General features: G+C 68.6%; 50 protein-coding genes and 2 pseudogenes (1 of these 52 cut by a window edge). 21 read left to right on the plus strand and 31 right to left on the minus strand.

Annotated elements, in window-relative coordinates:
• Window positions 1–310, minus strand: a pseudogene (locus tag PKD89_RS11490) (HNH endonuclease signature motif containing protein); the annotation flags it as partial.
• A gap of 135 nt (window positions 311–445) precedes the next feature.
• Between PKD89_RS11490 and PKD89_RS11495 the strand changes: the two are divergent.
• Window positions 446–919, plus strand: a complete 474-nt coding sequence (locus tag PKD89_RS11495) for a PaaI family thioesterase (RefSeq protein WP_289010651.1) — start codon at window positions 446–448, stop codon at window positions 917–919.
• 45 nt (window positions 920–964) lie between these two features.
• On the plus strand, window positions 965–1,411 hold the full coding sequence (locus PKD89_RS11500) for a hypothetical protein (protein ID WP_289010650.1): 447 nt from the start codon (window positions 965–967) through the stop codon (window positions 1,409–1,411).
• Window positions 1,412–1,459: 48 nt separating this feature from the next.
• Here the strand turns inward: PKD89_RS11500 and PKD89_RS11505 are convergent, their stop codons facing one another.
• Together PKD89_RS11505 and PKD89_RS11510 are read right to left on the minus strand one after the other, a co-directional pair.
• Entirely contained in the window at window positions 1,460–2,995 is a 1,536-nt protein-coding gene (locus PKD89_RS11505; RefSeq protein WP_324332451.1) for an amidase, read from the minus strand.
• A gap of 70 nt (window positions 2,996–3,065) precedes the next feature.
• On the minus strand, window positions 3,066–5,669 hold the full coding sequence (locus PKD89_RS11510; RefSeq protein WP_289010648.1) for a glycoside hydrolase family 3 C-terminal domain-containing protein: 2,604 nt from the start codon (window positions 5,667–5,669) through the stop codon (window positions 3,066–3,068).
• A 60-nt stretch (window positions 5,670–5,729) separates the two neighbouring features.
• Here PKD89_RS11510 and PKD89_RS11515 point away from each other — a divergent pair, with 60 nt between their 5' ends.
• On the plus strand, window positions 5,730–6,575 hold the full coding sequence (locus tag PKD89_RS11515; RefSeq protein WP_324332453.1) for an MOSC domain-containing protein: 846 nt from the start codon (window positions 5,730–5,732) through the stop codon (window positions 6,573–6,575).
• On the opposite strand, the gene PKD89_RS11520 is transcribed toward PKD89_RS11515, so the two are convergent.
• Window positions 6,508–7,380, minus strand: coding sequence for a fructosamine kinase family protein (locus tag PKD89_RS11520; protein WP_289010646.1), 873 nt, complete (start codon window positions 7,378–7,380; stop codon window positions 6,508–6,510). The genes PKD89_RS11515 and PKD89_RS11520 overlap by 68 nt on opposite strands.
• A 55-nt stretch (window positions 7,381–7,435) precedes the next feature.
• Between PKD89_RS11520 and PKD89_RS11525 the strand changes: the two genes are divergently transcribed.
• A complete protein-coding gene (locus PKD89_RS11525; protein ID WP_287389929.1) occupies window positions 7,436–7,711 on the plus strand; it encodes a DUF3039 domain-containing protein in 276 nt (91 codons plus the stop codon).
• 1 nt (window position 7,712) lies between these two features.
• Here the strand turns inward: PKD89_RS11525 and PKD89_RS19820 are convergent, their stop codons facing one another.
• The 4 genes and pseudogenes from PKD89_RS19820 to PKD89_RS11540 all read right to left on the minus strand — a co-directional run bounded on the left by PKD89_RS19820 (window position 7,713) and on the right by PKD89_RS11540 (window position 11,681).
• Window positions 7,713–8,456: a type 1 glutamine amidotransferase domain-containing protein gene (locus PKD89_RS19820; protein ID WP_349257342.1), complete on the minus strand. Its 744-nt coding sequence runs from the start codon at window positions 8,454–8,456 to the stop codon at window positions 7,713–7,715.
• Window positions 8,457–10,289, minus strand: a pseudogene (locus PKD89_RS11530) (sulfatase-like hydrolase/transferase); the annotation flags it as partial.
• A complete protein-coding gene (locus tag PKD89_RS11535) occupies window positions 10,282–10,752 on the minus strand; it encodes an SRPBCC family protein (protein ID WP_287378837.1) in 471 nt (156 codons plus the stop codon). The pseudogene PKD89_RS11530 and the gene PKD89_RS11535, both read right to left, overlap by 8 nt.
• Window positions 10,749–11,681, minus strand: a complete 933-nt coding sequence (locus PKD89_RS11540) for a haloalkane dehalogenase (protein ID WP_287389934.1) — start codon at window positions 11,679–11,681, stop codon at window positions 10,749–10,751. The genes PKD89_RS11535 and PKD89_RS11540 overlap by 4 nt, the downstream gene beginning before the upstream one ends.
• A 100-nt stretch (window positions 11,682–11,781) precedes the next feature.
• Between PKD89_RS11540 and PKD89_RS11545 the strand changes: the two genes are divergently transcribed.
• Complete coding sequence (locus PKD89_RS11545; RefSeq protein ID WP_289010644.1) at window positions 11,782–12,408, plus strand: TetR/AcrR family transcriptional regulator; 627 nt, start codon at window positions 11,782–11,784, stop codon at window positions 12,406–12,408.
• Window positions 12,409–12,434: 26 nt separating this feature from the next.
• On the opposite strand, the gene PKD89_RS11550 is transcribed toward PKD89_RS11545, so the two are convergent.
• Window positions 12,435–12,674: a hypothetical protein gene (locus PKD89_RS11550; protein ID WP_289010643.1), complete on the minus strand. Its 240-nt coding sequence runs from the start codon at window positions 12,672–12,674 to the stop codon at window positions 12,435–12,437.
• 109 nt (window positions 12,675–12,783) lie between these two features.
• Here PKD89_RS11550 and PKD89_RS11555 point away from each other — a divergent pair, with 109 nt between their 5' ends.
• A complete protein-coding gene (locus PKD89_RS11555; protein ID WP_287389935.1) occupies window positions 12,784–13,026 on the plus strand; it encodes an AbrB/MazE/SpoVT family DNA-binding domain-containing protein in 243 nt (80 codons plus the stop codon).
• Window positions 13,023–13,442, plus strand: coding sequence for a hypothetical protein (locus PKD89_RS11560; protein ID WP_287378828.1), 420 nt, complete (start codon window positions 13,023–13,025; stop codon window positions 13,440–13,442). Before PKD89_RS11555 ends, PKD89_RS11560 begins: the two co-directional genes overlap by 4 nt.
• A 31-nt stretch (window positions 13,443–13,473) precedes the next feature.
• On the opposite strand, the gene PKD89_RS11565 is transcribed toward PKD89_RS11560, so the two are convergent.
• Window positions 13,474–14,514, minus strand: a complete 1,041-nt coding sequence (locus PKD89_RS11565; protein ID WP_289010642.1) for a TIGR03857 family LLM class F420-dependent oxidoreductase — start codon at window positions 14,512–14,514, stop codon at window positions 13,474–13,476.
• Window positions 14,514–15,896, minus strand: a complete 1,383-nt coding sequence (locus PKD89_RS11570; protein ID WP_289010641.1) for a hypothetical protein — start codon at window positions 15,894–15,896, stop codon at window positions 14,514–14,516. Before PKD89_RS11570 ends, PKD89_RS11565 begins: the two co-directional genes overlap by 1 nt.
• A 133-nt stretch (window positions 15,897–16,029) precedes the next feature.
• On the opposite strand from PKD89_RS11570, the gene PKD89_RS11575 reads away from it, so the two are divergent.
• Both PKD89_RS11575 and PKD89_RS11580 read left to right on the plus strand, forming a co-directional pair.
• Complete coding sequence (locus tag PKD89_RS11575; protein ID WP_289010640.1) at window positions 16,030–16,584, plus strand: dihydrofolate reductase family protein; 555 nt, start codon at window positions 16,030–16,032, stop codon at window positions 16,582–16,584.
• A 90-nt stretch (window positions 16,585–16,674) separates the two neighbouring features.
• Complete coding sequence (locus tag PKD89_RS11580; protein WP_287378821.1) at window positions 16,675–18,168, plus strand: potassium/proton antiporter; 1,494 nt, start codon at window positions 16,675–16,677, stop codon at window positions 18,166–18,168.
• Between the two features lie 67 nt (window positions 18,169–18,235).
• Here the strand turns inward: PKD89_RS11580 and PKD89_RS11585 are convergent, their stop codons facing one another.
• Window positions 18,236–18,523, minus strand: coding sequence for a type II toxin-antitoxin system PemK/MazF family toxin (locus PKD89_RS11585; RefSeq protein WP_320413528.1), 288 nt, complete (start codon window positions 18,521–18,523; stop codon window positions 18,236–18,238).
• Between the two features lie 19 nt (window positions 18,524–18,542).
• On the minus strand, window positions 18,543–18,803 hold the full coding sequence (locus PKD89_RS11590) for a hypothetical protein (protein WP_287378819.1): 261 nt from the start codon (window positions 18,801–18,803) through the stop codon (window positions 18,543–18,545).
• A 468-nt stretch (window positions 18,804–19,271) separates the two neighbouring features.
• Between PKD89_RS11590 and PKD89_RS11595 the strand changes: the two genes are divergently transcribed.
• Complete coding sequence (locus PKD89_RS11595) at window positions 19,272–20,315, plus strand: hypothetical protein (protein ID WP_287389939.1); 1,044 nt, start codon at window positions 19,272–19,274, stop codon at window positions 20,313–20,315.
• A 300-nt stretch (window positions 20,316–20,615) separates the two neighbouring features.
• Here the strand turns inward: PKD89_RS11595 and PKD89_RS11600 are convergent, their stop codons facing one another.
• Window positions 20,616–21,578 (minus strand): hypothetical protein, encoded by a 963-nt coding sequence (locus PKD89_RS11600; RefSeq protein WP_289010639.1) that lies wholly within the window; start codon window positions 21,576–21,578, stop codon window positions 20,616–20,618.
• Between the two features lie 877 nt (window positions 21,579–22,455).
• Here PKD89_RS11600 and PKD89_RS11605 point away from each other — a divergent pair.
• The 3 genes from PKD89_RS11605 to PKD89_RS11615 all read left to right on the plus strand — a co-directional run bounded on the left by PKD89_RS11605 (window position 22,456) and on the right by PKD89_RS11615 (window position 23,683).
• Entirely contained in the window at window positions 22,456–22,599 is a 144-nt protein-coding gene (locus PKD89_RS11605; protein ID WP_287378808.1) for a hypothetical protein, read from the plus strand.
• Window positions 22,600–22,631: 32 nt separating this feature from the next.
• Window positions 22,632–23,042, plus strand: a complete 411-nt coding sequence (locus PKD89_RS11610) for a hypothetical protein (RefSeq protein WP_287389941.1) — start codon at window positions 22,632–22,634, stop codon at window positions 23,040–23,042.
• Between the two features lie 134 nt (window positions 23,043–23,176).
• Window positions 23,177–23,683, plus strand: a complete 507-nt coding sequence (locus tag PKD89_RS11615; RefSeq protein WP_287389942.1) for a TrkA C-terminal domain-containing protein — start codon at window positions 23,177–23,179, stop codon at window positions 23,681–23,683.
• An 84-nt stretch (window positions 23,684–23,767) separates the two neighbouring features.
• Here PKD89_RS11615 and PKD89_RS11620 read toward each other — a convergent pair whose 3' ends face one another.
• From PKD89_RS11620 to PKD89_RS11630, 3 genes are read right to left on the minus strand one after another with little or no spacing between them, the layout of a single operon-like run.
• Window positions 23,768–24,595 carry an alpha/beta fold hydrolase gene (locus PKD89_RS11620; protein WP_287389943.1) on the minus strand — a complete coding sequence of 276 codons (828 nt, stop codon included), beginning with the start codon at window positions 24,593–24,595 and terminating at the stop codon, window positions 23,768–23,770.
• 9 nt (window positions 24,596–24,604) lie between these two features.
• Window positions 24,605–25,858, minus strand: a complete 1,254-nt coding sequence (locus tag PKD89_RS11625; RefSeq protein WP_289010638.1) for a DegT/DnrJ/EryC1/StrS family aminotransferase — start codon at window positions 25,856–25,858, stop codon at window positions 24,605–24,607.
• Between the two features lie 13 nt (window positions 25,859–25,871).
• Entirely contained in the window at window positions 25,872–26,708 is an 837-nt protein-coding gene (locus tag PKD89_RS11630; protein ID WP_289010637.1) for an SDR family NAD(P)-dependent oxidoreductase, read from the minus strand.
• Between the two features lie 456 nt (window positions 26,709–27,164).
• Between PKD89_RS11630 and PKD89_RS11635 the strand changes: the two genes are divergently transcribed.
• Window positions 27,165–28,235 carry a DUF1214 domain-containing protein gene (locus PKD89_RS11635; protein WP_289010636.1) on the plus strand — a complete coding sequence of 357 codons (1,071 nt, stop codon included), beginning with the start codon at window positions 27,165–27,167 and terminating at the stop codon, window positions 28,233–28,235.
• A 66-nt stretch (window positions 28,236–28,301) separates the two neighbouring features.
• Here PKD89_RS11635 and PKD89_RS19955 read toward each other — a convergent pair whose 3' ends face one another.
• The 5 genes from PKD89_RS19955 to PKD89_RS11655 form a co-directional block, all read right to left on the minus strand.
• The gene (locus tag PKD89_RS19955) at window positions 28,302–28,544 is read right to left on the minus strand and encodes a YgiT-type zinc finger protein (protein WP_425591249.1); all 243 of its coding nucleotides are present in this window, start codon (window positions 28,542–28,544) and stop codon (window positions 28,302–28,304) included.
• Entirely contained in the window at window positions 28,541–28,849 is a 309-nt protein-coding gene (locus PKD89_RS11640) for a hypothetical protein (protein WP_287389947.1), read from the minus strand. The genes PKD89_RS19955 and PKD89_RS11640 overlap by 4 nt, the downstream gene beginning before the upstream one ends.
• A 117-nt stretch (window positions 28,850–28,966) precedes the next feature.
• On the minus strand, window positions 28,967–30,943 hold the full coding sequence (locus PKD89_RS11645; protein ID WP_287389948.1) for an ABC transporter ATP-binding protein: 1,977 nt from the start codon (window positions 30,941–30,943) through the stop codon (window positions 28,967–28,969).
• Window positions 30,940–32,670, minus strand: coding sequence for an ABC transporter ATP-binding protein (locus PKD89_RS11650; protein ID WP_289010635.1), 1,731 nt, complete (start codon window positions 32,668–32,670; stop codon window positions 30,940–30,942). The genes PKD89_RS11645 and PKD89_RS11650 overlap by 4 nt, the downstream gene beginning before the upstream one ends.
• 182 nt (window positions 32,671–32,852) lie before the next feature.
• A complete protein-coding gene (locus PKD89_RS11655) occupies window positions 32,853–34,358 on the minus strand; it encodes an amidase (protein WP_289010634.1) in 1,506 nt (501 codons plus the stop codon).
• A gap of 143 nt (window positions 34,359–34,501) precedes the next feature.
• Here PKD89_RS11655 and PKD89_RS11660 point away from each other — a divergent pair, with 143 nt between their 5' ends.
• From PKD89_RS11660 to PKD89_RS11670, 3 genes are read left to right on the plus strand one after another with little or no spacing between them, the layout of a single operon-like run.
• Window positions 34,502–35,944 carry a wax ester/triacylglycerol synthase domain-containing protein gene (locus tag PKD89_RS11660; protein WP_287380667.1) on the plus strand — a complete coding sequence of 481 codons (1,443 nt, stop codon included), beginning with the start codon at window positions 34,502–34,504 and terminating at the stop codon, window positions 35,942–35,944.
• Window positions 35,944–37,374: an HAD-IB family hydrolase gene (locus PKD89_RS11665; RefSeq protein ID WP_287380665.1), complete on the plus strand. Its 1,431-nt coding sequence runs from the start codon at window positions 35,944–35,946 to the stop codon at window positions 37,372–37,374. The genes PKD89_RS11660 and PKD89_RS11665 overlap by 1 nt, the downstream gene beginning before the upstream one ends.
• Before the next feature lie 17 nt (window positions 37,375–37,391).
• Window positions 37,392–39,740, plus strand: coding sequence for a 1-acyl-sn-glycerol-3-phosphate acyltransferase (locus PKD89_RS11670; protein WP_289010633.1), 2,349 nt, complete (start codon window positions 37,392–37,394; stop codon window positions 39,738–39,740).
• On the opposite strand, the gene PKD89_RS11675 is transcribed toward PKD89_RS11670, so the two are convergent.
• From PKD89_RS11675 to PKD89_RS11705, 7 genes are all read right to left on the minus strand, one after another.
• Window positions 39,730–40,131, minus strand: coding sequence for a type II toxin-antitoxin system VapC family toxin (locus PKD89_RS11675; RefSeq protein WP_289010632.1), 402 nt, complete (start codon window positions 40,129–40,131; stop codon window positions 39,730–39,732). The two genes, PKD89_RS11670 and PKD89_RS11675, sit on opposite strands and share 11 nt — an antisense overlap.
• A 13-nt stretch (window positions 40,132–40,144) precedes the next feature.
• Complete coding sequence (locus PKD89_RS11680; protein ID WP_349257343.1) at window positions 40,145–40,363, minus strand: AbrB/MazE/SpoVT family DNA-binding domain-containing protein; 219 nt, start codon at window positions 40,361–40,363, stop codon at window positions 40,145–40,147.
• 278 nt (window positions 40,364–40,641) lie between these two features.
• Window positions 40,642–41,949, minus strand: coding sequence for a TIGR02679 family protein (locus PKD89_RS11685; RefSeq protein WP_289010631.1), 1,308 nt, complete (start codon window positions 41,947–41,949; stop codon window positions 40,642–40,644).
• Entirely contained in the window at window positions 41,946–46,250 is a 4,305-nt protein-coding gene (locus PKD89_RS11690) for a TIGR02680 family protein (protein ID WP_289010630.1), read from the minus strand. Before PKD89_RS11690 ends, PKD89_RS11685 begins: the two co-directional genes overlap by 4 nt.
• Window positions 46,247–47,587 (minus strand): TIGR02678 family protein, encoded by a 1,341-nt coding sequence (locus PKD89_RS11695; RefSeq protein ID WP_289010629.1) that lies wholly within the window; start codon window positions 47,585–47,587, stop codon window positions 46,247–46,249. Before PKD89_RS11695 ends, PKD89_RS11690 begins: the two co-directional genes overlap by 4 nt.
• Window positions 47,584–49,209 carry a TIGR02677 family protein gene (locus PKD89_RS11700; protein WP_289010628.1) on the minus strand — a complete coding sequence of 542 codons (1,626 nt, stop codon included), beginning with the start codon at window positions 49,207–49,209 and terminating at the stop codon, window positions 47,584–47,586. Before PKD89_RS11700 ends, PKD89_RS11695 begins: the two co-directional genes overlap by 4 nt.
• A 99-nt stretch (window positions 49,210–49,308) precedes the next feature.
• Window positions 49,309–50,511, minus strand: a complete 1,203-nt coding sequence (locus tag PKD89_RS11705; RefSeq protein ID WP_324332457.1) for a DUF2786 domain-containing protein — start codon at window positions 50,509–50,511, stop codon at window positions 49,309–49,311.
• Window positions 50,512–50,845: 334 nt separating this feature from the next.
• Between PKD89_RS11705 and PKD89_RS11710 the strand changes: the two genes are divergently transcribed.
• Complete coding sequence (locus tag PKD89_RS11710; RefSeq protein ID WP_289010626.1) at window positions 50,846–51,574, plus strand: hypothetical protein; 729 nt, start codon at window positions 50,846–50,848, stop codon at window positions 51,572–51,574.
• Window positions 51,575–51,648: 74 nt separating this feature from the next.
• On the opposite strand, the gene PKD89_RS11715 is transcribed toward PKD89_RS11710, so the two are convergent.
• Window positions 51,649–54,009 (minus strand): MMPL family transporter, encoded by a 2,361-nt coding sequence (locus tag PKD89_RS11715; RefSeq protein ID WP_289010625.1) that lies wholly within the window; start codon window positions 54,007–54,009, stop codon window positions 51,649–51,651.
• Between the two features lie 173 nt (window positions 54,010–54,182).
• Complete coding sequence (locus tag PKD89_RS11720) at window positions 54,183–54,716, minus strand: hypothetical protein (RefSeq protein WP_289010624.1); 534 nt, start codon at window positions 54,714–54,716, stop codon at window positions 54,183–54,185.
• A gap of 243 nt (window positions 54,717–54,959) precedes the next feature.
• Here PKD89_RS11720 and PKD89_RS11725 point away from each other — a divergent pair, with 243 nt between their 5' ends.
• The 3 genes in view from PKD89_RS11725 to PKD89_RS11735 are tightly spaced (at most 48 nt apart) and all read left to right on the plus strand, a layout consistent with a single transcriptional unit that may run on beyond the window.
• Window positions 54,960–56,243 (plus strand): amidohydrolase family protein, encoded by a 1,284-nt coding sequence (locus PKD89_RS11725; RefSeq protein ID WP_289010623.1) that lies wholly within the window; start codon window positions 54,960–54,962, stop codon window positions 56,241–56,243.
• Between the two features lie 48 nt (window positions 56,244–56,291).
• A complete protein-coding gene (locus tag PKD89_RS11730) occupies window positions 56,292–57,086 on the plus strand; it encodes an acetoacetate decarboxylase family protein (protein ID WP_287389963.1) in 795 nt (264 codons plus the stop codon).
• Window positions 57,083–57,280 carry the 5' end (the start) of an SDR family NAD(P)-dependent oxidoreductase gene (locus PKD89_RS11735; RefSeq protein WP_289010622.1) on the plus strand. 675 nt of this gene lie beyond the right edge of the window, so 198 of the gene's 873 nt are visible here — the first part of the coding sequence; its start codon is at window positions 57,083–57,085; its stop codon lies beyond the right edge, outside the window. The genes PKD89_RS11730 and PKD89_RS11735 overlap by 4 nt, the downstream gene beginning before the upstream one ends.

Here is a 57,280-nt window from a genome sequence, read left to right on the forward strand (position 1 = left end):
GCGCCGACCGGGCCGCATCCACCCGACGCCCAAGGCGCTCCAGCTCTTCGATCCATATGACCGCATCCCGAGAATCCGCAGGATCCACCCCAGCAGCAAACAACGCGTCAATCGCAGCCTCCGCATCAGCCAACGCACGGGCCGCAGCCCGGTCGGCCACCCCAGAATCAGCCTTCACATCTGCTGCCAACTCCTCGGCGGCCAGCCGCCGGCGCAGCACCGCCAACGCTGCATCCCCGCAACCGAGACGCTCTCCGCCCACTCCCTCCGGACCGCCCCCGGCCGGCTCGAAACCCGTGATCGAAGCCATGGGTCCATCCTGAGGAACAGGTGTGACAACGAAGCAGCGGATCACGGAAGAGCTCAAAGAATTCGAAGGAAAACGTTGCGCTGCGCAGGCCGCTCACCCCCGGCATGGCGGCATCCGGGGCGGTACCGTCTGCTCGTGACCTTCACCCCCATCCCCGACCCGTCCGACTTCGAGGAGCTCCCCGCCGAGGCCACCGCCGCTTGGCAGAAGTTCCCGGGCCACACCGGTGGCGTCAACTTCGCCCAGCTGGTCAACCTGCAACTCGAAGAGGTGCGTCGGGACTACAGCCGCATGCGGGTTCCGTGGCGTGATGAGCTGCGCCAGCCGGCGGGCATGATGCATGGTGGAGCGCTGGCCACCTTGGTCGACACGGTGGTCGTGCCGGCCATCGCCAGCGCCTACGACCAGGTTCCGGTGATGCTGACGCTCAACCTCAACCTGTCCTACCTGGGCGCCATCATCGGCAGCGACGCCATCGCCCACGGGTGGGTCACCCGACGGGGGCGATCGATCGTGTTCTGCGAGGCGGTGGTGCTCGACGAGGCGGGCAACCCGGCGGTGCGAGGGTCGCTCACCTACAAGGTGTCGGCACCCCGACCGACCGGCTGACCGAAAGCCCTTCACGGTGCCAGGAGCACCGAGTACATCTCAGAGATGAAACGAAGCTGGCTCTTCACACTTCTTGTCGTCACGGTTGCGCTCTTCGTAGGCGGGTGCGGCTGTGCCGCTCCTACACCGACGCGGACACCGAAGCCGGCCGAGGCGCAGTCCTACCTCAAGTTGATCCAGCGAACCCGTACTGCCGAGGATTCCAGCCCTTCGTGCACGACCTTCTCCATCTACCGGGCCGACCCCGCCAGGTCGTCAATCGTGTACGTGGAGGGGTACGACCCCGCCTGCGGAGGAGACGGCACCAGCACCCTCTACACGGTCGAGAGGGGCCGCGTGGTCGAGCGCATCTTCGCCTGCGAGGGCTGCGGCTACGGCAGTGTCGATGCGCTCCAAGCCCGGTTGCGGACGCTTCCCAAGCGTCGCCTCGCCGTCACCGCCAACACCTACTACACCAGCTGGACGGTCAGGTCGACCTACTGGATCGGGTAGCGCAGACGCTCCGCCGGCCACACCTACTGGGGGTCCTGACCCAGGCGATCAGGCCCGAACGGCCGCAGCGTCGCTGACCGCCGGGGCCACCATCGGCCAGGGGCGCTCGCGCTCGACGGCGAGGGCGACGTCGAAGAGCAACGGGTCCTCGTGGTGCCGGGCGAGCACCTGCATACCCACCGGCAGGCCGCGCACGGTGCCGGCCGGTATGGACACCGCCGGGTTGCCGTAGATGTTGGAGATGATGGTGAGCGCCCCCATGTTGACCATCTCGGGGAACCTCTCGCTCACCTGATCCAACAGGGTGCTCGGCAGCTTCGGGGCGAAGGTCGAGGCTAGACGGGTGCCGAACAACGCAGCCCGGAACGCGCCCTTGGCCGCCGTGCTCGACTTGGCCTTCTCGATCAGATTGTTCTCGGTGCTGCTCATGGACGCCTCTGCCGCAAAGGCGGGGCCGGGGTTGGAGGCGGCGATGATCAGGTCGACCTGCTCGAAGGCCCGAGCCATCGCCTGGTTGGCCTCCACCCGCATCTGCTCGGCGACTGCGGCGGTGCGCAGGTTGTACATCGACTGGCTGAGGTACAGGCCAATCGCCACCTCGTCGGTGAGGTCCTTGGCGCACTTGGGCCACAGCGGCCCCAGCTCGGCGAGCAGGGTCGACAGGTTGCCCATCATCCATTGCGCGGCCAGGTTGGGCGGCCGGACATCGATGTCAACCTGCACCATGTTGTTGTCGGCGATCAGCGCTGCCGCCTCGTCGCGGATGCGCTGCTCCACACCATCCTCGAGCGTGATACCGCCCAGGTTTGGAACGACGGCCACCCGGAGGCCCGACAGGTCGTGGGTGCCCAGGTTCGCCTCCCAGTTACCCGGTGAGGGCAGGCTGGTCGGGTCGTAGGGATCGAGACCGGCGCACACGTCGTAGAAGCGGGCGGCGTCGCGCACCGAGCGGGACAGGTTGCCCGAGACCACCGTGTTGGGGCGGCTGAACGCGACGGGGCCGCGAGTGATGCGACCGAAGGTGCCCTTCATGCCCAACAGCCCGGTGTAGCCGGCGGGGATGCGGATCGAGCCACCACCGTCACCGCCGGTGGCCAGGCTGACCAGGCCTCCGGCCACCGAGGCGGCCGCGCCGCCCGATGAGCCGCCCACGGTGCTGCCGTGTCGCCAGGGGTTGTGGGTGACACCGTTCAGCTTGGTGACGCTGACATTGAGGCCGCCGAACTCGCTGGCCGTGGTCATACCCACCGGCACCACCCCGCCACGTTCGAACAGCCGTAGGTTGGCGTTGCTGTTCTGGTCGGCGATCCGGTCGACGAAGACGAGCGACGCACCGGTGTCGGGCCAGCCCTTCACCTGCTCGAGCTCCTTGATGGCCGTGGGTACCCCGCCGAAGGGCAAGCTGACATCCGCCTCGCGGGCCGACTCACGTGCCCGCTCCGGGTCGACAAAGGAAAAGCTGTTCAGCTTCGACTCGCTGATCGCAGCCAGGGAGGCCTCGGTTTCCTCGAGCGGCGAGCGCTCACCGGCTCGGAAGGCGTCGACGAGTGAGCAGGCATCGCCCTGCCAGGGTGTGTCGGTCATGGCCCTATCCTCGCTGGTGATCACCCGTGGGCCCAACACTCGCCCCCGGTCCGTGTCGACGGGTCCGGCCTCAACCGCTGGGTGTCTTCCGGCGACCGACGCGATTGGCCATGGCGACCAGCCCGTCGACCGTGCGCATTGACACCCGCCCCTGGCTCATCACCGCCAGGTTGCGCAGCGGCAGCTCGCCCAGCGCCCGGTCGACCATGACCGCCAGGCCCCCCTCGTCGCCGCCACCGGCCGTCCGGGCGACAACGGCCCGCACGAGCTTCAGCAGCGGTCTTCCCACCGCTGTGGTGGCCAGCTCCTCCAGGGTCGAGTTGCGGCTGAAGGGCCGGACGGGCAGCGGCGTGGGCACCGGGCGGCCGAGCAACGCCTCGACGGCCTCCTCACCCGGATCCCAGTCGTCGGGTCGGGGGTGGCGATAGGGCTCAAGCGCCGGGTCGGGCTGCGGGGCCCGCCATGGCGAGCTCACCTCGACCTCCAGGCGGGCGAGGGGGTTGCGCGATGAACGCCCGACCAACACCCCCCAGGTTCCGGAGGCCACCGCCCAGCCGCTGAGGGCCTCGTCCCAGTGGCACAGCGCCCGGGCGTGCACGTCGATCACCGCGTCGACCGTCGACTTCCCCTCGACGGCAACCTTGGCGAACCCAGCCAGTCGGCGCGGCGCTCCAACCGTGGCGCTCTCGGGAGCTTCGAGGTACACCTGGACCACCTCGGTGCCGGCACGCTTGGAGGCGTTGTCCAACCTGACCGTGACCCTGAACGCCACGGGCCCGGACCCGGGCGCCGGGACCTCGGCCGGACCCAGGACCGTGTGCGACACCGGTGTCGGCACCGCAGTGTCGTGTGCCCCGTCGGCGTCGGAGTCGCTTGCGTTGCGAGACGTTGCCAGCCCGAGCAGGGCCGCTGCGTCGACCCTCGTCGTATTCAGCTCCGGCTCACCCAGCGACAACTTTGCATAGCTCAACCCGTGCCCAAACCCGAACAGCGGCTGGGCCCCCGCCGCATCGAACCAGCGGTAGCCGATGTAGGGCCCCTCCCGGTACACCACCTGGTGGGGTTCGCCCGGGAACCAGTGGTCGCTGGCCACGTCGGCCGCCCGCACCGGAAAGCTCTCGGCCAGCCGGCCGCCCGGCTCGGCCGCGCCGACCAACACGTCGGCCAGTGCCCCGCCGGCCGCCTGGCCGCCGAGGTACGCGCACACGATCGCGCCCGGCTGGTCCACCCAGCCCATCGTCACCGGCGAGCCGGCGACGAGCACGACAGCGGTGCGGGGGTTGGCCGCGCACACCGCGTTCACCAGATCGTTGTGCTCCTCGGGCAGGTGAAGGTGGACACGGTCGAAGCCCTCGGATTCGGCGGCGTCGGGGAGCCCGACGACCACGACGGCCACCTCGGCACGCCGGGAGACGGCGACCGCCTCGTCGATGCGACGCACCGCCTCGCCCTCGCGATCGTCCCGCCCCGACAGCACGTAGCCCGGCGCGTACTGCACCCGGCCGCCGGCTGGTTCCACCTGCAGGCGAAGCTCATCGAGCAGAGCGTCGCGTCGGGTGGCCTTCACCTGCGAGCTACCCCCGCCCTGGAAGCGAGGCCGAACCGCAAACTCCCCGATGAGGGCAACGTGGGTCGAGGGCTTCAGCGGCAGCAGCCCATCGTTGGCCAACAGCACCGTCCCGGCCGCTGCGGCGGTGCGTGCCAGCCGATGGTGCTCATCGTGCAGCGTCGCCAGCGGAACCCCGTCGGGGGTGTCCTCCCGGGCGCTCCGCTGCACGTGGTTGCGTTCCATCAGTGTCAACACCCGCTGGGCGCACCGCTCCACCTTGGCTCGCGGCAGCGACCCATCATCCATCGCCAAGCACAAGGCGGCATCGTGCGTGCCGTGTCCCCCCGGCATCTCCAGGTCCTGACCGGCGCGGATGCCGGCAACCCGGTCGGCGTTGGCGCCCCAATCGGTCACGACCAGCCCCTCGAAGCCCCACTCGGTGCGCAAGACGTCGTTGAGCAGCCACGGGTCCTCCGAGCAGTACACGCCGTTGAGCCGGTTGTAGGCCGACATGATCGTCGCCGGCTGGCTGCGTCGCACGGCGGCCTCGAACGCGCTCAGATACAGCTCGCGCAGCGTCGCCGGGTCGACGATCGCATCGACCACCATGCGGTTGGCCTCTTGGTTGTTGACCGCAAAGTGCTTCAGCGAGGTGCCCACCCCCTCGCCCTGCACGCCGTCGATCCAGGCGACCGCCAGCTCGCCGGCGAGCAGCGGATCCTCGGAGAGGTACTCGAAGTTGCGGCCGGCGGCAGGGTGGCGCTTCAGGTTGACCGCCGGGCCGAGCACCACTCCGACGCCTTCTGCCACCGCCTCGCGTCCGATCGCCCGCCCCACCTCCGCCACCAGCTCCGGGTCCCAGGTGGCGGCCAGGGCGCTGCCGGTCGGGAAACAGGTGGCCGGTTCGCTGGCCTGCAGGTCGGCCAGCGAGGCGCTGTTCACCTTGCGCAGCCCGTGGGGACCGTCGGCCATCATCACCGCATCGAGACCCAGATCGGGCGCCGCTTCGGTGTGCCAGTCGTCGGCGCCGGACACCATCGCCACCAGCACCTCGTCGCTCAGCGCTCGCAGCGCCCGCTCCTCCCGGGAGATGACGGGTGAGAGCTGGGCGGGTTGCTTGGCCATGGTGGGAGGCTAGGGCGGCGTCCGGCGCAGGGTCGGCCAAACGTCGACCAGACTGAACGCATGCAGATCGCTGAGCTGTGGCGCTATCCGATCAAGTCGCTGGGCGGTGAACGCCTGGAGGCATCCGAGGTGACCGAGCTGGGGTTGGTCGGTGACCGCGGCTGGGGCATCGAGGACGTCGCCACCGGCAACATTCTCACCGGGCGACGGGAGGCGGCGCTGTTGCTGGCGGAGGGACGTCTGGCCGACGACGGAACGGCCGAGGTGCACCTGGACGGCCGGGTGCTCCGGACCGACGACGAGCTGTCCGACTGGCTGGGGCGGCCGGTTCACCTGCGGGCCGCCGATGCCGGCTCGGGCGGCACCTTCGAGGCGTCGCTCGACGACCTGGACGAGGAGCACTCCGGCTGGAAGAGCTGGACCGGCCCCGCCGGCGCGTTCCATGACAGCAAACGAACCCGGGTCTCGCTGATCAGCACCACCACCCTTGCCGGCCAGGACCCGCGCCGGTTTCGGGCCAACGTGGTGCTCGGTCATGACGATCCTGCCGGGGTGACCGAGAGCGTGGAGGACGGCTGGGTGGGCCAAACGCTCGTGCTTGGCGACGTGACGCTGGACGTTCGCAAGCACATCGATCGGTGCGTCATGGTGACGCGCCCCCAGCCGGGTCTGGGCCGCGACCTGAACGTGTTGAAGCGCATCAACGCCGAGCGAGCCGGGCTGGCGGCGATCGGCGCGCTGGTCACCCAACCCGGGCGGATCACTGTCGGCGACGTGGTGACCCCGAGGACCGACTCGGCTGTGGCCCACCTGGTGCGCCCGGTCGTGTCGAGGACGGTCAGCCAAGCCGCCCGGCAGCTGCCAAAGCTCGATCGACTGCGCCGACATAGGCCCCGCCAAACTTGATGGCGTGGGTGATCAGCGGCGCCAGCTGGTGCAGCGGCACGCGGGCCTGCCAGCCGTCGGCCAGCGGGGCGACGTCGTCGTAGGCGGCCCAGCACTCCGGTCCGAAGCCGCCGAACAGGTCCATCATCGCCAGGTCGAACTCCCGGTGACCGCCGAAGGCCGCCGGGTCGATGAGCCAGCTGTGCCCATCGAGGTCGACCAGGCGGTTGCCCGCCCACAGGTCGCCGTGCAGGCGGGCGGGCGCCTCGGCGGGCAGGCCCAGCTCGTTCAGCCGACCGGCCATCGCCTCGATGGCGGCGATCGTCGCGTCGGACAGCGCCGACGCCTCGGCGGCCAGGCGGGCCAGCGGCAACAGGCGGTTGGTGGCGAAGAACTCGGCCCACGAGTCGGCCGGTTCGTTGGGCAGCGACCGGCTGGTCGTCGCCGCCCGGTCGACCCGCCCGAAGTAGGGCGCACCGGCAGCGTGCAGGGCGGCCAACTCGGCGCCAAACGCCGCTTCGGACGCGACATCGGCGGAGCGTCGCCCCTCAGGGATCCATTCGAGCACCAGCGAGGCGTCGTCCACGGCCAACACGCTTGGTACCCGCACCGCTCCGCTCTCGCCCAGCCAGGCGAGCGACGCGGCTTCGGTGGCGAAGAACCCGGGCGGCGGGTTGCGGTGGGTCTTGGCAAAAACCATCCGGCCGTCCTCCAGGCCCATTCGGTACGCCTCGCTGACGTCACCGCCGCCGAGCACGGCCGCCTCGACCACCCTGGCGCCGAGCACCGCCCCAACCCGCTGCTCCAACGAGCGACGTACATCCACCCCACCATCCTGGCGGGCGCGCAACCGTCACACCGACTGGGTATCGTGGAGACCGATGCAACCGCAGGCCTCAGATCCGTCCACACCCGTCCTCGAACCGCTCGAGACCGAGGCACCGCGCACCGACGTGGTGCCGTCGACCGACGACGGCGACCACGATCGCTATGCCCACATCGTTGCCAAGGCCGATGCCAGCCGGGCGTACGTCACCGGCGAGCCGATCACGGCGCTGTGCGGCAAGAAGTGGACCCCCAGCCGCGACCCCGACCGCTACCCGGTCTGTCCCAGCTGCAAGGAGATGCTGGCCAAGCTGCGCGACGAGGCCTCCTAGGTCAGTCGCCCCTGGCGGCCAGCAACTGCATCATCTCCCGGGCGACCATCGGCCCGGCGTTCTGGTTCTGGCCGGTCACCAGGTTGCCGTCGACCACCCAGTGGTTGGCGAGCGGATCGCGAAACCTGGTCTCGGACTCGAAGCGGGCACCCATGCGCCTCAGCTCGGTCTCGGGGTGGTGCGGCGTCGACTCGATGCCCAGCTCCGACACTTGCTTGTCGGTGACCGCCGACACCTTGCGCCCGGCCACCAACGGGGTGCCGTCGGCAGCCTTGGCACCGATCAACCCCAGCGGACCGTGGCAGACGCCGCCGATCACCTTGCCCAGGTCGTTCGCCCTGGTCATCGCCTCGGCGAGGGGCTCGGAGAATCCAAAGTCGAACGCCGCGCCCCAGCCCCCGGCCAAAAACACCAGGTCGTAGTCGCCCACGTCGAGCCCGCCGATCGCCAGCGAGTCGGTCACCTTGTCCCGCAGCTGGTCGTCGGCGAGGAAGCGGTCGTCGCTCGCGCTGCGGATTATGGGCTTGAGCGACATCGGGTCCACCGGGATGAGCCCGCCTTCGGGGCTGGCCAGGTCGACGTCCATGCCGGCGTCGAGAAAGGCGTAGTAGGGCACGGTCATCTCGCTGGCGAACACGCCGGTGGGCTTGCCGATATCCAGCCAGCCGTGGTTGGTGCACACGATCAGCGCCCGGCGGCCCACCAGGTTGAGCTCGGGTGAGGGGTCGGTGTCCTCGGGGTGCATCCCGAGGCGCTGCACCAACCGGCGCAGCAGGCGGGCGGGCGGCGGTGGCTGCCGTGCGTCGGGCACGGACGGCTGACGCACCGCATAGGGCCACGGCTCGTTGCGCTCGGGCACCGACGCCGCACGCTGCTCCTTGAGCACCATCCGCAGGTGGGTGAACACCGCCGCCGGATCGCTGCGATCGGGCGCCAGGTTGGCCGCTTCGATCGGATCGGCGTTCAGGTCGTACAGCTCCCACTGATCGTCGAGCGGTTCGGTGCGGTACTGCGGTCCGCCGGCGCCGTCGGCCGCCAGGTGGCGCACGCCGGGTTCGGTCCAGGTGGCCGGATCGTCGAAGGTGCGCACCAGCTTCCACAGGTGGCCGTCCCCCCCGGCGGCATCGGCGTCGGGGACCCGGGCGACGACGCCCTCGAAGTTGGCGGCGACGTGGGCGGGCACGTTGATGCGCAGCGGCTCCGGCACGGTCGTGCGCTTCAGGCGACGTGCGGCGCCGGACAGGCCGGTGTCCCCCTCGAGCACGTTGTCGCGGGTCATCAGGTAGACGCTGCGGTTGGGGTCGGGCTCGTCGGTGCCGTCGACCACGCCGAGCAGGCTGCGGCCCGGCAGCGGGTGTACCTCGGAGAAGTCGTCCGCCAGCTGCGTGGCCGTCGCCGCCTGATCGATGCCGGCCACCGCCAACAGCGTGGGGACGAGGTCGACGTGCGAGGTGCACATGTCGTCGATCGTCCGGCCGGTCGTGGCACCCTCGCCCACCCTGGCGATCGCCATCGGCACCCGGGTTGCCTCGTCGTACAGGTTGAACCACTTCTGGTGCAGTCCGCCGTGGGCGCCGAGCAGATCGCCGTGATCGGAAGTGCGCACCAGCACCGCCTCCCCCGTGACCGAGCGTCGCACCCGGTCGATCGGATCATCCACCTCGGCGTGCAGGCGGTAGTACAGGTCGCGGTACTGCTGGGCGTTGGCGCTGTAGGCGCGCTCGACGATCGCCGGCGGGCCGTAGCCGGTCGGATAGGCGGCCCGGTAGGCGATCTGGGCGGCCGGCTTCGTCGACAGGTCCTCATCCGCAGTGGGCGGCGGCGGCACCGCCGGCGGGTCGAGCGACGACGGCTCGACCGGGTTGCGCCGCAGCCACGCCGGAAACAGCACGATGTCGTGCGGGTTGACGAAGCTGGCCACCAGCAGAAACGGGCGCAGGGCGTCCGCATCGCCGGCGGCCCGCCGGGCGTAGCGGTCCTCGAGCCAGGCGACCACCCGGGCGGCGATTAGCGGGTCGCGCCGGATGCCGGCGTTGGCCAGCGGCGCGCCGTGGGGCTCGGGCCCCACCCAGCCGGAGAACCCGAACGGGTCGAGCAGGTCGGCGTCCAGGTAGGCCTGCACCGCTGCGGGGTCGATGTCGCCATCGTCATTGTTGGTGGCCAGCGGTTCGCCAGTCTCCGGGTCGATCAGGTCGGCGTGGCTGATGTGCCACTTGCCGTCGTAATGGGTGTCGTAACCGGCGGCCCGAAACCAGTTACCCAGCGTGGGCACCTCGCCTTCTCGCAGCCAACGCAGGCGGGAGTCGTCGGCCGACTTGCCCAGCCCGTCGGTCTGGGTCACCCCGTGCACGTCGGGGTACTGCCCGGTGAACAGTGTCGGACGGCTGGGCACGCAAGCGAGCGAACCGGTGTAGTGCCGGGCGAAGGTAACGGCGTTGTCATCGAACCAACGTCGCCCGGCGAGCGTGTCGCGCCGCCAGGTGAGCAGCTCGTCGCTCTCGTACGGCGGAATGGCCCGCTCCTCGTCGGTCATGATCACGATCACGTCCGGGCGGGTCGTCGCTGTGGTCTCAGGCATGGGACGGCTCCTTCATCGCAGCGGCCAGGCCGGCCAGCATCGTCTCGGAATCGGTTGCCAGGCGGCGACCAAGCAGCTTGGCGACCAGCAGTTGGGGCGGGCGTGACCCGCAGTCGACCGTGGTCGTCACGGTGACGACGGTGTACTGAACCTCACCGGCGTGGGGAGCGGTCAACGACCATTCGTTCTGCACCCGTTTCACCACCGGCGGAAGCCCCTCGATCCCGTAGGCCAGGCGGTGGGGCGCGTCCCACACCGTCACGGTCTCGATCAGCGCTCGGCGCCCCACCTGGACCCGGCGGGCCGCGCCCACTCCGGTCGCCGGGCTGCCGACGCTACGACGGAGCAGACAGGAGTGGTCGACGTTGTCCGCCCACGCGGAAATGGCGGCAAAGTCGGCGAGTCGCTCCCACACCTGGCCGATGGGGTGATCGATCGTCAGGCTGCGCTCCGTGCTGCTCACTGCGGCGTGTCCACCGGGTTGTCGGCGATGAATCGGTCGATCACCGATGCCAGCTGTGGGCCCCGGTCCTCCTGGAGGAAGTGGCCGCCGCCCTTGATGACGCTGTGTTGCTGGCCCTGCGCTCCGGGCACCTTCGACTCGAACGGCGCTGCGCCACCGGCGGTGATCGGGTCGCCGTCGCTGAAGGCGGTCAGCAGGGGGCGCTCGAAGCTGCCGAGCACCTCCCAGGCGGCGATGTTGGCGGCGCTGGCCGGGTCCGCGGTGCTGGTCGGGACCAGCGCCGGCATGACGCGTGGACCGGCCTTGAACGCGTCGTCGGGGAACGGCGCGTCATAGGCGGCGACCACGTCGGCGCTCAGCTCGGTCGTGCAACCCGCCCCGATGATCGCCCCGACCGGGAAGTCGTCGGCGCTCTGGCTGAAGCTCTGCCAGGCCAGGAAGGCCTCGCTGGGTGCTCCGTGGCCGGTCGGCAGCCCGGTGTTGCCGACGACCACGCGGTCGAAGCGGTCCGGCTCGGCGGCGACCAGCCTCAGCCCGATCAGCCCGCCCCAGTCCTGGCAGAACAGGGTGATGTGGCGCAGGTCGAGGTGGTCGAACACCAGGCCCGTCATCCACTCCACGTGGCGGGCGTAGCTGTGGTCGCCCTGCTCGGTGGGCTTGTCGCTGCGCCCGAAGCCGACCATGTCGGGGGCGATCACCCGGTGCCCGGCGTCGACCAGCGGGCCGATCATGTGGCGGTACAGGTAGCTCCACGTCGGCTCGCCGTGCATCAACACGATGGGGTCGGCGTCGGCCGGACCCTCGTCCAGGTAGTGGACCCGCAGGGTGGCCCCATCGGTTCCGTCCGCCGACACCTCGGCGTAGTTGGGTGCATACGGAAAGCCGGGCAGATCGTCGAAACGATCGTCCGGCGTGCGGATGGTCTTCATCGGTTCCCCTCGCAGCTGTTCAGCGATAGTGAGAGTAACACTGTCATTAGATATGAGGAGTCGGGATCGCAGAAGTTCTCGGTCCGTCTACGGTGGGACGATGGCGAACGTGTCCCCCGAGGTCGAGCCAGGTGCCGCTGCCGTGCCGATCGATGGCCGGCGGGCCCGGCGCGAGCGGGGTCGGGCCGCCGTGGTCGATGCGCTGTTCGAGCTGCTTCAGGAGCGTCACACCCTGCCCGGCGTCGAGGCGATCGCCGAGCGGGCCGGGGTCTCGGTGTCGTCGGTGTTCCGATACTTCGATGGGCTGGACGACCTCCGGGAGCACACGATCGAGCGCTACTTCGAGCGGTTCGCGCCCCTCTTCGAGGTTCCCCGGCTGGGCGCGGGTCCGCTCCGCCAGCGGATCGCCCGGCTGGTCGAGGCCCGGCTCGACCTGTACGACGCCATCGCCCCCATGGCCCACATCGCCCGGCTGCGGGCGCTCGAGATGCCCCGCTTCGCCACGACGGTGGCCGAAACCCGGGCCGGTTCGGCCGCTCAGATCCGCACCCACTTCGCCGAGGAACTCGCCGGGCTGACCCCTGACCGGGCCGACGACCTGGCCGCCATCGTCGACTCGCTCACCTCGATCGAGTCGTGGGAACTCCAGAGCGAAACCCACCAGCGGTCACGACAACAGATCCGACGGTCCTGGACCGACGCCCTCACCGCCCTGCTGAGTGCGTAGCGAACCTGGCAAGGGCTCGCCCGATCTCAGCCCATGGGCCAAGTTCGCTCTTCGTCCTCCAGGTCGACGGCAACCCGAAGCGCCCTGTCGAGGTTGACCCGGGGCTCGCCCATCGCAGCCGTCTCCGTGGAAAATGGCTGAGCCGAGACGGCCATTCCGCTCCGCAAGGCGTCGTTCAGCGCCTCGTCGAACGTCACGCCCCGCCCTCGCATGCGTCGGCGCACCAACTGCTCGGCATCGGGATCCAGCATCACCCGTCTCTGCATGAAGGCTCCAAGCGCATCATCGGTCGATTACATCATGCCGCAGGACGGCGCCTCATGGCCTACAAAGCGCGTCACCAACTCACCTTGTGAGCCGGAGTAGCTTGACGCTATGGGCAGCTCCGGAGAACTCAAGGTATCGACCAGAGGCCAAATGAGCCTTCCAGCCGAGGCTCGACGTCGATGGGGTCTCAACGAGGGTGGAAGCGTCGGTTTCCTCGACGTCGGCGATGCGGTGGTGTTGGTCCCGGGAGGCATCCACCTACTGCGCGATCAGGCGCTCGACGCCGTCGCCGCCACGGACTGGGAGTCGGCCCAAGACGGGTTTGGAGACGCTGAGTTGGCGACCGAATGACCCAACTCGTCGATGATCAGCTGCTCAGCCTCTACCTCCGAACGGGCGAGAGTCTCGGCAGCGGCCAGCTGTACACATCGGGCTGCTGGTACGTCCGCCTCTGCCAGGCTGTTCTCAGCGCAACCGAGCGCGACGGCACGCTGTCCGCACCGTTCCGGGCGCTTCCTCCGGAAGCACATGAGCGTGCTGTGGCGGCCCTCTTGGAACTGCCGGACGAGGTCGGCCTAGTCAGCCTCCGAACCCTGGCTCCACGGATCGGCCAGCTCCGTCGGCGGCATCAACTCAATCTGCTCGGTAGCGAAGCCCTGGCGGCGGCCGTCCACCTCAAGGCCGATGTGTATCTCTCGGTGTCATCGCCACGGCTTGAGGATGCCCTGAGGGCCGAAGGTCGCACGGTTCGCGTGACGGAGGGATAGACCACCGGCACGACGGCGACTCGTCTGCGACCTATGCGGTCCCCGCCCGGTAGGCCTCAACGATCGGGGTGAGCTCGGTCGGGGTGGCGCCGTGCATGATCACTGCGTCGGCGCCCAGCGCCATCTGGCCTCGCACGGCTGCTGCGCACGCTGTGGCGCTGCCGGTGGCCGCCGGTGCCAGCCACTCCTCGGGCAACAGCGTGGCGATGTGTTCGAGTTGCCCGTCGGTGGCGGTCCCGTCGATGGCGCTCAAAAACGAGCCGACCACCGCGTCGGCCCGGAAGCGATCGAGCACCACCGGGTCCCACCCGTTGGTGTCGACGAGCAGGTCGCCGTAGCCCTGCAGGTAGGTGGCCAGCCGGCCGACGGTCTTGCGCAGCCGCAGCGCCTCGCTCAGGTGGTCGCCGACGGTGGCGTAACACGACCACACCGTGACGTCGTCCGGGTTGCGGCCCGCCTGCTCGGCCGCCCCCTTCACCGTGGCGACGCAGCGCTGCAGCGTCTCGTCGGTGAAGAAGGTATGCAGCACCACGTGGTCAAACGCCCGGCCGCCCAGCGCCAACGAGTTGGGGCCGAAGGCCACCAGCGACAGCTCGATGTCCTCGTCGAAGTCGGGGTTCAGCCGGAGCACCGGATAGCTGCCGATGGGACCGTCGTGGTTGAAGATCATCTCGCCGTGCCACAACCGGCGCATCACGCCGGCGAAGTCCTCCATCTGCGCGGTGGTGATCTTGGCGATGCCGTAGGCGTCGAAGAGCGGCCCGATGCCCCGGCCGATGCCCAACACGTAGCGGCCGCCGGTCAGGCGGTGCATCGTCGTGGCGTGCGACGCGGTCACCATCGGGTGGCGGGTGTTGTGGTTGGTCGCAGCGGTGATGATGCGCAGGTCCGTCGACACCGCGCCGAGCGCGCCGGTGATCGTGGCCGCCTCCTTCAGGTCGAAGCGCTCGGACAGGAACACCGTGCCCAGGCCCAGCGCCTCGGCCTGGGCCACCTCCTCGATCAGCTCCCGGGGCGACTCGGGGGCACCCGCCAACGTGTAGAACCCCAGCTCACCCAGCCGCTCGGCCATCAGAACGGCAGCTTGTCGGCCTGGAGCTGATGAAGCTCGGCGAACATCGCCCGGCACGACGCCTCGTCGGGCGGCGAGCACGGATCCTCCCGCAGCGCCTGGAAGGCAAGGTCGGCATCGCCGGTGAGCGCAGCGTCGACGACCATCTCCTGCAGCGCCGCCTGGGTGTTGACCCACCCGGCCAGCGGCTCGCCCAGCGGCGCCATCACGTCGGGATGGATGCCGTCACCGTCGACGATGGCGCCCACCTCGACGATGGTTCCCTCGGCGACGTCGCTCAGCAGCCCGTCGTTGGGCACGTTCACCGCCATCAGCCGCGTCGAGTCGTCGTTCCACATGGCGTCGATGATGGCGATCACCTCCTCGCCGGACATGCCCGCCACCTGGAGGGGCAGCGGCACCCTGGTGTCGGCCGCCCAGGCGGCGGCACGCTCGGCCACCTCGGCGAAGGGCTGGTGGAAGTCGATCGGCGTGGGCATCCAGTCGCTGGTGTCGAGCGCGAAGGGCAGGTACTCGCCGATGTGGCTGTCGACCGAGCACGGCACCAGGCCGTAGTCGCGCACCACGTGGGCCACCAGCGGCATGTAGTTGAACTCGACCAGCCCCGCACCGGCCATCGTTCGATCCAAAAAGCGGGCCACCCGCTGGGTGCGGGGCGAGTAGTCGAAGAAGGACCGCTCGTACCAGGCCCGCACCTTTCCCAGCAGGTCCTCGCCGGTGCGACGGTTGCGAAGCTCGGTGAAGAACGTGAAGTGGTTGATGCCCGAGGCCCGCGCCTCGATGTCGTCGGGGTTCACCCGCAGCCGCCGGGCCAACCGCCTGACACCCATCGGCATCTCGTGGCACATGCCCACGTTGCGCACGTTGGTGGCCCGGTTGATCGCCAGGGTGACGCGGCTCATCGGGTTGGTCAGGTTGATCAGCAGGGCATCGGGGCAGTGCCTCTCGATGTCAGCGCAAATACCCAGCGTGTTCGTGATCGAGCGCAGCGAGTGGAACACCGCCCCCGGACCACCGTTCTCGCCGGTGATCTGACGGGCGCCGTGCCGGTTGGGCACCTCGTAGTCCTGACGCCAGTGCTCGAAGCGGTCAAACTCGGCGCTGGCCAGCACGAAGTCGGCGCCCTCAAGGGCGGCGGTCGGATCGATTGTCCGATCGAGCACGATCGGTGCGCCCCCGGCGGCGTTCAGCTTGGCGGCAAAGCGGTAGGCGCGGTCCAGGCGCTCAGCGTTGACGTCGTGGAGCACCAAGCGGGCGCCGCGCAGCCCCGCCGTGTGGACGACGTCGTTGACCATCGTCGGCCCAAACGACATGCCACCCGCCCCGACCATCGTGATCTTGAGGCCGTCGCCCCCGGAGCCGTTCGCCTGCGTTGTCGTCATCTGCCGATCCTCATCCGTCGCCGATCGGCGCAACACTAGAGAACGATCAACCAGCAACGCGATGAGAAACGGCGGCGGCGTCCGTCTTTCTGGAGATCGGCCGGATGCCGGCGACGCACTGAGGGAGCAACCGATGAGACCACTTCGCTACTCGATCAACGTCACCCTTGACGGCTGCTGCGATCACCGGGAGGGGATCCCGGACGAGGAGTCGCATCGCTACTGGGCAGCCAGCCTGGGACGTGCCGATGCCTTGCTCTTCGGCCGGGTGACCTACCAGATGATGGAGGAAGCGTGGCGGCTGCCGGCAACGGGAGAGTGGCCGGACTCGATGCCCGATGAGATGATCCCGTTTGCCCGGACGATCGACGGGGCGAAGAAGTACGTCGTGTCCAGCACGCTGGACCAGGTCGATTGGAACTCCGAACTGGTTCAGGGTGACCTGGGCACGGCCGTTCGGGACCTGAAGGCGCAGCCGGGCGACGGCCTGTTCGTGGGCGGTGTGACCCTCCCGCTGGCCCTGGCGAATCTGGGGCTGATCGACGAGTACGAGTTCGTCGTGCAACCCGTGGTGGCGGGCCACGGACCGACGCTGTTGGCCGGCCTGCACGAGCGGGTCGAACTGCGGCTGGTGGGGCGACAGGAGTTCGGATCGGGGGCCGTCGCTCTGCGCTATGAGCCCGTCTGAGGCACTACCATCGACCGCACCGACCGGGGGCCCGAGTCGACTGGAAGCCGTCCATTCCCCTTGACCATCACCGATCACTGAGTCATCGCCGTGGCGCCTGAACCCTGGATCCTTGCCGCCGCCGGGCTGCTGATCGCCGGGGTCATCGCCTCGAAGACCTCGGCCCGCCTTGGTGTGCCCAGCCTGCTGCTCTTCCTGGGCATCGGCATGCTGGCCGGGACCGACGGCCTGATCGGAATCGAGTTCGACGACTTCGAGCTGGCCCGCAACTTCGGCATTATCGCCCTCGCCTACATCCTGTTCAGCGGCGGGTTGGGAACCCGCTTCCGCGACATCCGTCCGGTACTGGGTCAAGGCATCGCGTTGGCCAGCATCGGCGTGGTGATCACCGCCGGCCTCCTCGGCGGGATCGCCATCGTCCTGCTCGATATCTCAACCCAGCAGGGACTGCTGCTCGGCGCGGTGATCGCCTCGACCGACGCTGCTGCCGTCTTTTCCATCCTGCGCTCCCGCGGGGTGCGCATCGACGGAAAGTTGGCGTCGATGCTCGAGCTCGAGTCGGGCAGCAACGACCCGGCTGCGGTGTTTCTGACGCTGGCGATCATCTCGGTGATCACCACGGGCGAGACCGAGCCGGTCCGCATCCTCGGCTCGTTCGTCGTCCAGATGGGCGTTGGGGCGCTGGCCGGGTTCGTGCTGGCGCGTGGTGCCGTCTGGGCGATCAACCGCCTCCACCTGGACCACGACGGCCTCTACCCGGTGATGACGTTCGGTTTCGTTCTGTTGACGCTCGAGGGTGTCAACCACATCGGCGGCAGCGGCTTCCTCGCCGTCTACGTGGCCGGGGTGACGCTGGCGCACTACGACTACCTGCACAAGCGCAGCCTGATTCGCTTCCACGATGCCATCGCCTGGCTGATGCAGATCTCGATGTTCGTGTTGCTGGGCCTGCTCGTTCACCCCAGCCGCATCCCGTCGGTGGCGCTGCCCGCCCTGGCGATCGCCGCCGTGCTCATGCTGGTCGCCCGACCGATCGCCGTCGTCCTCACCCTGTTGCCCTTCCGGATGCCGGTTCGTGAGGTCGGCTTCGTGTCGTGGGTCGGCCTGCGGGGCGCCGCACCGATCATCCTGGCGACGTTCCCGGTGGCCGCCGGGGTGCCCGGCGGCGAGCAACTGTTCGTCGTCGTGTTCTTCGTCGTCTTCACCTCGGTGCTGGTGCAGGGCACCTCCATTCCGTTCGCGGCCAAGGCGCTGGGCATCACCGCACCGCCCGACGCCCGGTCGACGGCCACCGGCTCGTTCGACACGGTGATCACCGGCGACGAGGGTCCCCAACTGCACGAGATCCTCGTCGAGCCGAGCGCCCATGCGGTCGGCTGCCAGCTGGTCGACCTCGCCCTCCCTCAGGGAGTGCTGATCGTGCTGGTCAGGCGCGGCTCGGAGAGCTTCATGCCCCAAGGCAGCACCGTCATCACCGCTCGCGACCAGCTGCTGGTAGCCGCCGAACACGAGCACCAGGACCAGCTGGAGGCGGCGTTCGCTGCGCCGACATCGGAGTCGGCCGACGAGGGCGACCACCCCTAAGCCGGTCATGCATGGCGCGATCGATGTGCCATCGGTCGAGCCCACCGGGCTCAGACCCGTTTCTGGCTCAGCAGTCCACCGCCACCATCAAGGCTTCGCAGAGCTCCCCCATACGCTCAGTTGACAGGCGCCCGATCGGCTGGGCCAGCCGATCGACCGGCACCAGCGTGAGGTTGTCCAGCGACGCAATGCATCGGCGATCCAGCCCATCCTCGCGGCCCAGTGCCACAGCGGTCGGCACGTCCCGAATCGTCGATGTCAGGGGCGCAGCCAACACCGCCTTCAGGCGGCGACCGGCAAAGTCCCGATGCATGATGACCACCGGTCGCAGCTTGTCGAGGTCGGCCAGCCAAATGTCGCCTCAACGAGGTGGGCTACCAGTCGAGGTCGGCTGCACGGAGTCCCTCGATCGCAGCGTCGGACAATGCGGCCGTCGTCGCTGTCGCTTCTGGCACCTCGGCGTAACCCCGTTCCAGTTGGCGATCTATCTCCAACGAGCGGCGATCCGTCAACCACGCATCCAGGATCGACCGGAGGGCTGCCGCCCGCGACGGAAACTCGTCCGGCACGGTTGCGTCCAACCGCCTGAGGTCATCGATCGGCACCTGAAACGCCACCTGTATGACTTCAGACATGAACACATACTACAGACCTTCATCCACCTACCAGAAGCGCCTTGATGCAGCCGCCGGACATCTGAGAAAAGCGTTGGACCTGAAATTCGGTTCGTGACTCCCGGTAACGTTCCTTACCGTGACTCAGAAAACCGGCGGATGGTAGCGCCGATCGCCCCTCTCGCAAACGTTGACGAGCTGTCCAGTTCCGCTCGTTTTTGAGATTTCGCCGTTGAGGTCTGGCGTGAGAGCTGTCGGCTGAGCGCTGGACCGTTGACACGTGGCGGGATGGGGTGACACGTTCAGGGTGGGATTGGAAGAGGAGTGGCGATGTTGGGGGCACGAGGCCGGATGGCTTGGCTGCGTAGGGTGCTGTCGATCGTCGCCGTCTGTGCAGCGACGATCGGGTGCACGGGGCCGGCTCAAGATGCCGAGGGACGATCCCCGACGTCGGGTCCTGGGTCAACAGCCGATCGGCCCGATGGCGCCGTGGCGCAGGGGGTGTCCACGTTCGTCGTAGGAGACGAGGTCTGGTCCGGCGGTGGCGTGTATTTCGAGGAGCGGGTCGGGGAATCGTCGAAATTTGTCGACGTTGTGGACGTTTATCGCCGGTTCGATTCGGAGGGTGAGGAGGTCGGTAGCACCAGGATCGACGGCCTCGGCGACAGCTTCGTGTTCACCGCTTTCGCGATTGCGGCTCCCAACGACACGGCTTTCCTTCTTGAGAATCGCTGCCCCGTGCCCGTAGGGACCGGCGACACTGGCTTTGGGTGTGGGCAACCCACGCCACGGTTGATCCGGATCTCACCTGGGGGCGACACGGTGATCGACCTTCAACGATCGGTGTCGGACGAAGCCATGCTGATGACGCCCGTCGCTGCGACCGACGACACGCTTGCCATCGTCGCCGAGCCGCTCAACGGCAGTCCGGTTCTCTCCTTCATCAACCTCGACACCGGCGACGCAACGACGACAGACCTCCCTGAAGGGGTTGGCGCATCGTCGGTCTGCGGCCAAGACGACGCGATGTACGCCGTCTCGCAATCCAGCGATAACGGCATCGCTGCCAAACCGGTGAGCCTGCACCGATCGCCGATTGGCGAAGACGCAGTGTGGGCCACGTTAGGTACGGTCGTCCTGAACGCTGATGCGGTCGGGGTGGAAGACGTGAGGTTGGCGTGTGCGCCGTCGTTTGCTGTTTGGGCCAATATGAACCAACCGGCCGCCATACTGGTGACGTTCGACCTGGACACCGGGACCGGTGTCGAGGAGCCGAACTTTTGGGAGGACCCTCAGGTGTCGTCGGTTGCACTGTGCGCTGGCGAATCAGGCGTCGTCATCTCCGGAACATCGCCCGATCGACAGACGGCTCACTACCGTCCGATCACCAAAGCCGGCCCGGCCGGGATCGGCAACGAGCTCGAGCGCGCCAGCGAGTTCCGGACACCACCCGTGGGGTGCCCGGTCGGCAAGCGCATCGTGGACGCATCGCAGACGGGTGCAACGGCGGAGCCGGCCCATGTGGTGCGCTGATTCATAGGTCCAGCGACCTAGAAGTCGCCGTCAAGGGGCATGGTGGTCGGCGAGTTCCAGGGGTCACCGCACGCGACGCATGTGAGATCCCACTGATCGGCGGGGCTTCTGACTCCCGGTAATGGTGTTCATTACCGGGACCCAGAACCGGGTGGATGAGGTCGCGCCGGCCACGTCTTGTAGGGAACTAGGTTCGGCCCCAGCGGCGTCGCTCTGATCGGTGACGGCCCCCGGCGGTGCCTTCGGCGATCGTTGAGAAGCTCTCCAAGAGCAGTGCTGGACCATGCCGCATTCGAGTCTTCATGAGCCGCTTCCCCCAGAGGCCACCAACTGGCAAGACGTCTGAGCCGCTGTCGCACATGCGAAGACCTCACCGTCGTCGCCACCGTCAGCAACCACGAGAGACACCTCGTGAGGTGGCTTGTCGCGTACCTGCTCGAACAGAACTGCCGTCTCGGCCATGTCGAGCCTGTTTGTGGCGCGCCTCAGCACCTCTCCCGTCCCGGTATCGAGCGCATAGCCGTTCCCGCTTCCGCTCGCCGTTGCCACAACCTCGTTCGGAGCATCAGGGACTGTTGATCCACCCTCGAGTTGGTTCCAGCGTTGACCGGAATCCTCCCAGCGGAGGGTCGGCAGGTGCGTGGCCACATCTCCTTCAATCTCGGCGGACCCGTTGCTACAACTACCAAAAGGGGCCGTACCCGAAACCTTCGTCGAACCACCGGGAAGCTCCACCCATTGATCCGCTTTCGGCTGCAACAGCTGGAACTCGACCTCGCTCGGCTTGCCGTTGGCGACCGCCGTTACAGGGGTGCCAGGGTCCGGAGCCTGACCGGAACCAGACGTTCTCAACGCCACCGGTCCGCCTTTCAGCACACATACTGGAGCGCTGGGGCTGGGAAGCGTCTGCTCGATCTTCCCGTCTGAACCAATCCAAACCACCGAGTCGTCGGTCTCGACCACCATTTGGTCGCCGACCACACCAGCGAGTCGTGCACCACCGATCGAGTCGGACTTCGTTGCTCCGAGTTTGAGGGTCCAGGTCTCGTTCCCGTCAGCATCGAACGAGCGGAGAACACTCGTCCCTCCATTCGGACACCGCATGTCCTCTCTCCCCTGGTCACAGAGCAGCCCCGACACGACGATGTTGTCGTTGAAGCCCAGCATGCTCGTCACCACCAAATCCCCCAGCTCCGTCGCTCGAGTGAACTCGCGGCCTTCAACCGTGTGCCAAAGGGCCGGGTTCTTCCCGACGCTGGCCACCCATCCATTCCCGCCTGCCAAGCCGACCGCCAAAGGAGCACCTTCGGAGAACGGAGCACCTTCCTCGGCTCGGGTCGAAACACCCTCGCCACCGCCGCATGCAACCGGCAGTGCGCACGCCACGACAAGCAGAAGTACCCCCACCTTCAGCCCTGACCGATTCGAAGCCAATCTCATTCAAACGAATGTACGGTGCCAGTTCCTAAAATCAACATACTGAGCCGGTGGGGTGAGGCTGGATGACCCGAAGAATCCCTCCCCTACAGAAGAGTTTCGACGCTGACCCGACTTAGGCGGTCCGTCGCAGCCGAAACCCCTGCACCTACTCAGGAGCTAGGACGGCTTCGCTCGCTGGAGTGCTGAGCGGGCTCAGGTCGGCTCTGCACATGCTGGACGAGCGCCTCGCCCATTCCACGGGATCAGAGGTTAGGCGACTGAGTCCCGGTAATACTCTTACCGTGACTCAGAACCCAGCGCCGACCGTCACCACACCGACCGTTGTGATGAGCCCCGATCGGGCAATGAGCGCGTCGACGCTGGCCCGCCTCGAGCGGTCCGTTCCGACCGAAACCCGCCGCGCCTACTCAGGGGACTGGGCCAGGTTCTCTACCTGGTGCGCCGAACACGGCCGCACTCCCCTACCCGCAACCGCCGAAACACTTGCCGGCTACTGCAACCATCTGGCCGACGCCGGCCGGGCCCCGTCAACCATGCACGAGCCGTCGCCGCTATCCGCAACGCCCACGCCGTCGCGGAAACCGACCCGCCATCGACTGAACTGGCCCGAGCGGTCATCCGCACCGCCGCCACCGACCGCGCCGACGCAGGTGAACGAACCCGCAAAGCCCAAGCGCTCACCGTTGCCGACCTTCGAGCCATGCTTCGACACTGCACCGGCCCCGCCGCCACCCGCGACCGGGCACTGATCCTCGTCGGCTGGGCCGGAGCGCTGCGCCGCTCCGAGCTCGTCGCCCTCAACACCTCCGACATCACCGTCAGCGACCTCGGCGCCGAGCTGTAACTCCGACGATCCAAAACCGACCAGAACGCAGAATGAGCCGCCGTTGCGCTCCCCCACGGAGCCCACACACAAACCTGCCCAGTCACACCCTCATCGGAGTCACGCTCCCCCACGATGAGGCACTCGAACACGACGACACCCCCAAACCTGACTGGCCGCTGTTCCGAACGATCGACCGGCACGGCAACCCCGGAAAGCGGCTCACCGGCGAAGCAGTCGGACACATCCTCAAACGCCACGCCGACAACGCCGGCATCGACCCCAACACCGTGTCCGGACACTCACTCCGCCGCGGGTTCGCCACCGAACCCCGCTGCTCAGGCGCCGACCTCCTCGCCGTCTGCCGCCACGGCCGATGGCAAGACGGCTCCCGCTCCGTACTCGGCTACTTCGCAGACGTCGACGGCTGGAACGACTCACCGCTCAACTCCATCGGGCTGTAGACGCTTCGACCACCGCCCGGCCCTCTGCGGGTCGTCATGACCGCGATGGCCGCTACGAAACGCCAGGGCTATGGTCGAACCATGCGACGGGATGAGCACTGCATACTGCCGAGTATCGAGGCTCGGGTCGCCCAATGAGCAGCCCAAGCATGGACATCAACGTCCGCGAGCAGGCACTGCCCGGCGTGGGGCAACGCTTCGAGATCGAACTCTCGCCAGGACGACAGTTTGTCGTTGTCGCTCACCTCGACGGCCAGCGGTCGATCGGCATCAGCGAGCCCGGCCATGACCCAGATGAGGTCGACACCACCGAGCTGACCGTGGAGCAGTCGGTCATGGTCGGCGCACTGCTGCTGGGTGCCCGCTTTGCCATCGACGTGTCCGAGGACCCCAAGGTCGCAGGCGACACGGTGATCGTCGACACGGTGCGCGTGCTCGAAGGCGCTCCCAGCGTCGGCCACCGCCCGTCCGAACTGCTCGTGCCGTGGCAGCCCGAGGCCGTCCTGCTCGGGGTGATCCGCGATCAGACGCCCGAGGTCGTCGAGTACGACGGCGATCGTCCGCTGGCTGCCGGCGATCGGGTCGCTATCGCCGCCCGCAAGGACCAGCTGGACGAGGTCACCGCCGCCTTCACCGGCTGACCCCGCTTCAGCTTCAACTGGGTCCACACGCCGCTATGACGTCGCCGGGACACATTTGAATGACAATTAGGGCGGATGACCGCCTCAGGCGAGGTGCTCCAGGATCATCGGCGCCACCGTGTCGGCGGCCTCGTCGGGGATCCAGTGGCTGACGCCCTCGAGCACCTCGTAGCGATAGGGCCCGCGCACGTAGTTCTCGGTCAGGTCGGCCGCCTTGCGGCTGAGCGCCACATCGCCGGTGCTGTAGATGTACAGCGTGGACACCTCGGTCGGGCGACTCTCTTGGCTGCCGGCGAAGGGCAGGGCCCGGTACCAACCGAGGGCACCTCGCGCTGCCCCGTTGCGCAGCAGTTCCATGCTGTCGTCCGCCTCGGCGGGGGCCATGCCCGCGTCGATCAACGCCCCACGAACCCGCTCGCCGCCGGCGTTCGACTCGATGATCGCCTCCGGCAGCCACGGCAACTGGAACGCCAGCATGTACCAGCTCTTGAGGGCCTGGTTGCTGCGCACCATCGACGCTGCCATCGCCCGAGGATGGGGCGTCGACAGCGAGGTCAGCGACAGCAGCCGCTCGGGATGGGCCTCGGCGAGCGCCCAGCCGGCACCTCCGCCCCAGTCATGCCCCAGCACGTGAAAGCGCTTGAGTCCGGCCGCATCGGCCAGTGCTAGGACGTCGCCGACCAGGCGTCCGATCGCATAGTCGCGCCGACGCTTCGGGCGGGCGCCGGGCGAGTAGCCCCGCTGGTCGGGGGCGAGCACCCGGTAGCCGGCACCCACCAGGTGCGGCGTCAGCCCCGCCCAGCTGGTGCGCGTCTGGGGGAAGCCGTGCAACAGCACCACCGCCTCGGCCGCACCGCCGCTGTCATCGACCTCGAAGGTCAGCCCGTCGTTGCGATACGAAGTGAGCGCCATGCCCGGATGCTAGGCACCGCCCGCCGGCAACCCGTCCAGGTAGGCGGTGACCGTCTCGCAGATGTAAGCGACGCCGTCGTCGTCGATCGCATGGTTGCAGGGCAGCACCAGGCCGGTCTCCATCACACGGTCGGCGTTGGGCAGGCCGTCGGCCGGCTGGCGGAACGTGATGTCGGCAAAAGCCGGCTGACGGGTGGCGTTGCCGGTCCACACCATGCGGGTGTCCACGCCCGCCCGCTCCATGTGCAGCTGGAACTCACCCCGGTCGATCGGCGAGTCCGGTCGGATCTGGATGGGGTACATGTGCCAGGCGGTGTCGATGTCGGGGGTGAGCCGGGGCAGCACGAAGTGCTCGGTGTGGCCGCCGAAGAAGTCGGTGAGCTGGGCCTCGTTGGCCTTGCGACGCTCGAGGAACCCGTCGAGGCGGCCCATCTGCACCACACCGAACGCGGCCGACAGCTCGGACGGCTCAAAGTTCCAGCCGAGCTCGTCGAAGATGAACAGGTCGTCGTAGGTCTGCCCGTCTGGCAGCTGCGAGAAGAACCGCCGCTCCCCCTCCTCGACCGGGGCGCCCCGTTTGGAGCCCCACAGCGCCACCTCGCTTCGGCGACCCCAACGGCGCAGCTTGAGTGCCCGGTCGACCCACTCGTCGTCGTCGAGACAGATCATGCCGCCGGTGCCGGCGGCGGTGATGATGTGCGACAGGGCGAAGCTGGTGAGCGACATGTCCGCACGGGCGCCGGTCGGCGTGCCCCGAAGCGTGGCGCCCATGCAGTCGCAGCTGTCCTCGATGACGACGAGGTCGTGGCGGTCGGCCACGTCGCGGATCACGTCCCAGTCCGGACAGTTGCCGATCAGGTTGGGCACGAGGATGGCGGTGGTCCGGTCGGTCACCGCCTCCTCCAGCCGATCGGTGTCGAGCTGGTAGGTGTCGGGCGTGACGTCGACGAACACCGGGGTGACGCCGGCTCGGGCCATCGGCGAGATGTCGGTGGAGAACGTCACCGGCGAGGTGATGATCTCGTCGCCCGGTTGCGGGCGGAGCAACTCGATGGCCAGGTACAGGGCGGAGGAGCCACTGTTGACCATGATGCCCCGTCGCTTGTCGAAGGTGGCCGCCACCAACTGCTCCAACCTGCGAACGTTTTTGCCGATGCGCATCGCTGTCGACGACCCGCTGAGCACGTCGACGACGGCGGCAATCTCCTCCTCGCCGTGCACGCTGCCTGCGTAGTCGATCCGCTTGTCGGATGGCTTGCTCATCGATCTCCCCCTGTTAGTTCGTGGTGCTGTCATCCGGTGCCGTGCCGTCGAGGCTCCGAACCTCGATGTCCCATTCGGCGAGAAGGTCGAGGCTGACCATCGACGCCCCGGTAACGTCAGCCGGACAGTCGCAGAGTGCCACGACCGCCTCCACCATCTGCTCCAGGGTCTCCACCTGGTCGGCCCGAAGTTTGCCACCGACCAGCGCATCGGCGCCCTCGGTCAACACCGCCGCCCGGGGCTCGATCGTGTTCACACGGATGCCGGTGCCGTGGAGTTCGGCGCCTAGGCCATTGGTCATGCGGTTGAGGGCCGACTTCGAAGCGCCGTAAGCGGCGGTGGTGGCGCCCTGGGATCCGAGGTCGAACGGCGGACCGGCCCATGACCGGGCGGATGCGCTCGACATGTTGACGATCCACCCCTGCCCCGCCGCCCGCATCGCCGGGATGGCTGCCTGAGCGAGGTCGAACGGAGCGTGGACGTTGAGCTCGAAGAGCAGCCGACGTCGCTTCAGCGACAGGTCGGCGACGTCGCCGTACATCGCCGCGGCTGCATTGTTGACCAGGATGTCGATCGGGCCGCCCAGCCGTTCGGCCGCTGTGTCGACCACCCGGGACCGCGCCTCAGGATCGGACAGGTCGACCGGCACCAGCGCCACCGGCACGCCGTAGGCGGCCAGACGGTCGGCTGTCTCCTGCAGGCTGCCGACGAGGCGATCGTGGCCCTCCACAGTGCGGGCGACCAAAGCCATCGCTGCACCCTCCGCCGCCAACCGCTCGGCCACCCCGGCGCCGATGCCCCGGCTGGCTCCGGTCACAATCGCTCGACGCCCCGAAAACCGGCCGCTCATCGTCCACCCCTCGCTACCACCAGGGTTCCCATGGCTCGTCTCTCGACCGTGATCTGTGCCACAGCCCGAGCGTAGCCACCCGGTTTCGTACACCGCTCCCGCATGAGGCCCTCCGAGCACCACGTATCCTCGTTCTGTGCGGAAAACGGATGGATCACCGCCCAGCCAGCACGGCAGACCGGTCGATCGACGATCACCGGATGCTGGTCGGGACACTGTTGGTCATCGGCGCATGGAACCTGATCGGCAACCTGGGGCTCCCGGGCGTCTGGTACATCACGGCCAACCTCGCCGTGGCGGTCTGCGTGGTCACGGCATCACACCGCGCAACTGCGATCGCAGAGCCTGAACACCCCAATATTGGCGCATTGGGCGACACACCGCTTCGCCTACGCTGCGGCGCTGATCGCCCTCCGGAGAACGTGATCGATCGTTCTGGTTGGGTACCCTGCGCGCATGACCGCCAACGCGATGAGACGGCTGCTCGACCGGGTGGGCGAAGCACTCGACGGGATGGGCCCCTTCGACAGCGCTGCGGAGGAGGCCGATGCGCATCGGCACCTGTTGCGTCTGTGCTCGGCAGGCCTCGACCTGTTCGTCGAGCGGGCCGACCCGGCCCGGCCGCTGCCGACGGTGTGGATGTCGCCGACCCGCAAGTTTCTCGGCGACAGTCCGGACACGATCTACACGACCATGCCGGTGTCGTCGGCCCACAGCTACGCCCTGACGATCAAGCCCGGCAACGCCGTCTACGTCGGCGTGGTGGTCTACTCACGCGACGAGCCGGGCGGACCGGTGCGCGCAGTCTCGAGCCTGGTCGACACCGACATGACCACCACTGACGGAACGTTCGAGATCGCGGTTGGCGCGGGGGTCGCCACGGACGACGCCGGCGGCCTTTACCTCGACGACCGGTCGTTCTGGGTCATGGTGCGCGAGTACTTCTCAGATCCGCACGACCATCAAGCCGCAACGATCACGATCGAGCGAACCGACGGCGCAGGCATCGACGGTCTGCCCGACCCGGCGGACCTCGCAGCCGGGATCGACGCCGCCGCCGTCTGGATCTGCAGTCAGGCCCGGGCAGACGCCGCCCTGTACGAACTGGTGGCCTTCCCCGAGGGGTCGCGGGTCGAGAGTGATCCAGATGTCGAGGTCTCCGACGATCTGGTGTCGCTGTTCTACCCAACACCCGACATCACCTATCAGGGATGTCGGTTCACGCTCGATACCGACGAACAGCTCGCGCTCACGTTCACGCCTCCGGCGTGCCGGTTCTGGTCGGTGGTGGTGTCGACCCCCTGGTTCGAGTCCTTGGAGCAGCGCTCCACCCCGGCGTCGATCAACAGCGCCGCCGCCGAGATGTCCGAGGACGGCACCGTGACCGTCGCCGTGTCCGAGCGCGACCCCGGCGTCGCCAACTGGATCCCGCTGCGGGGCTACCGCAAGGGCCAGGTCGCCTACCGGGTACTGCTCGGCGAAAAGATCGCCGCTAACAGCAGCTTCATCGTCAAGTTCAGCGGTTAAGTGACCGAGAGGGTTTGCCGTCGAGACTCCCTGCGTCACTCCGGAACCGGCGCGACGACGTCCGCTCTACGCGGCCTCGAGGTCGGTTGCATAGTGCCTGGTGGCGACCTCTATGTCACCTGCCAGCATGCTGTTGAGCATTTCGTCGAGACGCTCAGCCACGTCCCATGCCAACCACCGCTCGCCGCAAGCGGGGCACTCCTCCATGGGCACCCCGAGAACCAAGGCGACCTTGTGGTTCCGCTCGCTCAGCTTCGCTCGGCGAACCGGAACTCTCTCCGCCTGATCACACTGTCCGCATCGCTTCATCGCCTCACACGATACCCCTCGTCCCACAGGTCGTCATGCGGTTCGTAGACGGTGACAATTCGTTCTTCCTCCCGGCGGTCGTCGACAACCACAACGGCATGCAGAGGACGTATCCAGTCGATCATCAGGATCAGCTCCTTGACGTTCCCTTCCGAGATCACCGTTTCCTCGATCACCGTCGACCGTGCAAGGACGGCGTCGAACTCTGCGAACGTGCAGTCGATGTGCCGAAGCTTGTCGAACGCATGCTCCGTGATGAGCCGATCAAATCGCCAGATCTTCGGCCGAGGAACCGGGCTCTTCACTGTCGCTCCAGTTGGCTATCGCCCGGCCCCATCGTTCCAACATACGCGATTCAATCGCCGGCGGGACCACCCGCATCGAGGTTCTTCGCAGGTGAACCTCAGGCTTTGCTGCTCGCCCTACACCACGTCGCGGGCGGCGCCGGCAAACTGGGCGTTGTACAGCGTTGCGTAGGCGCCCCCGGCGGCCAGCAGCTCGTCGTGGTTGCCCTGCTCGACGATGTGGCCGTCGTCCATCACCAAGATGATGTCAGCATCGCGGATCGTCGACAGGCGGTGAGCGATGACGAAGCTGGTGCGGTTGGTGCGCAGCGCCGCCATCGCATGCTGGATCAGCACCTCGGTTCGGGTGTCGACCGACGACGTCGCCTCGTCGAGGATCAGGATCGCCGGCTGGGCCAGAAACGCCCGAGCGATCGTCAGAAGCTGCTTCTCGCCGGCGGACACGTTGCCGCCCTCGTCGTCGATCACCGTGTCGTAGCCGTCGGGCAGCGTGCGCACGAACCGGTCGACGTAGGTGGCCTTGGCGGCCATCATGATCTCCTCCTCGGAGGCCTCAAGGTTGCCGTAGGCGATGTTCTCGCGGATCGTCCCGCCGAACAGCCACGTGTCCTGAAGCACCATGCCCATCGCGCCACGCAGGTGGTGGCGGGTCATCTGGGCGATATCGACCCCATCGATCATGATCGTGCCCGAATCGATGTCGTAGAAGCGCATCAACAGGTTGACGAGCGTGGTCTTGCCGGCCCCGGTTGGGCCGACGATCGCCACGGTCTCGCCCGGCTGTGCGACGAGCGACAGGTCCCGGATCAGCGGTCGGTCCGGTTCGTAGGAGAACGACACATCGGCAAACTCCACCCGTCCCTGGCGCTGCTCGGTCATCTCGGCGGGGTGGCCCGGATCCGGCGACTCCTCGTCGACGTCGAGCAGGGCAAACACGCGCTCGATCGACGCCACGCCCGACTGGAACACGTTGGCCATCGCCGCCACCTGCGTGAGCGGCTGGGTGAACTGCCGGGAGTACTGGATGAACGCCTGCACGTCGCCCAACGACATCGACCCCGAGGCCACCCGCAGACCGCCGATCACCGCGATGGCCACGAAGTTGAGGTTGCCCAGGAACATCATCATCGGCTGGATGATCCCCGAGATGAACTGCGCCCCGAAGCTGGCCTCGTACAGTTGCTCGTTGACGTCGTTGAACTCTGCTTCGGTGTCGGCTTGGCGGCCGAACACCTTGACCAGGGCGTGCCCGGTGAAGGCCTCTTCAACGTGGGAGTTGAGCGTGCCGGTGTGCTTCCACTGGGCGATGAAGCGCTTCTTCGACCGGGCGGCGATGAACTTGGTGAGAAAGAGGGCGGCCGGGATCGTGATCAGCGCCACCAGCGCCAGGAGGGGGGAGATGATGAACATCATCAGCAGCACCCCGACGATGGTGAACAGCGAGGTCAGCATCTGACCCAGGGTCTGTTGCAGGCTCTGGGCCACGTTGTCGATGTCGTTGGTGACCCGGCTGAGCAGGTCACCGCGTGGCTGGCGGTCGACGTAGCTGAGGGGCAACCGGTTGATCTTCTCCTCAACGTCGCAACGCACCCGCGACATGGTGCGCTGCACGACGCCGGCGAGCAGGTAGTTCTGGCCGTACGACAGGATCCACGCCACCAGGTACAACCCGGCAGCGAGTATCAGGATGTTGTGCAGCTGGGCGAAGTCGATCCCCCTCTTGCCGCTGAGACCGGCGACGATGACATCGGTCGCCCGGCCCAACACCCTGGGGCCGATCACGGTGAGGGTGACGCTCACGATCGCCAGCGCCACGACCACGATGGCGCCCGCGCGCTCGGGGCGCATCAGGCCGGCGAACCGCTTGACCGAACCGGAGAGGTCCTTGGGCTTCTCGGCCGGCATGCCGGCCGCAGCGGCCCGGTTGGGACCGTGAGACGCGGATGCCCGGGCCTCAGAGGCGACCTTCTTGGGATCATGGGCCGACCCGGTTTCGGCGTCGCTGTCGAGCGCTGCCAAGTCGTCCGGCTTGTGGTTGCCGTCGGGCTTGTCGTTGCCAATGGGCTGCTTGTCGTGACCGGTGGGGTTGCTCATGCCGGCTCCTCCACGCGCTGGGATTCCACGATCTCCAGGTAGGTGGGACACGTCTCGATCAGTTGGTCGTGGGTGCCCAAACCCACTTGCTCGCCGTCCTCCAACACCAGGATCTGGTCTGCGGTACGGATCGAGGCCACACGCTGGCCGACGATGACCACGGTGGCATCGCTGGTCCATGGCACCAGCGCCTCGCGGAGGTGGGCGTCGGTGGCCAGGTCGAGGGCCGAGAAGGAGTCGTCGAACAGGTAGATGCCCGGCTTGCGCACCAGCGCCCGGGCGATCGCCAACCGCTGGCGCTGCCCGCCGGACACGTTGGAGCCCCCCTGGGCGATGCGGGCGTCGAGGCCGCCGTCCATGTCGGCGACGAAGTCGGCGGCCTGGGCCACCTCCAACGCCTCCCACAGCTGTTCGTCGGTGGCGTCAGGATCACCGAAGCGCAGGTTGGAGGCGACGGTGCCCGAGAACAGGTAGGGCTTCTGGGGCACCATGCCGATGCGACTCCACAACAGCTCGGGCACCATGTCGCGGACGTTCTCGCCGTCGACGACCACCTCACCCTCGGTGGCGTCGTAGAACCGAGGGATCAGGTTGAGCAGGGTGGTCTTGCCCGATCCCGTGCTGCCGATGATCGCTGTGGTCTCTCCCGGCGAGGCGGTGAGCGTGATGCCGGCGAGCACCGGCGCATCGGCGCCCGGGTAGCCGAAGCCGACGTTGCGCAGCTCGAGCGAGCCCCGCCGTGCGAGCGCCTCGACGGGTCGATCGGCCACGACGATCGTGGAGGGCGTGTCGAGCACCTCCTGGATGCGGTCGGCGCTCACCGCCGCCCGGGGGATCATCACGGCCATGAACGTGGCCATCATCACCGACATCAGGATCTGGATCAGATAGGACAGAAAGGCGATCAGCTGACCGATCTCGAGGTCGCCGGCACCGATCCGGCTGCCGCCGATCCACACGGCCGCCACGCTCGACAGGTTGAGCACCACCATGACGAACGGAAACATGAAGGCCAGGTACCGGCCGGCTTTCAGCGACGTGTCGGTCAGATCATCGTTGGCGCCGGCGAAGCGCACCCCTTCGAAGGGTTCCCGGACGAACGCCCGCACCACACGGATGCCCATCAGCTGTTCCCGCAGCACACCGTTGACGGCGTCGAGGCGCTCCTGCATCGCCCGAAACTGAGGTACCAGGCGGACGAGCACCAGGCCGATGCCGATCACCAGCGCTGGGACGCTCACTAACAGCAGCGCCGACAGACCGACATCCTGGCGCAGCGCCAGCACGATGCCGCCGATCGCCATGATCGGGGCGGCCACCATCAGGGTGGCTGCCATCACCAGCACCATCTGCACCTGTTGGACGTCGTTGGTCACCCGGGTGATCAGCGACGGCGCGCCGATGATGCCCACCTCCTGGGTGGAGAAGCCGGTCACCTTGTGAAAGAGGTCGGAGCGCACGTCGCGCCCGAAGCCCATCGCCGTCTTGGCGCCGAAGTACACGGCGACCGCAGCGAACACGACCTGGGCGAAGGTGATGATCAGCATCAGCCCGCCAACCGACCAGATGTAGCCGGTGTCGCCGGTAGCCACCCCCTTGTCGATGATGTCGGCGTTCAACGTGGGCAGAAACAAGGTTCCCAGCGTCTGGAGGAATTGGAAGAACACGATGCCCACCAGCAGCCACTTGAACGGGCCGAGGTGGTTTCGCAAAAGTTTGATCAGCAAGTCGGGGTCACCAGAATCTTCGGGGGAACGCCATGCGGGTCGACGGGTGGGCCCGCCGCCCGGCGCTCCGGCGCACAGCCGCTGACCTCACACGTCCGAATATCCAACACGGCCTCCTGCAGGGTATTCCCGTCTGGCACAACTGTCAGCTTTCGGCGGATCAGCGCTCGCCTGGTGCGTCGCTACCGTTCGCCTCCGGTGCCGCTCACCGTGGTGTGCGCAAGCGACTCGACGTAGTCGGGCCAGCCCGCCTCGGACCGGGCCGGCCAGGCGGGCGCCACCGGCCACGGGTGGGCAGCCTCGACCTGGGAGGACACGGCGATCAGCCGGTCCTCCCGGCCGAACGGTGCCACCAGCTGCACGCCGATCGGCATGCCGTTGGAGCCGACGGTCAACGGCAGCGACGCCGCCGGTTGGCCCGTGATGTTGAACGGGCTGGTGAACGCCGAGTAGGTGGCGGCCCGCTCGAACATCGCCTCGATGTTGCTCGTGTCGAGATACCCCAGCGGCGGGGTCGGTTGGGCCAGCGTCGGGCTCAACAGCAGGTCGTGACCAATCATGAATTCGCCCATCGAGCGGGCCATCTCCTCCAAGGCGACGAGGGCCGTGACCAGCCCCTTGCCGGTGGTACCGGCGGCCGAGTCATAGAGAACGCGGCTGAACGGCTCCAGGTCATCGTCGGCGAGGCCTCGCCCCAGCTGGGCCAGCCGGGCATCGACCTCCACCGCCATCGGTGTGGCCATCAACGAGCTCATCACGATCATCAGTTGCTCGACCGACCAGGGCGGGTCGGCCTCGACCACCTCGTGCCCGAGCTCGCTGAGCGTGGCTGCCGTCGCCTCGACCGCAGCCACGCATTCAGGGTGCGCTACCTCGCCGCCCGGCGCCGTGAGGACCATGGCAATCCGCAACGGCCCAGGGGGCGCTCCCACTTCCTCGACCCACGGCCGGGAGGGCCGGGCGATCTCGTAGGGATCGCCCGGCATCGCCCCGGCGGTGAGGTCCAGCAGTGCGGCCGAGTCGCGGACCGAGCGGGCCAGCACGTGGGGGCAACCCATCGGGTCGGCCAACAGCGTTGCGGCCGGGTGAGCGCTGACCCGGCCTCGCGACGGTTTCAGGCCGAACAGCCCACAGGCGGACGAGGGAATGCGGATCGAACCGCCACCATCGTTGCCGTGCCCCACCGGCACGATTCCCGCCGCCACCGCCACAGCGGTCCCGCCCGACGAGCCGCCGGTCGAGTGATCGAGGCCATGGGGATTGCGGGTCGGCCCGTTGAGCGACGGTTCGGTCGAGGCGTTGAGGCCCAGCTCCGGCGCGTTGGTGGTACCCAGGATGATCAAGCCGGCCGCCCGGTAGCGGCGCACCAGCTCGGAGTCGGACTGGGACACGTCATCGGCGAAAAGTCGTGACCCGCGAGTGTGAGGAAGGCCGGCCACCTGCGCAGCCAGGTCCTTGACCACGAACGGCACCCCGGCGAACGGCGCGTCGCGGTCGAGCGCCGCAGCTTCCTGCGCTGCCTGGTCGAAGCGCGTGGACACGAACGCGTTCAACGCCGGGTTGCGCTCTTCTGCCCGTGCAATCGAGACGGCCATCACCTCGGCGGCGTCGACCTCGCCGGAGCGGATCGCAGCGGCCACCGCCGTGGCGTCATGTTCGTCGAGCAACCGGTCGATGTCCGAGCCCATATGTCCCCCTGTTCCACCCTCGATGATCACGGCCGACCCTAGAACCACTGCCGGGTTCCCCGCGTGCCACGTCACAAAGAACCGGCGCATGAGAGATCGCAGGTGGGTATCGTGACGCTTGCTTGACGCAACGAGGGGGAGCCGTGGACGTTGGCATGATCGAGTGGAGCGACGAGCTCAGCCCGTTCGACTACATGATGTTTCGGGCCGACGCCGACCCGCACTCGCGCACGACCATCATGACCGTCGAGTTGCTGGACGAGGTCCCGGACCGCACGGCCTTCCGCCTGGCCATGGATCGGGCCAGCCGCATCGTTCCCCGCCTACGCCAGCACGTGGTGGCACCGCTGGTTCCGCTGGCCTCGGCACGGTGGGTGATCGACCCGGACTTCGACCTCGACTACCACCTGCGGTGGATCTCGCTGCCGGGACCTGCCGGGCTGCGCGAGGTGCTCGACCTGGCCCAGATCGACCAGGCGACCCCGCTCGATCCACACCGACCGCTGTGGGAGGTCACGGTGATCGAGGGCGTCGAGGACGGCGACGCCCGCTGCGCACTGGTGTGGAAGCTCTCCCATGCGGTCACCGACGGGGTCGGCGGGATGATCCTCGACCGCGTGATCCGCTCCGAGGAGCGTCACCCCGAGCCCGAAGCGCTGCCGCCGGTTCCCACCCCGGAGGACGTCACCGCGCTCGACCTCACCCGGTCGGCCGCTCGTGGCCTGCCCGCCGCTCTGCTGCGCCAGGGGTTGCGGGTTGCGTCCGAGGCGGCGGGAATCGCCGGTCAGGTAGTCAGCGACCCGAGCGGGACGATGGAACAGGCGCTGGCGGTGGCTTCGAACATTGCCAAGCTCAACCTCACCCCTCCAGCCGATCCCTCGCCGCTCTTGGCCGGCCGCTCCCTGCACCGCCGCATCATCGCCTACGACCTGCCCCTGTCGGCGCTGCGCAACGCCGCCAAGGCGCACGACTGCTCTGTGAACGACGCCTACCTGGCCGCGATCGGGGCGGCACTCGGCCACTACCACGACATGATGGGAGTGCCGGTCGAGGCGGTGCCGCTGGCCATGCCGGTCAACGTTCGGGCCTCGGGCGAGTCGGGCATCTCCAACAACTGGACGTCGGCCATGCTGGCGCTGCCGACCGACCAGCCGGACCCGATTCGGCGAATGCAGCAGGTGCGCGAACAGGTGCTGACCGCCCGGACCGGCTCCTCGCTCGACCCCGGCCGGCTGGTCGCCCCGCTGGCCGCCTGGTTACCCAACGCAGCGCTGGCGGGCGCCGGCCCAGGCATGCTCGGCATCGACGTGCAGGCCAGCAACGTCCCCGGCCACCCGGACGAGCGCTACATCGCCGGAGCCAAGATCCTCTCCAACGTGCCGATCGGTCCGGCGCCCGGGGTGGCGATGATGGTCACCATGGTGTCTCAGGCCCGACACTGCTACATCGGGGTCAACCTCGACACCGCCGCCGTGACCGACGCCGACGCGTTCGCCGAATCGCTGGCCTGGGGCTTCGATGACGTCGTGGCGCTCGGGCGGGCGGACACCACCACCAGCACCCCGTCGACGGACGGAGCAGCCTGATGGGTGACGAGCGACGCCTGCCCGGCACGGTTGCCGAGATCGCTGCCTCCCCCGAGGGAGCAAAGGTTGGGGCGTTCTTCGACCTCGATGGCACCCTGATCGCCGGGTATTCGGCCCGTTACTTCGCCGAGGAACGCTTCAAGCGGCGGGAGGTGTCCGCTACCGAACTGGCGCGAACCCTGGGGATGGTGGCCACCGGCGGCCTGGGCGGCTCAACGGTCACCGGGCTGATCGAGCTGAGCGCCGAGGGCTGGCGGGGTCGCACCATCGAGGACGTCGACGAACTCGGGCTCCGCCTTTTCGAGAAGAAGATCGCCGATCGGCTGTTCCCCGAGATGCGCGAGATCGTGCTCGCGCACCAGCAGCGGGGCCACACGGTGGTGCTCAGCTCTTCGGCGACGTCGCCCCAGGTGCAGCCGGTGGCCGACTACCTGGGCATCGACCACGTGATCTGCAACCGCTACACCACCGACGACGGTGTGCTCACCGGTGCCATGGATCAGCCCGTGATCTGGGGCGAGGGCAAGGCCGACGCAGTGCAGCGTTTCGCTGCCGACCGCGGCATCGATCTGGCCGACTGCTACTTCTATGCCGACGGCGACGAGGACCTCGCCCTCATGTACCTGGTGGGCAATCCCCGACCCACCAACCCGGGTGGAGCACTTGGCAAGGTGGCCAAGAAGCGGGGGTGGCCGATCCTGCGCATGACCAGCCGGGGCGCCGGGTCGATGCTCTCGACCGTGGCCGCCCTCGGTTCACTGGTGCCCATCGCCGGCCTCGGGGTCAGCCTGGGTTTGGTCACCGGCGACAAGCGGGCAGCGCTCAACTTCGTGTCCGAACACTGGGTGGAGATGATGTTCGCCGTCAACGGGGTGCATCTCAACATCGTGGGCCAGCAGCACGCCGAGGCCGCCCGGCCCGCCGTCTTCATCTTCAACCACCGCAACGGCTTCGATCCCTTCATGGCCACGGCGGTGGTCAAGCGCGACTTCACCGCCGTCGCCAAGGGCGAGCTACGCAGCGACCCGATCGTCGGCACGTTCGGGCGGTTCATGGAGATCGCCTTCATCGACCGGGGCGACACCACCGCATCGGTCGATGCGCTCAAGGCGATCGAACAGTTGGCCGCCAAGGGCCTGTCGGTGCTCGTGTCCCCGGAGGGCACGCGCCTGGACACCACCGGCGTCGGTCCGTTCAAGAAGGGCGCCTTCCGAATTGCGATGGCGGCCGGCATTCCGGTGGTGCCGATCGTCATTCGCAACGCCGAGTTGATCGGCGGCAACAAGGCCACCTCGATGAACCCCGGCACGGTCGACGTGGCGGTGCTGCCCGCCATCTCGGTGGACGACTGGACGCTCGACGACCTCCCCGAGCGCATCGAGGGCGTGCGACGCCAATTCCTCGACACGCTGGCCGACTGGCCGGGCTGACCGAGCCAGGAGCCACCGTGTTGTACCTGTTGGACGCGCGCCACGAGGTGGAGGAGCGGCTGCTGCGCGAGTGGGTCGACCAACGGTCACCCGGTCGTTGCTCTGGCGGGGCAACCCCAGCCGAGATGATGGCTGTCCATCTGGAGGGCGAGATCGAAGCCACCGGCCTGTCCGCCCGGCTGGACGCTGCCTCCGAGCACACCGAGGTGGTGCCCCTGCGGGTGATGTGGACGCCCGCCGGGGGCACCGAACGGTCGGGACCTCGCCTGCGCGACCTGCTGATCGGCGATCCCCGCCGGCCGTCCGCCCGGCTGGCCCGCCTGACGCTCGCCCGCCACCCCGAGCGGGCGACGGTGATAGCCGGCGCCTCGGCCACCGTCGGCGAGCTGCGGGAACGCCTTGTTGATGCCCCGGATCACAACGGCCATTGCGTACCGGCTGAGACCTTCGGTGGGTTCGTGGCCCGCATGGGCTCGATCACCCTCGACGTGGCCGAGCGGCGCCAAACCGGGCGGCGCTACAAGGTGCCGCGGGCGGTCATTCCGGGCATCGAGGCGTCGGCCGGGTTTCGCGAGGCGGTGGCCGTGCGGGCCGACGAGTTGGGCAAGCACCCAGCCGACGTGGCCGCCGAGGCTCGGCGCTACCTCACCGAAATGGTGGCCACCCCGTCCACCTTCTTCATCGACTGGATGGGTGCCAGCACCCGCAAGATCACGTCGCTGGGCTACGAGCGAATCGTCACCGACCCCGAGCGCATCGCAGCCGCCCGGGCTCAGGTGGCCGACCATCCCTCCGCTCTGTTGTGGACCCACAAATCCCACATCGACGGCATCGCCCTGCTGTCGACGCTGTACGAGAACGACTTCCCGGCGCCCCACGCCATGGGCGGCCTCAACATCGCGTTCGCCGGCGTGGGCACGATGGGGCGCCGCAGCGGCATCATCTTCATCCGGCGGTCATTTGCCGACAACCCGGTGTACAAGCTGGCCCTGCATCAGTACCTGGCCTACCTGATGGAGAAGCGGTTTCCGCTCAGCTGGTCGTTCGAGGGCACCCGCTCCCGCACGGGCAAGCTGATGCCGCCCCGGTACGGCCTGCTGAAGTACACGTTGGATGCAGCTCACGCGACCGGCACCGAGAACCTGCACCTCATCCCGGTGTCGATCAACTACGACCTGATCGGCGAGGCGGCCGAGTATGCGGGCGAGGAGGTGGGACGGGCCAAGCAGTCCGAGAGCCTCAGCTGGTTCGTCGGCTACCTCCAGCGCCTGCGCTCACCCCTGGGTCGGGTCTACCTCGACATGGCCGACCCGATCGTGTTGGAGGGTCCGGCGCCCGAGCCGACCAAGGCGCAGGTGGCATCGATCGCCTTCGAGGTGGCCCGGCGGGCCAACGCCCTGGTGCCGGTGACGCTGCCGGCCCTGATGTGCACCGCGCTGATGGGCGCCGCCCCGGGTGCGCTCACCTTGGCGGAACTCGACGTCACCATGCGCACGTTGATGTCGTGGCTTCGGAGCCGCAACGTACGTCTGGCGGAGGGCCTGGCTGTTGAGGATGACGAGCTGGTGTCGCTGGCCGAGCTGGTGTTTGCCAAGGGCATCGTCACCCGCCACCTCGATGGTGACCAACCGGTGTTCTCGATCGAGGAGGCCCAGCACCCGGTCGCGGGGTACTACCGCAACACGATCATCCACTACTTCGTCAACCGGGCGATGATCGAGCTCGCGCTGCTCGCCGCCGCCGAGGCTGACCCGGCCTCGGCCGCGCTCGTCGGTGAGGCCTTCTGGGACGAACTGTTGGAGGTGCGGGACCTGTTGAAGTTCGAGTTCTTCCATCCGCCGACCGACGAGATGAACGCCGTCGTCGACCGGGAACTTCGCGACGTCGACCCAGCCTGGCGAGATCGGCTGGCGTCGGGACCCGACGGCGCTCGCCAGCTGCTCGAGGCGATGAACCCCCGGGTAGCCCACGCCACGCTCCAGCCTTCGGTCGAGGCCTACTGGGTGGTCGCCAGGTGGCTGGCCGACCAGGGCGCCGAACCGGCGGGCGAACGCAAGGCCGTGGTGAAGGCCTCGCTGGGGGCGGGCGAGCAGGCGTTCCTCCGCCGCCAGATCACCACACGTGCGTCGATCGGCAAGCAGCTGTTCACCGGCGCACACTCGATGCTCGGCGACCGTTCACTGTTGGGAGGTGAGGGAGACGACGCCGACGCCGACGACCTCGCCCGCCGGCGAGCCGAGCTGGCCGACCGCCTCGGTGCCCGGGTCCGCCGGCTGGCCGAGCTCCGGAGAATGACCCTGGAGGACACCGCACCCGATCTCGTCGGCGGCCCCGGCACGGCGGCTCGGGGCGAAGTCAGGTACTGAGAAGTTCGAACGTGACGCCGACACGCTGATAGTTACCCACCACCCGGCGGTCGCGGGTCATCAAGGTGTGCCCATGCTCTTTGGCGGCTGCGGCCACCAGCGCGTCGTAGACCGAACCGCCGGAGATTCCCAGCTCGGGCAAACCGACGAGAAGCAGGGTTGCTGCGCCCGGCGAGAGGAACCGGTTCTCCGGGAAGTTTGCGGCCATCAATGCCGAGATCACGTCCGGTGAACGCCGGTTCGACGGAGGCAGCCGAGTGAGCACCGAAAAGGTCTCGAACGCGGCAAGGCCGGACAAGCCAAGGGTCATGCCATCGAGGCAGTGACGCGTTGCGACATGAAAAGGGTGATCACCGCTGACCAACGCGACCGCGACGCTGGTGTCGACCAAGCGGTCCGGACGTTTAGCGCTGGTCGGCACGGCGCATCTCATCGACCAGCGCATCGTCGAGCTTCATCCCGCTCGCCGGGATCACCAAGCGACCATCGACAAGCTCGAGGCCGTTCGTCTCATCCAATTCGGAGTCAACCAGCGGTTCAATCCGCAGCGCTGCACCATCGACGGTCACCTCGACCTTGCCGGGCACCAAACCAACCACGTCACGAAGCTGCTTGGGAATCACCAACCGGCCTGCCTGATCAATGGTTGTTTCCGTACCATAAATCTACCATTGAGCTACCACCCGCGACCCTCCCGTCTGCGTAGGCGACCCGCCCCTTTCGCGGGCGAATGGCCAGCGACGACCCGGTCCCCAGAAGCGAACCGCCGTCGACCCCGCTCGTCCACGCGGCCACCATCGCCTCGCAGCTCGTCAACCACTGAGTCGAGAGCGTTGCCATCGCTGTCGACCGTCCCAATGATCGCCCCCTCCGTCGAAGCCAGGCGTTCGCTGCGGAGGATTCAGTTCTGTCTCTCTCCTTCGGCTAGGTCAGCGAGGAGGTCGTCGAGGACCTGCTCTTCGTGGATGGCGACGTTGTGGGCGGTCATCGCTTCGACGAGGCCGGGTGCCCACGGCGCCGTGGCACCGGCACCGGGTGGGTCCAGCAGCAACGTGCCAGCCGGAGCGGCGGCCAGATAGTCGGCGACGCCGAATCGCCAAGGCTCGGCGCCGTACCGCTCGATGACGGTGGTGGCGATGCGGAGACCGCCCCAATCGAAATCGCCGTGATAGGTGAATTCGGCACCGTCGGCTGCCAGCAAATTCAAGAGTGCCAACACCGCTGAGTTCGGTTGGCCCTCGACGCACACCAACGGAGCCGCCTCGCCCTCCAAGGTCGTGGCCGCATGGGCCAACACCGACGGGTTCTCGCAGATCCGCACCAGCGTCCCTGGGGGAACCTCAAGTTTGGCGTCCCCCAACTGCCGCAGCGTCAGCCGAACCGGTTCTCCGCACCTCCGGTGGTTGAAAACGACTCCGGACGTCAACCCCTCGCCCGAGGCGGGCAGATTGAGGGCCAACGCACTCACCGACAACTCGTCGCAGATCACCCCCTGACGAGCCCAGCGCCGGCGCCAGCCGTAGGCAGCCGGTACCTCACCATTCGGTCCGTTGTCATCGCCGGCATCGGGCAGATCGTTGGCTTCGTCGATGACGCTAATCGCTGCGTCGGACAACCGTCCAAGGGCCTGATCCCGGTCGAGCGCGTGGGCATCGCCGGTGAGCTGCGCAGCGAGTTGGGCGAGGGTCACGTTGTGGGCCGGGAGGGCTGCCATCACGTCGAGCACCCGCCTCGCCAACTCCGCGCCGGCCGACACCGAGCCCGCCATACGGGTCGCCGCCCCGCTTCGGCGGACGTCCGTGACCCAGGCCTGAAGGTCGACACGATCGCCCAGCGCGGGATGAGCCTCGGTCGACGACCAGGATTCCTCGCGCTCCGATTGAGCGCTGGCGCGCTCGGCCGGTCGGTTGCGGATCGGGCCGTCCAGGAGTTCCAGCCATTCGACGAGGCCGACCTCGGCGGCGCCGCGGCGCAGTCGACCGTCCAACGTCTCCAGCCGGACCGAAAGTGGCTTGTCGCCTGCAGCCGACGTGCCGAGCAGCCCCGCGATCGCCCGACGCTGGTCGGGTTCCAGCCCATCGAGGCGCAGCGGGGTGCCCTCCAGGCTGAGGCCGTTGCGCTCCAGCCGCCTGAGCGCCTTCGCCCACAGCGGCCAGTAGTCGGTTCCCCGCAACTTGGAGCGAGCGCTCTCGCGTCGTTCGTCGCTCACGTTTGATCGGGGTCGGGGGCAAACAGGCCTTCGTGAGGGGCACGCTGGGGCACCGACTCGGTGGCGGTGCCCGCCAGATCGCCATCATCGATCAGTTCGTGGCCGTCCCAGCGCAGCGACACGACGCTGACCCCCTCGGCGGGCGGGCGGCGCAGCAGGTCGAGCACCGCCACCGACGGCACCTCGCCGTAGGCGCCCCACAGCTCGTGGCCGGTCAGGATGACGTCCAGGTCGAAGGCCACGGTCAGCCCCATCAGCTTGCCTCGCATCTCCTCGTCGATCCCGGCGAATGCCTCGTCGAGGGCGATCATGCGGGGGGCGTCGGGCTCGGCCCGGTCGTAGTGGGCGGCCGCCGCCGCGAACAAGGGCTGGTGCAGCGCCATCGCCTGCTCGCCGCCCGACAGCTGACGATACTGAGTGCGGGTGAGCTTCACCCGCTTGTTGTCCGCCGTGCGCAGGTACGGCCGGAACTCGTGCCAGGACCGGTAGTCGAGCGCCTTCTCCAGCGCAGCCCGATATCCGGCGGTCGGGTCCTCGGCCCGTTGGGTGCGGATGACCCGCTCGAAGAACGCCCGCAACGCCTGGCGCTCCTCCTCCCCCATCTGCTCGGTGTCGTGGCGCAGCAACTTGACCGCCTGGCGGATACCGGCGTCGTCGGTGTTGAGCTCCCAGCCCAGGTCCACGCCGAGGCGGCTGGTGGTTCGCACATCGGCAAGCGCCTGGTTGACCCCGGCGACGAACTCGTCGGCGTCGGTCAACAGCCGCCGCAGCTGATGGGACACCTGGTTGAGCAGGAAACGCTCGAACACCTCCCGGTCGCCCTCGGTGAGATAGCTCTGGAGGGCCGCGTCCTGGCGGGCCAGCTCGGCGGTCAGGTCGGCCAGCGAGACGGTACCGCCGTCGGAGTTGATCTCGACGGTCACGAGATCGTCGTCGTGGGGGAACGCGGCGTCGTATCCGTGGTGCAGCTCGTCGATCACCCTTTTCTGGGCACGATCCAACGCAGCGACGTTCTGCTCCCGCTGCTCCGACGTCGGGGCTGTGCCGTCGAGGCGTCCGTTGAGCCACCGGGCGAACGCGACCGCATCGACCGGCAACGGTTCAGCGGGTTCCGCGGCCGCCTCGGGCTGCGACGCGTCGCGGCCACCCTGCTGCGTTTCCGACGGAACGGTTGCCGGGACGATCACTGGGAAGTGGTTCGGCACGAGCAGCGCCAGCAGGTCCCTGCGTCGGAGCACCGCCAGCCGCTCGGATCGCGCCGCCAGCGTGGCCTCGTGACGGGCGACCGCTCCTCGTGCCTGGTCGGCGGCCTCCTGAGCCCGGCCCCACGCGGTCTGGAGTTCACTGAGCGCTTCCCTCAACGCGTCGGACCGCTCATCGATCGCCAGCAGTTCGGCCTCTGCCCGCTGCAACGCTTCCAGGGGCGCCTCGGCATCCTCGCCCAGGCGTTCGCGCAGGGTGGCCGCGCGGGACGCCAGCGTGGAGTGCTCCTCGGCGGCTGCCGCCAGATCCCGCTCGGCGTCGGCGAGCACTTGCGCTGCGTCGGCCGCCCGACCACGTTCCTGCTCGGCCCGTGCAGCATCGGCCTCTGCCGACCGACGGGCGGCGATTGCCGTGCGGACCGCACCTGCGTAGCGGTCGACCAGGTCGGTGACCCGGTCGAGTGAGGCGGCGTCGCCCTCCAGCCGGTGCTGGACCGCCGTCGCCTGGAGGTTGGCCTCGGCGGCGCCAGCCGCCTCTGCGGCGAGCGCCTCATCCTCGGCGGCCCGCTCGGCCAACTCCCGACGGGCCTCGGCCTGCGAACGAGCACGCCGTTTGGCGTCGACCGCACGAAGCAACGCGTCCGCCGACGGCAGGGTCGCAGCCGCAGCTGCCAGCGCGGCCAGGGCGGCTTCCAGACCGAGGAGTACTGCCGACTCGACGTTGACCGCCGCCTCGGCAGCCGCGATCAGGGCATCGAGTTCGGCAAGACGGCGGCGTCGCCGCTCGGCCCGGGCGGTGGCACCCACGTACTCCGGCTCGGGTTTGGTGGTGCGGCCCCGCAACGGTCCGAGGGCGAACCGACCGTCGACGGTGACGCCTGCTCCGTCATTGACGACGCCGTCCTCGGTGAGCGTGATCACCGCCAGCACCCGACTGACGGCCGCCTCGGAGAGACCCGATCCCCCGGGAACCGATGGCACCAGCACCGACGTCAGGTCCGAGCGATCGTCCGGTTCGGCCGCCGACGCGTGCGATGACGCCAGCCACGAGTCGGCCGACCCGGCTGGCGCTGCACCGCCGGGTTCTTGGCCATCGGGTGCGATCCAGGCGTCCAGCAGACCGGCGGCGTCCAGCGCCGCCTCCAGCTGGCCCCGATCGTGGTCGTCGACCCCCGGTGCCCAGTCGCAGCACCGCCACAGCGGCGCCCCGGGGCGTCCGGGCTCACGTTCGGTCCGCCAGGTGGGCGGCGCCGGGCCCGGGTCGGTCTCCGACCCCACCTCGTCGCGCTGGGTTTCCAGCGACACGACCTCGGCCTTCAGGGTGTCGATGAGGCCCCGGCTGGCGCTGCGGCGTTCGATCAGCTCGACCCGGGCCGGGTCGGTGGCCTCCCCGAACGCTGCCGAAAGCGACGGTGCGCCCGACTCGCCGAGCGCATCGATGGCGTCGGCCAGCCGGTCACCAACCGACGCGGTGTCGACCAACCGGGGACCGACCAACGCCGCTTCAGACAATCCTCGCTCACCCGCTGCAGCGACGGTCTCGGGCACCCAGGGTGCGGTCGCCACCCACTGCTCAACCGACTCACCCAGCGCTGCCCGAGCCTGCTCGGTGGAGATCGCAGCCTCGGCCGCGACCCCGTCGGCGTCGTCGGCCGAGCGCAGCGCCTGGGAAGCGGCCTCCTCCGCACGGACGTGGTCCCGGGCGGCCTCGTTGCGTTGCCCCAACGCTGCGCGTACCGCCTTGAGGTCGTCGCGCCGGGATCGCTCGGCCACCCGGGCTCCCGGCTCCAAGCGGTCGGGCACCCGTGCCTCCTCCCGGGTGAGGGTCCAGGCGATGTCGCCGGCATCCGCCGCGTCCTCGACCTCGGTGAGGGCCGCCTCGGCGCCGGTCAGCGTTTCGGCGGCCCGCCCGGTGGCAGCGGTTGCGGCCGCGTCGGCCGCGTCGGCGCGCTGGGCGGCGCCGTCGCGCTGTCCCGCCGCCTTGGCCTCGAACTTGGCAGCCCGGCCCACGGACGCCTCCACCTCGGCAAGGCTGCTGGCGTCCCGGTAGGCGGGCGATTCCAAGACGGCGGTGCGACGCCCATCGACCACCGATCGTTCCAGGGCCATGCTGCGACGGCCGGCCTCGTTCTCGGACACTGCGCCCTCGATGCGAGCGGCCTCGGCCACGGTGTCGACGACGGTCCGGTTGGCCCGCCGCAGTACCTGGGCAGCATCGATCACCGCTGTCGATCGACCCAGCGCCTCGCCGGTGAGGTAGGTGACGTAGACGGGCACGAAGGCGTCGACGATGGCCCGGGTGGCCTTCAGGTCGGCCAGGTCGCGCTGGGTGGCCTCGAGGTCATCCAGGCTTTGGGCCACGTCGTCAAGCACGTGGTCGTCCAGCGCCGGAAGTCCGCCGGAGAGCACCTCGGACAGCAGGCGAAGGTCGAGCTTGCCCGCCAACTGCGGGCGACGAAGCACCCGGATCAACGTGGTCAGCTTCTGGTGACGGTCGGACCCCATGCCCAGCAGCGCACGATCGACTGCGGCCCGATAGGTCTCGGCGGTGTCGAACACCGCGCCGATGCCCAGCTCGTCGCGCAGGCGGCCCCGGGTGAGCGGGCTGCCGTCGGGCGCCAGGTCGAAGTCGAGCCCGACCCGCTGCTCGGTGACGAAGAACCAGGACGCGGTGTTGGTCGACGCAGCGGTCGCCCGGGCGCCGCAGCCGATCGTGAGGTGCGCGGGCGTCGCCCCGTCACCCGAGGCGTTCCGTTCGAACTCCATCCACACGTAACCAAGCCGCTGATCGTGACGGAACTTGCGTGACCCCGCTTCGTCGTCGCGCAGCACCCCGAGCAGCAGCGATCGCATCGAGCGGCCGCCGGCGAACGGGTCCATGGCGTCGGCGCTCATCACCCCCTCCATCAGGAAGGGGAACAGCAGGGCCAGCGCGTTGGATTTGCCCGAGCCGTTGGGGCCACGAAGGATCAGCCGTCCGCCGGCGAACGAGAACACCTGGTCGTCGTATTCCCACACGTTGCGGATCCCCGCACGGTGGGGCCTCCACCGATCCGTCGGCGCTACGCTCGCGCGGGTGTCGGCACTCGATTCACTCACGGTTGATCATCTCCAAACATCTGCGAGGTGAGGGCGTTCTCGGAGGTCTGCCCGTCGACCTCCGCATCGGCGTCGGGCCGATAGCGGGCCAGCGCTGCGTGCACCCGCAGCCGGTCGCCCTCGACGGCAAGGAGCCCAAACCGCGCCAGCAACTGCCCCACCTCACGACGCAGCTTGTCGGGCGACTCGCGGTAGTCCGAGGAGAACTTCGACCGGTACCGATCGGCGATTTCCTCCCAGGCCTCATCCGCCGCGGCGCCGTTCACCCACCGTTCGGCCGCCGGGGCGAGACGGACCTCATCATCGGGCTCCAGGACCGTCTCCCGAATCACCTCGTCTCCGGTCGCCGCCAGCTCGACCAGCGCCGCGCCCCACAAGAGGGCGGCCTGGGTGAGCGTTCCTCCGCTGGGAAAACGATGCCGTGGCTCGGTGATCGGCTCGATCGTGGCGTCGACCAGGCTCATGCCCTCGGCCCGGGACTCGACATGGCAGCCGGTGAGCTGCTCCAGGTCACGGACCAGGCGGGTGCGTCGCTCACGCACGTAGTTCAGTTCATCCGCGCCGAGATCCGAGTACGACATCACCGGGCCCTCGACCAGTCGACGGGCCAGCCGGTGGCGCAGCGCCTGGGGCCGATCCTCGGTGCCGGGAGCGGTGGGTTCCACCAGGAAGTCGGCGGCCTCCCCCACGCCGCGCAGCACGCTGGGCGAGCTGACCAACAGTCGGGACACACAGTCTCGGTCGACGTCGTAGAGGGCATCGCCGTCTGCGTCGTTTTCCAGCCACTGGTCGGCGCCTCCGTCGCGCAGGCCGAGCACGCCGCGGCCCTCCAGCCACGTCACCGCGTCGACGAACGCCCTTCGCTGCGTGTACGCGGTGAGGTCAACCGGCAGGGCGTCGTCCCCCGAACGCAAGCGCAGCACGGCTTCGGCCAGGCGGGACGCCGTCGTCTGGTCGCCCAGCTCCTCCAACGCCGCCAACACCAAACACAGGAACGAGCAGGCGACGTGCCCCAGCGGGCGAAGCGTGCGGGTGAAGGCCCCACGGTGCTCCGACGTGGTGGCCGACCGGCGATACAGCCGGGCCGAGCTGCGCCCGACGTCGAGGCGGAAGCCCAACACCCGCGAGAACTCGTTGCGCAGCGGCACCTCCCAGCGGCGCACGGCCGTGAACGCCTTGGGGCTCGGCCAGGTGGGAGTGACCAACGGATGGCCCAACAGCAGCCGAGCGGTGCGCTGGAAATCCTCGAGTTCGCCGGGATCGATCTGCACCGCCGCCCTCGGACCCGAGGTGGCTCCGTCGAACGGAGCGATCAGGCCGGTGGTCACAGCGCTCACGACGTGGCTCCAACCGGCTCGATGTGCAGGCGGTGCTCGCCGATGGTGAGCGAACCTCGGCGGGTTCGTATGACCATGCCGTCGGGGTCGGGCCGAAACGTGGCCTGCGCACCCTCGACGCGAACCGGGTCGTCGCTGCCCGGCTCGTCGCCGACCGAACGCAAATGCGCCGCCCGATCGAGCAGCTCGAACAGGATCGTGGCCTCAGCGTCGGAGAGCACCCGTCCCTCCACCGGCCTGGCACACAGCCGAGCGGCCGCCTCGGCCCGGGCCGTCTGTGCCGACCGGTGCTCAGCCATCAGCTGGGCCTTGGTGACCGAATAGTCGGTGGCCTGGGCCGGGCGCCCCGGCGACGGGCGCCGGCCGTGCTCGCGCAACGTCACCGGCACGTTCACCGGAGGCGCATCCCACCACGAGTCGGACGCAGCAACCGTCTCGTCGTCGGCCTCGCCGTCGCTCAAGTGCAGCGGCCGACCCAGGCCGAAGGCGGCATCGAACAGCTCGGCGGCGGCCCGGTCGTCGATGCGGCGGAACCAGCGGGCCAGCACCAACAGCTCCGACGCTCGGGTGATCGGGCGGCGAGCGCTCTCGGTCACCCGCCGCAGCAACGCCAGCAGCTCACGGATGGCCGTCGTGGTGGCAGCGGTGAGGTCGTCGGCGCCGGAGGGCCGGTCGCCGACCGAGACGAACCAGTCGGCCAGGCCGGTCCAACGGTTGCACCATCGCTCGGCCCGGTCGTCGGTGTCGAACAAGCCGGCCGAGTCGTCGCCCGCCGCCGCCAGTTCGCCCAGCCGCTCGACCCCCCGCTGGTTCACCGCCTCCACCCCTCGGGCCACCAGGCCCCGCTGGGTCATCAGGTGGTCGAGGAACTGCTCCAGGTAGTCGATCAGCAGGTCCTTGTAGACCAGAAAGCGGGCCGGGTCCGCGTCGTGCTCGCGGCGCAGCTGGGCGACGGCGGCGTGAAAGTCGCGGGCGTTGGCGGCCAGTTCCCGCAGCGATCCGTCCAGGTCCCGCAGGCGCAGGTACACCTGCTCGGCGTCGGAACGATCGATCGCATCGGCCAGCAGCGCCAGGTTGTCGCGGATGTCCCGAAACAGGGTGCGCTGTAACGATCCACCCTGGTCCGACGCGCCGAGCACGGCCAGCACCGCATCGTGGGAGGCCTGCCCCGCCGCCGTCAGCTGCCACAGCGCCCGGCGGCGCCGGAAGTCCTCGAGCCGGGAGACCCGGACCGTGTCCTGGGTCCAGGTGAGGTTGCCCCAGTCGCGCAGTTGCTCGAGGGCGGGCTCCAACCCCTCGGTACCGAGGCCCGCCGCCGCCAGCTCCGCGGCGATGCGTTCGGTGCGGATCTCCACCTCGTAGCGCTCTCGGGCTGCGACGAACACCGCCAGGATGGCCAGGTAGATCGGCGCGTTGGCCTCGGTGGCCGCCTTCAGCACCCGCAGCTTGTTGCGCTCCTCGCCGTCGAGCAGCCGCAGGTGCATGGCGCCGGGACCATGCTCGACACCAGCACCCCGGTCGACCAACGGCGCCACCTCGACCTGGCGGCCATTGGCGCCGGTCGTGTCCGCTGAGGAGAGCTGCGCCGGCTCCGCCGCAGGGACGCTGTCCGGAAGATCCATCGCCACGACCGTACCGCAGGAGATCGGTGGGGCTCCCGCCCGCTGGCCTTGCATTCTCAAACCCCAGACGCCATCGGATTCCAACGCCTGGGTCCCAAACTATGTTGCCGGGAGGGCGGCCAGCGGTGCTGCACCGATGTCCGGGCTCGAGGATTGGTTGCCTTCCACGTCGCCGAAGCTGAGCTGCGCCGAGTCGGCCGCCACGCTGCCGTGGGCGGCTGCAGCGGGGTCGTAGCCGCCTCGAACGCTGCCGCTGACGGTGTCCCCGTAGTTCTCGGCCATGAAGTCGTCGATGCAATCCTCCCGCGCCCGCAACACCGGCAGGAAACTTCCCCCCTCCCGCTCGGCGACGTCCGAGGCAACGGCCGCATTGATCTCGGAGAGGCGGTCGCCGATGCGATGCGCATAGGCGACCAGAAACGAGGATCGATACGAGGTGCTGCGAGTTCGGGTGCCCGGAGGCGCGGTCTTGCCCGCCTGCGCCAAGGCGGTTTGAGCCTGGATCAGCAACGAGGTGAACAGCAGCTCGACGGCGGTGAGGTCGGCCGGATACCCGACCACCCGCGACATGTTCAGCCCGTCCATCATCACCGCCCGACAGCGGCTGCGTTCGGCGACGAGCTGCAGCATAAAACCCTTGGCATCCCAATAGGGCGGGTCGATGGGGACCCGAATGATGCTGGGTTCCTGCTCGGACGTTGCATCGGCGTCGGCGAGCATCGCCTCGTCGATGGCATGCCGGGTGATCAACTCCTGGGCCTTGGTGGTGAACGCCATCGCTTCCTCTTCGAAGTCGGTCGACTCGGCCTTGGCCAGCAGCGCACGAATGCGCTCGAGCATCGGATCACGTTCTGAGGACGTATCGCCGCGCACCGGCTTGGACCTGGTCGAGGCGGCACCCAACGAACCGGGCGGAGGGATCAGGCACTCCAGCCGGGGAAGAAACATGACCGCCAGGGCGTCGATCAGCGCGTCACGGGCGTCGGCAAGGTCCAATCCCTCGCCTCCAACCCAGCGGCGGATCCAACCCGGTTTGGCGTCGGCGGCGGGGAGGTCCAGCGCCTCGACCTGGGAGATCCACCGCGAGTCGAGGGTGGCTGCTCGTCGCCGAGCATCATCGTTGGCGACGACCTGAGCCATCAGCCTGGCCGTGATCGCTTTGCTGCCGTTGAGCCGGGCCTGACGAAGCAGCTCGACCGGTTGCCACCCGCCCTGCCACAGCGCCTCAACACGCCCGAGCAACGCCCGCTCGGCCGCGGTTGCCAGCACGTCCAACGGCACCCGACCCAGCTGGCGCAGCACGGCCGTGCGAAGGTCACTGTTGTACCGCCGGTTCCGCTTCTCTTGGTGTTGAAACGAGCCCGCGTCCACCAGCAGGTCGTGGGTCCATCCCTCTGGATCGGCCCGATAGGAGTCACCAAAGATGTCGTTGGTTTGGCGGTGGCCCTCGCCCCCGCCATGCCCAGTAGCGCCACTCGGCCCGGCAGCACCATGGCCGCTTCGGTCGTCGGCGTCAGCCTGGTCACGGCGCCTTGCCCGCTCACGTGAAGTCGCCTGCGCCCTCGACCTGGCTTTGGCTTTGGCCGCCCGCCTTGCCCTGTTGTTCTTTCCCATGGGGGTACCGTAGCGATGCACGGTGACAGCCAGCAGGCCGTCACCTCTGCACCGCTACGCCGACGCCGTACCATCGATGACCGACATGGACGACGAGCGCAGTGACCGCGTGTTTCGGTACCTGGCCTACGGCTCCAACCTCGTCGTCGGCGGGCTGGCCCGCTACGTCGGACCGGTCGCCGATCACTCCCCCGGCGAGCACGTGACCGTGCCGGGGTGGCACCTGCGGTTTCAGGGGCACTCCACCCGCTGGGACGGGTCGCCGGCAACGATCGCACCGGACGGTGCGGCGCGGCTCGTCGGCCGTGCCTGGTCGCTCGGCCGTGACTCGCTGATCGCCGTGGTGGCAGGCGAGGCGGGCGTTGCGACCCACCGGGCCGCCTTCGCCGTCGACGCGGTGATCGAGGGGATCAACGAGGCCCGCGCAGCATCGCCTCCCGGACGGGCGCTGGGTACCGGCGAAGGCTTCGTCGGTGGTGCGGTCGATCGCCTCACCGTGTCAGGCACGCATTGGAGTGCACCGGTGACGCGGCCGATCAGCCAGTACGACACGGTCGTTGCGATCGACCATGCCGACGGAGCGCTGTGGGCTGTGACCGCCTCGGTGCCCGACACGCTCCGGCGCCGCTGCGAGCCCTACCTGGCCCAGGTACACCTGGGGCTGACCGACCTGGTGGGACACGAGGACGCGACCGGCGAGATCGAGGCCGCCCTGGCCCGGTCCTCCCGGCTACCCCACACCTCGGCGTAGCCGGGGACGGGGGCTGAAATTCGCCTCTCCTGCACCAGGAGCAGCACAAAAGGGAGAACGTCGGGCGTCCAGGCTCAGCCGATGAGCTCCGGGGTCCGATCCTGGGGCGGAGCCTCTGGGCTCGGCGGCTCGTCCACTGGCAGTTCGTCGTCCACGTTGCCCTCGACATCGATGTTGGGCAACAGCCGGTCGAGCCAGCCGGGCAGCCACCAGTTCTTGTCGCCGAGCAACTCCATCGTCGCCGGCACCAAGAGCATGCGCACCACGGTGGCGTCGAGGAAGATCGATGAGGCCAGGCCGACGCCGAACAGCTTGATGATGCGGTCGCTTTCCAGCACGAAGCTGCCGAACACGAACACCATGATGGCGGCCGCAGCGGTGATCACCTTGGCGGTGGCCGCCAGCCCGTCGGCCACCGAAGTGTGGCTGTCGCCGGTGCGCTGCCATTCCTCCCGTACCCGAGACAGGAGGAACACCTCGTAGTCCATCGATAGCCCGAACACGATGGCAAACAGCATCATCGGCACAAAGGGTTCGATCGGGCCGGTCTGGATGCCGGTGATGCCGTTCAACCATCCCCACTGGAACAGGGCGACGACCAAGCCGTAGGCGGCGCCCATCGACAACAGGTTCATCACCACTGCCTTCAGCGGCACGAGCAGCGACCGGAATACCGCCATCAACAGCAGGAACGACAGCGCCAGCACTGCCCCGAAGAAGTAGGGCAGGCGGGAGGCCAGGTACTCGGAGAAATCGACCTGGACGGGGACCGACCCCGTCAAAGCAACATCGACTCCTGCGGCCCGTTCGGCGGCGGGCAACACGTCGGCGCGCAGGCGGTTAACCGTATCGGTGGTCTCTTCGGCCTGGGGTGAGCTGGTGGGGATGACCGCCCACTGCACGGCCGTGGCCGCTGCGGGATCCTTCTCGTCGTTGGGCATCGCCGGGGTGACGAACACGACGCCCGGGTCGTCCTGCACGGCGGCCTCGATGGGCGCTAATGCTTCGGCGTCGAAGCCGTCGGGAAGCTCGGCCACCATCAGAAACGGACCGTTGAAGCCCGGTCCGAACCCTTCGGCCAGCAGGTCGTAGGCCTTGCGGGTGGTGGTGTTCTCCGGAAAGTTCCCCTCGTCGGAGAACCCGAGCCGCAGCCCGAACACGGGCAGCGCCATGCCGATCAGCAGCAGGGCGCCGATGAAGACAGAGGCCCACGGGTGTCGCTGGACGACGCGGCTCCACCGGTACGCAATCGTCTCCCGCAGCGGCTTCTGGCGCCGCATGGGCACCTCGCGCTTGAGGGGGCCAGCGAAGAACCCGGCGATCAGCACGACGACGGCAACCGGGAAGGCCAGGAGCAGCGGCGTGAAGTTGAGGCCGGCACCGACCAGGGCCAGCGCCGCAAGCCCGGCGGCGATCAGGCCACGCCAACGGGTGAGCTCCACCCGCTCGCCGGCGAAGCCGAGCAGCGCCGGCAGCAGCGTCACCGATGCCACGATCGTCACCGCGACCACCGAGGCCGCGCCGATGGCCAACCCTGTGACGAAGCTGACGCCCATGATCAACATGCCCATCAGCGAGATGACCACCGTCGTTCCCGCGAACACGACCGCACGTCCGGCGGTGTCGATGGCGATCGACGTGGCCTCGCGCACCGTGTGACCTGCGTGGAGCTGTTCGCGGTATCTGGTGACGATGAACAGCGCGTAGTCGATGCCGACGCCGAGGCCGATCATCACCCCGAGCACGGTGGCAAAGTCGGGGATGGTGAACACGTTGCTGAGCAGCGCCACCGAGATGCTGCCGATGCCGATGCCGAACAGCGACACCCCGACCGGCAGGCCCATCGCCAGCACCGAGCCGAAGGCCAGGATCAGGATGACGATGGCAAACGCCAGCCCCAGGATCTCCGACGAGGGGCTCTCGAACTCGGCGAAGATCTGGCCGCCGAACTCGATGTCGACCCCATCGATCGTTGGGGCGGCCTCGGCGATCTTCTTTTGCAGCTCGGCCCCACGCTCCACGTCGATGTCCTCGTCGAGCTTCACTTCGGCGTAGGCGATCTTCCCGGCCTGTTCGCCCAGCGGTGCGATCTGCCGGGCGCCCTCCTCGCTGTACGGGCTGACCACCCCTTCGACGTCCGGCATGGTCGCCACCGTGTCGAACAGCTCGGTCATCGGCTTTTGTACCGCCGGATCGGTGACCGGCAGCTCGGACTGAAACACGATCGTGCCGCTCTGACCGCCAGCGCCGCCCCCGAACTCCTTCTCGAGCAGGTCCAGGCCGGCACGGCTTTCGACGTTGGGCAGGTTGAACTCGGTGCGGAACTGGGTGCCGATCACGCTCGAGAGCGCGCCGCCGCCCACGAGAGCGAGCAGCCACAGGCCGACCACGAGGCGGCGTCGGTCGTGGCACCAGTTGGCGAGACGTCGGAACATGTCAGGGAACTCCCAGTAATTGTCGTCATCCGACTCGGCGCCACCAGGAAGGGTCGCCGTTCGGACGGTGTACGGAAGCTAGCAACCCGAAAGACCGAATCCCCAGCCCCCAGGCGCCAAAGTGACCACTGACACCAACCGGCCGACGCCGCCGGACGCGGCGTCGCCAGCGGCTACTCCGGGTGCCGCTGCTCGATCGCCACGATCAGGTGGCGCCGCTGACGATCGGTGAGCGAGCCCTCGGCAAAAGCGGCTTCGATCCCATCGATCAGCTCTGTGCGGGCGGACCGCACCACGCTCAGCGTGTGCCCGGCGGTGTCGGCCAGCGGCACTGGCAGAAACGCCAGCCGCAGATAGGGCGGCGGCAGCTCACCCTCGCTGAGCACGAGAACGCCGTGCAGCTCGTCGCCCTCCGCCTCGCGTTCGGCGTAGAGCCGTCGTCGGAACGCGTCGTGATCGAACAGCTCGCGAGCGACCAGGTCGCCCGCCGACGACCACACCTCGGCGACGAGGGGGCAGTCGATCAACGACGGATCGAAGCCGCTGCGGTCGTCGTCGAACATCATCTGGACGACGGTCTGTTCGAGGCCGTCGATCTGCTTCGGATGGACCGCCACCCCCAATACCCCCAAGTCGTACGGGTCGGATCCGGTAGCGGTCTCGGCCTGGGCGGCCACCCCCGACAACTCAACCTTCAACAGCTCCATGCCCGGAGGCTAGGAGGGCGCCCGCTGGCTTGCCGAAGCCCCCTTACCCTTGCTGACAGGTCCTGACGGAGACGTGGGGCTGACCGGTTGACACCCACGCCGGCCGGGACCGGGCGCTGCAGCGAACCACGTTCTGTCGCGCCAGCGGTTTCGGCAGCGGCGTTCTCGACACCGCCGAGAGGGTGGCTGCTAGGTTCCCGTTCGTGCCGTGTGATGCGGCTCCAGGCAGCTTCGGGGGGAGCGATGGGAGAGCCAACGGCTGCAACAAGCCAGCCAACAGCTGCGACGGCAGAGGCCGAGAATTACGTCGTCATTTCGGCCGACTGCCACGGCGGGGCCAACGTCGCCGGCTACCGGCCGTACCTGGAGTCTCGCTACCACCACGACTTCGATGCCTGGCAGGCCGGCTTCCACAACCCCTACCCCGACATCGAGGGCGACGACGCTGAACGCAACTGGGACTCGTCCCGCCGCTTGGCCGAGCTCGAGGCCGACGGCGTGGTCGCCGAGGTGCTGTTTCCCAACACGATCCCGCCGTTCTTCCCAAAGACCTCGCTGGTCCACCAGCCGCCCGGTGCCAGCGACGGCGACCTCGAGCGCCGCTGGGCCGGCCTGCGCGCCCACAACCGCTGGATGGCCGACTTCTGCGCCGATGCCCCCGGGCGCCGCGCCGGCATCTGCCAGATCATGTTGCACGACGTCGAAGGGTCGGTGGCCGAGATCCGCTGGGCCGCCGAGGCCGGGCTGACCGGCGGCGTGCTGCTGCCCGGCGCTCCCCCGGGGTCCGACGTGCCGCCGCTGTACGCCCCGGACTATGAGCCGGTCTGGTCGGTGTGCGAAGAGCTCGGCCTGCCGATCAACCATCACAGCGGCAGCGCCGCCCCCGACTACGGGGATTATTCGGCCGCCCAGGCCATGTTCTTGCTCGAGGTGGTGTGGTGGGCCCACCGCACCTTGTGGCACCTGATCTTCTCCGGTGTGATGGAACGTCACCCCAACCTGCAGTTCGTCTTCACCGAACAGGGCACCGCCTGGTTGCCCGAAGAGCTGACCCGTCTCGACTACTACCACCTACGCCTCAGCGGCACCGGGGCGGCGGCAGGATCCCAGGAGGCAAAGTTCGGCGAGGCGATGGGGCAGCTGTCGCTCACGCCATCGGAGTACTGGGCCCGCCAGTGCCAGCTGGGGTCGAGCTTCATCCGGGCCGCCGAGGTGCCGCTGCGCACCCGGGTGGGCGTCGACCGCATCATGTGGGGCAGCGACTTCCCCCACCTCGAGGGTTGCTGGCCCTACTCTCACGAGCACCTGCGGCTGGCCTTTGCCGGCGTCGCCGAAGATGAGGTGCGGGCGATGGTCGGTGGCAACGCCGCCCGGGTGTACGGCTTTGACCTGGCCGCCCTGGCCCCGCTGGCGCAGCGATTCGGTCCGAGCGTGGCCGAGGTGGCTGTGCCGCTCGACCCGGCCGAGATACCGGACGACTCGCTGCGCTGCCCGGCGTTTGCGTCGGCCAGGTTTCTGGGCGAGTAGCGACAACACGATCGATCGACGACACGACGAGCATCCGGGGGGAACCACATGGGGCAGCTGCGATACGGACCAAGGCCAACCGTCGATCGCGAGGTGACAGCGACCAAGATCGGCGCTTGGTCCACCTCGCTGACCGCCACGTTTCTCACCGATCCCGCCGTGGTGGCCGCCGTGTTGCCGCCGCCGCTGAAGCCGCCGTCCCAACCCCTGGTGAAGGTCAGCATCTCCCACGTCGACCTGGGCGGAGGTCGGCCCCCGTTCGGCGCCGGCACTTTTGCCGTCGCCGCCCGCCATCGCGATACCGAGGGCTTCTATCCGCTGCTGATGCCGATGACAACCGAGCAGTCGGTGATCGGCGGCCGGGAAACGTTCGGCGAACCGAAGAAGCTGGCCGACGTCACCCTGGACGTCGGCGAGGGCCTTGACACGGCGAGTACCGTCATCGGCACGGTCAGCCGCATGGGGGTGGGGATCATCGAGCTCGGCGGAACGCTGGGCGACGAGTTGGCCCCGCCCCCTGCCGGCGAACGGCTCGACTACTACCTGAAGTTCCTGCGCAACCCGAGCGGCGAGGGCTTCGACGACGATCCGTGGCTCGTCTACTGCACCCGGGCCACCGAAACCCGCAGCGCCAGGGCGGTCGACGCTGCATTGACGCTGCGCGAGTCGCGCTTCGATCCGGTGGTTGACATCCCCATCCTTGGAGAGGTGACCGCCACCCTGGCCGAGCGTCGCAGCACGCAGGAGGGACGGCTGGTCGAGCGAGTGCCAGCCGCCGACGTCATGCCCTACGCCCACCAACGCTACGACGACCTGTCCCCCGTCGGAAACGCCGACAAGTGAAGGACCTCGCCGGCAGGGTTGCGGTGATCACCGGCGGCGCCGGGGGCATCGGCGCGGCCCTGGCCGAACGCTTCGCCGCCGAGGACATGTCGATCGTGGTGTCCGACCTGTCCGAGGAGCGGGTCGACGCCACCGTCGCTCGGCTCGCCGAGCAAGGCGCCCGGACGATCGGCGCGGTCACCGACGTGGGCGAC

It is taken from the genome of Candidatus Neomicrothrix sp., assembly GCF_035329545.1.
GTDB lineage: Bacteria > Actinomycetota > Acidimicrobiia > Acidimicrobiales > Microtrichaceae > Microthrix > Microthrix subdominans.

What these genes read in the sequence shown, in the direction of transcription:
- PKD89_RS11665 (WP_287380665.1), top strand. Translation starts at nt 35,944, where the DNA reads ATGGGTGACGAGCGACGCCTGCCCGGCACGGTTGCCGAGATCGCTGCC.
- PKD89_RS11510 (WP_289010648.1), bottom strand. Translation starts at nt 5,669, where the DNA reads ATGGCCAAGCAACCCGCCCAGCTCTCACCCGTCATCTCCCGGGAGGAG.
- PKD89_RS11505 (WP_324332451.1), bottom strand. Translation starts at nt 2,995, where the DNA reads ATGACCGACACACCCTGGCAGGGCGATGCCTGCTCACTCGTCGACGCC.
- PKD89_RS11525 (WP_287389929.1), top strand. Translation starts at nt 7,436, where the DNA reads ATGCAACCGCAGGCCTCAGATCCGTCCACACCCGTCCTCGAACCGCTC.
- PKD89_RS11730 (WP_287389963.1), top strand. Translation starts at nt 56,292, where the DNA reads ATGGGGCAGCTGCGATACGGACCAAGGCCAACCGTCGATCGCGAGGTG.
- PKD89_RS11545 (WP_289010644.1), top strand. Translation starts at nt 11,782, where the DNA reads ATGGCGAACGTGTCCCCCGAGGTCGAGCCAGGTGCCGCTGCCGTGCCG.
- PKD89_RS11515 (WP_324332453.1), top strand. Translation starts at nt 5,730, where the DNA reads ATGCAGATCGCTGAGCTGTGGCGCTATCCGATCAAGTCGCTGGGCGGT.
- PKD89_RS11560 (WP_287378828.1), top strand. Translation starts at nt 13,023, where the DNA reads ATGACCCAACTCGTCGATGATCAGCTGCTCAGCCTCTACCTCCGAACG.
- PKD89_RS11715 (WP_289010625.1), bottom strand. Translation starts at nt 54,009, where the DNA reads ATGTTCCGACGTCTCGCCAACTGGTGCCACGACCGACGCCGCCTCGTG.
- PKD89_RS11550 (WP_289010643.1), bottom strand. Translation starts at nt 12,674, where the DNA reads ATGCAGAGACGGGTGATGCTGGATCCCGATGCCGAGCAGTTGGTGCGC.
- PKD89_RS11645 (WP_287389948.1), bottom strand. Translation starts at nt 30,943, where the DNA reads ATGAGCAACCCCACCGGTCACGACAAGCAGCCCATTGGCAACGACAAG.
- PKD89_RS11590 (WP_287378819.1), bottom strand. Translation starts at nt 18,803, where the DNA reads ATGTCTGAAGTCATACAGGTGGCGTTTCAGGTGCCGATCGATGACCTC.
- PKD89_RS11555 (WP_287389935.1), top strand. Translation starts at nt 12,784, where the DNA reads ATGGGCAGCTCCGGAGAACTCAAGGTATCGACCAGAGGCCAAATGAGC.
- PKD89_RS11625 (WP_289010638.1), bottom strand. Translation starts at nt 25,858, where the DNA reads ATGAGCAAGCCATCCGACAAGCGGATCGACTACGCAGGCAGCGTGCAC.
- PKD89_RS11635 (WP_289010636.1), top strand. Translation starts at nt 27,165, where the DNA reads ATGACCGCCAACGCGATGAGACGGCTGCTCGACCGGGTGGGCGAAGCA.
- PKD89_RS19955 (WP_425591249.1), bottom strand. Translation starts at nt 28,544, where the DNA reads ATGAAGCGATGCGGACAGTGTGATCAGGCGGAGAGAGTTCCGGTTCGC.
- PKD89_RS11575 (WP_289010640.1), top strand. Translation starts at nt 16,030, where the DNA reads ATGAGACCACTTCGCTACTCGATCAACGTCACCCTTGACGGCTGCTGC.
- PKD89_RS11725 (WP_289010623.1), top strand. Translation starts at nt 54,960, where the DNA reads ATGGGAGAGCCAACGGCTGCAACAAGCCAGCCAACAGCTGCGACGGCA.
- PKD89_RS11655 (WP_289010634.1), bottom strand. Translation starts at nt 34,358, where the DNA reads ATGGGCTCGGACATCGACCGGTTGCTCGACGAACATGACGCCACGGCG.
- PKD89_RS11610 (WP_287389941.1), top strand. Translation starts at nt 22,632, where the DNA reads ATGAGCCGCCGTTGCGCTCCCCCACGGAGCCCACACACAAACCTGCCC.
- PKD89_RS11540 (WP_287389934.1), bottom strand. Translation starts at nt 11,681, where the DNA reads ATGAAGACCATCCGCACGCCGGACGATCGTTTCGACGATCTGCCCGGC.
- PKD89_RS11565 (WP_289010642.1), bottom strand. Translation starts at nt 14,514, where the DNA reads ATGGCCGAGCGGCTGGGTGAGCTGGGGTTCTACACGTTGGCGGGTGCC.
- PKD89_RS11700 (WP_289010628.1), bottom strand. Translation starts at nt 49,209, where the DNA reads ATGGATCTTCCGGACAGCGTCCCTGCGGCGGAGCCGGCGCAGCTCTCC.
- PKD89_RS19820 (WP_349257342.1), bottom strand. Translation starts at nt 8,456, where the DNA reads ATGCACCCCGAGGACACCGACCCCTCACCCGAGCTCAACCTGGTGGGC.
- PKD89_RS11620 (WP_287389943.1), bottom strand. Translation starts at nt 24,595, where the DNA reads ATGGCGCTCACTTCGTATCGCAACGACGGGCTGACCTTCGAGGTCGAT.
- PKD89_RS11500 (WP_289010650.1), top strand. Translation starts at nt 965, where the DNA reads ATGAAACGAAGCTGGCTCTTCACACTTCTTGTCGTCACGGTTGCGCTC.
- PKD89_RS11720 (WP_289010624.1), bottom strand. Translation starts at nt 54,716, where the DNA reads ATGGAGCTGTTGAAGGTTGAGTTGTCGGGGGTGGCCGCCCAGGCCGAG.
- PKD89_RS11570 (WP_289010641.1), bottom strand. Translation starts at nt 15,896, where the DNA reads ATGACGACAACGCAGGCGAACGGCTCCGGGGGCGACGGCCTCAAGATC.
- PKD89_RS11615 (WP_287389942.1), top strand. Translation starts at nt 23,177, where the DNA reads ATGAGCAGCCCAAGCATGGACATCAACGTCCGCGAGCAGGCACTGCCC.
- PKD89_RS11630 (WP_289010637.1), bottom strand. Translation starts at nt 26,708, where the DNA reads ATGAGCGGCCGGTTTTCGGGGCGTCGAGCGATTGTGACCGGAGCCAGC.
- PKD89_RS11605 (WP_287378808.1), top strand. Translation starts at nt 22,456, where the DNA reads ATGCTTCGACACTGCACCGGCCCCGCCGCCACCCGCGACCGGGCACTG.